Annotated in this window: 36 protein-coding genes and 1 pseudogene (1 of these 37 running past the window's edge); 31 read left to right on the forward strand and 6 right to left on the reverse strand. The window is 35.8% G+C overall.

Going from position 1 to position 41,744, the window contains the following annotated elements; translation table 11 throughout:
* Positions 1-666: the beginning of a glucose-6-phosphate isomerase gene (gene pgi, locus EZJ43_RS02570; protein ID WP_133261088.1), read on the reverse strand. The gene continues 981 nt to the left of window position 1, outside the view; only the first 666 of its 1,647 coding nucleotides appear in the window; its start codon is at positions 664-666; the stop codon falls past the left edge of the window.
* A gap of 156 nt (positions 667-822) precedes the next feature.
* On the opposite strand from pgi, the gene EZJ43_RS02575 reads away from it, so the two are divergent.
* A complete protein-coding gene (locus tag EZJ43_RS02575) occupies positions 823-1,332 on the forward strand; it encodes a DUF937 domain-containing protein (protein WP_133261089.1) in 510 nt (169 codons plus the stop codon).
* An 87-nt stretch (positions 1,333-1,419) separates the two neighbouring features.
* Here EZJ43_RS02575 and EZJ43_RS02580 read toward each other — a convergent pair whose 3' ends face one another.
* Together EZJ43_RS02580 and EZJ43_RS02585 are read right to left on the reverse strand one after the other, a co-directional pair.
* Complete coding sequence (locus tag EZJ43_RS02580; protein WP_133261090.1) at positions 1,420-2,301, reverse strand: hypothetical protein; 882 nt, start codon at positions 2,299-2,301, stop codon at positions 1,420-1,422.
* A 58-nt stretch (positions 2,302-2,359) separates the two neighbouring features.
* Entirely contained in the window at positions 2,360-2,695 is a 336-nt protein-coding gene (locus tag EZJ43_RS02585) for a hypothetical protein (RefSeq protein ID WP_133261091.1), read from the reverse strand.
* 238 nt (positions 2,696-2,933) lie between these two features.
* Here EZJ43_RS02585 and prfB point away from each other — a divergent pair.
* Positions 2,934-4,008, forward strand: a protein-coding gene (gene prfB, locus EZJ43_RS02590) for a peptide chain release factor 2 (RefSeq protein ID WP_133261092.1) whose coding sequence is annotated in 2 segments (ribosomal slippage) — positions 2,934-2,993 and positions 2,995-4,008 — 1,074 coding nt in all. Because the reading frame shifts where the segments join, the coding sequence is not laid out codon by codon here.
* Between the two features lie 10 nt (positions 4,009-4,018).
* Positions 4,019-4,930 carry an alpha/beta hydrolase gene (locus EZJ43_RS02595; RefSeq protein ID WP_133261093.1) on the forward strand — a complete coding sequence of 304 codons (912 nt, stop codon included), beginning with the start codon at positions 4,019-4,021 and terminating at the stop codon, positions 4,928-4,930.
* Between the two features lie 15 nt (positions 4,931-4,945).
* Here the strand turns inward: EZJ43_RS02595 and EZJ43_RS02600 are convergent, their stop codons facing one another.
* A complete protein-coding gene (locus tag EZJ43_RS02600) occupies positions 4,946-5,809 on the reverse strand; it encodes a transglutaminase-like domain-containing protein (protein ID WP_133261094.1) in 864 nt (287 codons plus the stop codon).
* 44 nt (positions 5,810-5,853) lie between these two features.
* Here EZJ43_RS02600 and EZJ43_RS02605 point away from each other — a divergent pair, with 44 nt between their 5' ends.
* The 3 genes from EZJ43_RS02605 to EZJ43_RS02615 all read left to right on the forward strand — a co-directional run bounded on the left by EZJ43_RS02605 (position 5,854) and on the right by EZJ43_RS02615 (position 8,063).
* Complete coding sequence (locus EZJ43_RS02605) at positions 5,854-6,636, forward strand: O-methyltransferase (protein ID WP_133261095.1); 783 nt, start codon at positions 5,854-5,856, stop codon at positions 6,634-6,636.
* Positions 6,637-6,641: 5 nt separating this feature from the next.
* On the forward strand, positions 6,642-7,301 hold the full coding sequence (locus EZJ43_RS02610) for a DUF1345 domain-containing protein (RefSeq protein WP_133261096.1): 660 nt from the start codon (positions 6,642-6,644) through the stop codon (positions 7,299-7,301).
* Positions 7,302-7,712: 411 nt separating this feature from the next.
* Entirely contained in the window at positions 7,713-8,063 is a 351-nt protein-coding gene (locus EZJ43_RS02615) for a BlaI/MecI/CopY family transcriptional regulator (protein WP_133261097.1), read from the forward strand.
* A gap of 127 nt (positions 8,064-8,190) precedes the next feature.
* On the opposite strand, the gene EZJ43_RS02620 is transcribed toward EZJ43_RS02615, so the two are convergent.
* Positions 8,191-9,399, reverse strand: coding sequence for an ATP-binding protein (locus EZJ43_RS02620; protein ID WP_133261098.1), 1,209 nt, complete (start codon positions 9,397-9,399; stop codon positions 8,191-8,193).
* Between the two features lie 110 nt (positions 9,400-9,509).
* Complete coding sequence (locus EZJ43_RS02625) at positions 9,510-10,637, reverse strand: BamA/TamA family outer membrane protein (RefSeq protein ID WP_133261099.1); 1,128 nt, start codon at positions 10,635-10,637, stop codon at positions 9,510-9,512.
* Positions 10,638-10,885: 248 nt separating this feature from the next.
* Here EZJ43_RS02625 and EZJ43_RS02630 point away from each other — a divergent pair, with 248 nt between their 5' ends.
* The 25 genes and pseudogenes from EZJ43_RS02630 to EZJ43_RS17310 all read left to right on the forward strand — a co-directional run.
* On the forward strand, positions 10,886-11,866 hold the full coding sequence (locus tag EZJ43_RS02630) for a deoxyhypusine synthase family protein (protein ID WP_133261100.1): 981 nt from the start codon (positions 10,886-10,888) through the stop codon (positions 11,864-11,866).
* A gap of 255 nt (positions 11,867-12,121) precedes the next feature.
* Positions 12,122-13,417 (forward strand): c-type cytochrome, encoded by a 1,296-nt coding sequence (locus tag EZJ43_RS02635; protein ID WP_133261101.1) that lies wholly within the window; start codon positions 12,122-12,124, stop codon positions 13,415-13,417.
* A 48-nt stretch (positions 13,418-13,465) separates the two neighbouring features.
* A complete protein-coding gene (locus EZJ43_RS02640; RefSeq protein WP_133261102.1) occupies positions 13,466-16,510 on the forward strand; it encodes a TAT-variant-translocated molybdopterin oxidoreductase in 3,045 nt (1,014 codons plus the stop codon).
* Between the two features lie 22 nt (positions 16,511-16,532).
* Positions 16,533-18,005, forward strand: a complete 1,473-nt coding sequence (gene nrfD / locus EZJ43_RS02645) for an NrfD/PsrC family molybdoenzyme membrane anchor subunit (RefSeq protein WP_133261103.1) — start codon at positions 16,533-16,535, stop codon at positions 18,003-18,005.
* Positions 18,006-18,007: 2 nt separating this feature from the next.
* A complete protein-coding gene (locus tag EZJ43_RS02650; protein WP_133261104.1) occupies positions 18,008-18,544 on the forward strand; it encodes a DUF3341 domain-containing protein in 537 nt (178 codons plus the stop codon).
* Positions 18,516-19,139: a c-type cytochrome gene (locus EZJ43_RS02655; protein ID WP_133261105.1), complete on the forward strand. Its 624-nt coding sequence runs from the start codon at positions 18,516-18,518 to the stop codon at positions 19,137-19,139. Before EZJ43_RS02650 ends, EZJ43_RS02655 begins: the two co-directional genes overlap by 29 nt.
* A 15-nt stretch (positions 19,140-19,154) precedes the next feature.
* On the forward strand, positions 19,155-20,369 hold the full coding sequence (locus tag EZJ43_RS02660; protein ID WP_133261106.1) for a quinol:cytochrome C oxidoreductase: 1,215 nt from the start codon (positions 19,155-19,157) through the stop codon (positions 20,367-20,369).
* Positions 20,370-20,436: 67 nt separating this feature from the next.
* Positions 20,437-21,675: a cytochrome c oxidase subunit II gene (locus EZJ43_RS02665; RefSeq protein ID WP_133261107.1), complete on the forward strand. Its 1,239-nt coding sequence runs from the start codon at positions 20,437-20,439 to the stop codon at positions 21,673-21,675.
* Positions 21,676-21,700: 25 nt separating this feature from the next.
* Entirely contained in the window at positions 21,701-23,581 is a 1,881-nt protein-coding gene (locus EZJ43_RS02670; RefSeq protein ID WP_207924548.1) for a cytochrome c oxidase subunit I, read from the forward strand.
* An 83-nt stretch (positions 23,582-23,664) separates the two neighbouring features.
* The gene (locus tag EZJ43_RS02675) at positions 23,665-24,723 is read left to right on the forward strand and encodes a COX15/CtaA family protein (protein WP_133261108.1); all 1,059 of its coding nucleotides are present in this window, start codon (positions 23,665-23,667) and stop codon (positions 24,721-24,723) included.
* 12 nt (positions 24,724-24,735) lie between these two features.
* A complete protein-coding gene (gene cyoE / locus EZJ43_RS02680; RefSeq protein WP_133261109.1) occupies positions 24,736-25,614 on the forward strand; it encodes a heme o synthase in 879 nt (292 codons plus the stop codon).
* Between the two features lie 2 nt (positions 25,615-25,616).
* Positions 25,617-26,195, forward strand: coding sequence for a cytochrome c oxidase subunit 3 (locus tag EZJ43_RS02685; RefSeq protein WP_243718024.1), 579 nt, complete (start codon positions 25,617-25,619; stop codon positions 26,193-26,195).
* A gap of 31 nt (positions 26,196-26,226) precedes the next feature.
* The gene (locus EZJ43_RS02690; protein WP_133261111.1) at positions 26,227-26,934 is read left to right on the forward strand and encodes a cytochrome c oxidase subunit 3; all 708 of its coding nucleotides are present in this window, start codon (positions 26,227-26,229) and stop codon (positions 26,932-26,934) included.
* A gap of 19 nt (positions 26,935-26,953) precedes the next feature.
* A complete protein-coding gene (locus EZJ43_RS02695) occupies positions 26,954-27,307 on the forward strand; it encodes a cytochrome C oxidase subunit IV family protein (protein WP_133261112.1) in 354 nt (117 codons plus the stop codon).
* Positions 27,308-27,384: 77 nt separating this feature from the next.
* Complete coding sequence (locus tag EZJ43_RS02700) at positions 27,385-28,005, forward strand: SCO family protein (RefSeq protein WP_243718025.1); 621 nt, start codon at positions 27,385-27,387, stop codon at positions 28,003-28,005.
* A gap of 83 nt (positions 28,006-28,088) precedes the next feature.
* A complete protein-coding gene (locus tag EZJ43_RS02705) occupies positions 28,089-28,631 on the forward strand; it encodes a DUF420 domain-containing protein (protein ID WP_133261114.1) in 543 nt (180 codons plus the stop codon).
* A gap of 84 nt (positions 28,632-28,715) precedes the next feature.
* Positions 28,716-29,318, forward strand: a complete 603-nt coding sequence (locus tag EZJ43_RS02710) for an RNA polymerase sigma-70 factor (RefSeq protein WP_133261115.1) — start codon at positions 28,716-28,718, stop codon at positions 29,316-29,318.
* Between the two features lie 75 nt (positions 29,319-29,393).
* The gene (locus EZJ43_RS02715) at positions 29,394-30,359 is read left to right on the forward strand and encodes a FecR family protein (RefSeq protein ID WP_133261116.1); all 966 of its coding nucleotides are present in this window, start codon (positions 29,394-29,396) and stop codon (positions 30,357-30,359) included.
* Between the two features lie 38 nt (positions 30,360-30,397).
* A complete protein-coding gene (locus EZJ43_RS02720; RefSeq protein ID WP_133261117.1) occupies positions 30,398-34,042 on the forward strand; it encodes a SusC/RagA family TonB-linked outer membrane protein in 3,645 nt (1,214 codons plus the stop codon).
* 10 nt (positions 34,043-34,052) lie between these two features.
* The gene (locus EZJ43_RS02725; protein ID WP_207924550.1) at positions 34,053-35,528 is read left to right on the forward strand and encodes a RagB/SusD family nutrient uptake outer membrane protein; all 1,476 of its coding nucleotides are present in this window, start codon (positions 34,053-34,055) and stop codon (positions 35,526-35,528) included.
* 29 nt (positions 35,529-35,557) lie between these two features.
* Positions 35,558-36,919: a substrate import-associated zinc metallohydrolase lipoprotein gene (locus tag EZJ43_RS02730; RefSeq protein WP_165953072.1), complete on the forward strand. Its 1,362-nt coding sequence runs from the start codon at positions 35,558-35,560 to the stop codon at positions 36,917-36,919.
* An 8-nt stretch (positions 36,920-36,927) separates the two neighbouring features.
* On the forward strand, positions 36,928-38,280 hold the full coding sequence (locus tag EZJ43_RS02735; protein ID WP_133261120.1) for a DUF4302 domain-containing protein: 1,353 nt from the start codon (positions 36,928-36,930) through the stop codon (positions 38,278-38,280).
* A 400-nt stretch (positions 38,281-38,680) separates the two neighbouring features.
* Positions 38,681-39,343: a DUF2461 domain-containing protein gene (locus EZJ43_RS02745; RefSeq protein ID WP_133261122.1), complete on the forward strand. Its 663-nt coding sequence runs from the start codon at positions 38,681-38,683 to the stop codon at positions 39,341-39,343.
* 28 nt (positions 39,344-39,371) lie between these two features.
* Positions 39,372-40,211, forward strand: a complete 840-nt coding sequence (locus tag EZJ43_RS02750) for an OmpA/MotB family protein (protein ID WP_133261123.1) — start codon at positions 39,372-39,374, stop codon at positions 40,209-40,211.
* 583 nt (positions 40,212-40,794) lie between these two features.
* Positions 40,795-41,744: pseudogene (locus EZJ43_RS17310) on the forward strand (collagen-like protein); the annotation flags it as partial.

The following is a 41,744-nucleotide window of genomic DNA, read 5'->3' on the forward strand; positions in this document are numbered from 1 at the left end:
AGCAGAGTGCGCATTTGTCATGGTTTCTTGCGTGGTAAATGTTTTCGAGGCCACTAAAAATAAAGTAGTCTCCGCATTTAGTCCCGCTAATGTTTCAACAATGTGCGTACCATCAATATTGGATACAAAATGAAGGTTTAAATGATTTTTATAATGTTTTAAAGCTTCAGTAACCATAACAGGGCCCAAATCTGAACCTCCAATTCCAATATTTACAATATCGGTTATGGCTTTACCAGTGTAACCTTTCCATTGGCCGCTGATAACATTGGCACTAAACTTTTCCATTTTAGCCAGTACCGCATTTATTTCTGGCATAATGTCTTTACCATCTACTAAAATGGGTGTATTGCTCACATTACGTAAGGCGATGTGAAGCACGGCTCTATCTTCAGTTTCGTTTATTTTTTCGCCGCTGTACATTGCTTTTATCGCATCATCGAGCTTACATTCACGAGCCAATTGCATTAACAATGCCATTGTTTCGTCGTTAATTCTATTTTTGCTGTAATCCAATAAAATATCCTCAAAAAAAACTGAGAATTTAGCGAACCGCTCCTTGTCGGCTGCAAAAAGATCCTTAATATCTTTTTTGTTAATATCTATAAAATGATCTGCCAAATATTTGTATGCGGCAGTTTCGGTAAAGTTTATTTTAGGCAACATATTTTTTTTGTTTTTGTAAATGTAGTAAAGCAAAAATTAAATTCACTTTTTTAACAATCAAAATTGATAACAGTTTTTCTTCTCAAAAATTCCTTGTAACTTTAATTATCAAATCCTTAGGTTTTTCATCCCAATTAATTAAATATTAAAAAAAGAATGTTAGAAAATTTAAATGAATTGGTGCGCGAAAACGTGCAAGATGCTGTTGTAAATAATAGCGAAGTTCCAAACGAACAAAATGAAGCGGCAATTGGTGCGGCGTCTTCATCAATTTTTGATGCTTTAAAAGATCAAGTTTCTTCGGGTAATATTAGCGGTTTAGCCGATATTTTTAATGGAGGAAGTACTGATGGCTCGGCAGTGGTTCAAAATGCATCAAGTTCGTTTACCGAAAAATTAAGCGGTATGGGTATAAACGCAGCAACTGCGAAAACCATTGCTGCAAGTGTTATCCCGATGATTATTAGTAAATTAACACAAAAAACAGCAGATCCTAACGACAGTTCGTTTAACATTACCGATATTTTAGGTAAGCTTGGCGGCGGTGCAGATGGTAAATTTGATGTAAGCGATGTTATTGGAATGTTTGGTGGTGGTCAAAGTGCCGATCCAAATGCGCAAAACGCTGGTGGCGGTCTTTTGGATAAATTAAAAGGAATGTTCTAAATTAAACTACGTTACAATTTTTTTATTTAAGTTGTAAAAAGTATTTTGATAATAATTGGGCACGGAAATATTTTTTCGTGCCCAATTCTATTTAAATTTAAAATCTATGCCAACGGATGCATAAAAAACACCTTTTAAATTTTCAGTATTCGTTTTGGTAGTATTTTTAGTTTTGTCTAAATAAGAAACAGTGCTTGTAGTGGTGGTTGTTATCGGGTGTACAGGTATAGCAAAAACTGGATCCAAGAAAAACGACCAACTTTTGTTTGCCCAAGTTATTGGTGCATCTATTTCATAATCAAGTATAGCGAAGCCAGTATTATTGGCAACCGTATAATTGGTAATAGCAATTAATTTTCTTTTTCCTGTTTTTTTGCGGTAATCTGTGTAAAAGTTTTGTGTGCCTGCGTTAACCATAAATTGAGGCACTATTGATAAATGTTCGGCTTTATCTAGTGCAAACCAATGCGAAACACTCAATGCCGTGGTATAATCTGTTTTGGAAGCAAAAGCCAATCCGGCACTTAGATTAAAAGTTAAAAAACCGGGATCGTAAATTATTTCTGCATCTAAATCGGCTAGTACTGCGGATCGGATTGATGTACTATTTTTATTGTAAAATGATTTGTTTAAATCTACTGTTAGTGCCCATTCGTCGCTTAAATCATGATCGTAACCCAAATCGACTGCAAAATTATCGAATTTAGATGTGTTTGTTTGGAAGCTTTCGCTAACATTGATGTTTAAACCATTTTTTAAATAATAAGCGAACGATGCTGTAAGATAAGGCACTTTAACAGAATCTGTTCTACCTTGGTAAACATTATTAGTGAGAAAGTTTAAGGATGCTTTGAAATAAGGTGTTTTTTTTGAGGAAATATCGGTTTCAGTACTGTCGGTTTGAGCACTAACAAATTTGCTGCAAAAAAATAGCAAGCAAATAATAGGTAGGTAGATATTTAATTTCATAAGGCGTGTAAAAATAGCCACCAACTTTTATATTATGCTGGTGGCTACTGGTTAAAAATTATGCTCTTTTACGGGCATTGTGTTTTTTGTGATAAATCTCTTTGCTAAATTTTGATTGATCTTTGGCCAAAACCCTTCTTTCTGCCTTGTCAACTTTTCCATCGGCTTTAGCCACTTTAACTTCATTTTTAAGGCCTTTATTATCTTCTCGTAAATCTTTTGCTTCTGCCTTTGTAAGCTCACCCGTTTTAACGCCTTCCTTTATGCGTTTTCTATCACTTTTTTCTGCTTTCCAGCCTGCTTTTGCGGTTGCAGGTGTTGCAGGTGTAGTTTGTGCCATCGCGCCAAACGTAATCCCACCCATTAAAAATAATCCTAATAATTTCTTTTTCATGATAAATTTTGGTTTTAAATTGAATTGCCGGCAATTTCAAACTTGTAATTTTGTAGAATAGAGTGCTTGCACATTCAATGGTTTAATGCGATGTAAAAAAAAAGTTACAACTCCATTTAGGATCGGATACTATAGAAATTTTTAGATGGGACTGAGTTTCGTTGAACATGATGCGCTTAGTACAACCAAAAAATCAACCAAATAAAAAACGAATACACTAAAACCTTATCTTTGCCTCATGACCAAAGAACAAATACAGGATTTAAGGGACAGAATAACGTCGCTGAGGAGGCATCTTTGACGTTGATGAACTACTTTACGCCATAAGGGAAGAGGAAAAACTAACCATGGCGCCCGATTTTTGGGATGACCCGAAAAAAGCAGAGAAAATTTTAGCAGAAATTAGTGCCAAGAAAAAATGGACTGATGGTTTTGGGAAAGCAAATAGCGGTGTTGAAGATCTTTCGGTTTTGATGGATTTTTTTCAATCTGGCGATGCCACCGAGGAAGAATTGCAAGAACAATTTGATGTTAGTAAGGATGCGGTTGCAGATTTGGAGCTTAAAAATATGCTTCGCACGAAAGAAGATCAGCTCTCTGCAGTGGTGCAAATTACGGCAGGTGCAGGTGGAACAGAAAGTTGTGATTGGGCCTACATGCTGATGCGTATGTACATGATGTGGGGCGAAAAAAACGGCTATAAAATTACCGAGCAAGATAGTCAAGAGGGTGAAGTTGCGGGTATAAAAACGGTAACGTTACAGTTTGATGGCGATTTTTCTTACGGCTATTTAAAGGGCGAAAATGGTGTTCATCGTTTGGTACGCATTTCTCCGTTTGATTCCAATGCCCGCCGACATACGTCTTTTGCATCCGTTTATGTATATCCTTTAGTTGATGAAACGATAGAGATTTATATCAATCCGGCTGATGTGGAGTTTGAGACTTTTAGAGCCGGTGGCGCTGGTGGACAAAATGTAAACAAAGTTGAAACCGCTGTTCGTTTACACCATAAGCCATCGGGAATTATTATTAAAAATCAAGAATCTCGTTCGCAGTTGCAGAATAAGGAAAACGCACTTCGTTTGTTAAAATCGCAATTGTATGAAATTGAGCAACGTAAGCGCAACGAAGAAACTGCCGCCATTGAGGGCAAAAAAATGAAAATAGAATGGGGTTCGCAAATTAGAAGTTACGTGCTTGATGATAGGCGTGTGAAAGATCATCGAACGAATTATCAAACATCAAATCCGCAAGCGGTGCTTGATGGAAATATAGATGAATTTTTAAAAGCATATTTAATGGAGTTTTAAATTTGTAATTATGATCAAGTCATTTCTTGTAACAGCATTTTGTATGGGAATTATTAATGTAAATGCTCAAAAAATCATTCCAATTTATCCAGCGGAAATTCCTGGTGCAAAACCAACGCCTGCAACTTATGTAGAAACTACGGTAACTAGAGCAAATGGTACGTTGAGTGTAACGAAGGTGTCTATTCCAACACTTACTGTTTTTAAAGCGCCAAAAGAAAAAGCGAATGGTACGGCGGTTATAATTTGTCCGGGTGGTGGTTACAGCAGTTTAGCTTTTAGTCACGAAGGTTTGGATGTTGCCAAGCGTTTTAACGAAATTGGTATAACTGCATTTGTATTAAAATATCGTTTACCTAACGATGAAATTATGGTTGATAAAACCTACGGACCGTTACAGGATGCGCAACAAGCCATTTATCTGATCAGAAAACACGCTAAGAAATACGGAATTAAAAAGAATAAAATTGGGATATTAGGCTTCTCTGCAGGTGGTCATTTGGTTGCTACTTTATTAACTCATTATGGAGATTTAAAAATTGCGGACGAAGAAAAAATTAGTTTACGTCCTGATTTCGGCGTATTGCTTTATCCAGTAGTTAGTTTTAAAGAATTTGTGCATGAAGGCACAATGGATAATCTTTTAGGTAAAACACCAAGCGATGAAATGAAAACCTATTTTTCTGCAAATAGAAATGTAACTAAAAATACCCCTCCAGTGTTTTTCGTACATGCTAAAGATGATAAAACTGTACCTGTAGAAAATAGTATTTTAATGAACGAAGCACTTAAAAGATACGGCGTTGACACAGATATTTATCTTTATGAAGCTGGCGGACATGGTTTTGGGCTTAAAAACAAAACCAGTGATGTAGATTGGTTTGGTTTGATGGCAACTTGGTTAATGAAGAATAAGTTTTAAATTATAGATTAATGATCAATCATCAGCAATAACATCCTGCAACTCATTTAGTTCTTTTACTTTTTCAGTTGCCCCTGCATTTTCATAAGCAGAAATTAAATTGCGGAGTACTCTCCTAATTACATCAGTATTTGTGCAAGGCTTATAATATTCGGGCATGGCTTGTAAGTTAAGCTGTCGTAAAAACTGATCAACGTCGTGTTTCCCAAAAATATTTCCGCGGTTAAAAGCATTGATGTAAAATAAAACGCCATTTTCGTTGCCATCTTGTTTACTTTCATCAACATAACCTAAAATAAAATGCTGTGGCAAATTGATGCCGTAAACAGGCAAATCTAGCTTTTGCGCAAGGGTAGAGTAAATTATCGCCAAAGAAATTTGATTCCCTTTTTTACTTTCTAAAACTTGGCTCAAATAAGAATTTTGTGGGTCGAGGTGGTTTTTGGTATTTCCTCCGAAACCATATTGATTGTACAAAACATGATTAATGAGCTTTACTTTTTCTAAAGAACTCATCTCTTGTTGCATACCTAGCCAAATTTCCCGCTTAATATCTTCCAACTGAATGATGATTTTTTGTTCATCTAAATCAGGATATTGATATCTATTAATAATCAATGCGCCTTGCATTAAATCAAAAGCACCACTCAAATACCAAAGTTTTAAGTCTTCTTTAACATTTTGAAATTGTATTTGGTGTACAATATTTTCTATACGTTCTTGCAATAAGCTGTCGAAAGACTGCTCCCACGCATTTTCAAGAAATTGAATCACTTCGCCACCATATTCAAACAGCCTTTGTTTTACATGGCGATAAACCTCTTCATCGGGATCATCTAACAATTTTACTAAAGCATTTATTTCAGCGTTATTTTCCATAAAATGTACATCAATTAAGGTGATTAAACTACTTTTGTTTTATTATGTTATTACAATTCGCTATAGATTATTTAAAACATCGTTTTACAGCTAAAACCCGCCACGGAACGCATTCGCCATTTGTGTATAAGTTAGCCGACGAAGTAATTTACGATTTTAATGATAAAAAAGAATATAAAAAAATCGAGAATCAGCGAAAAAAACTTTACAATGACGATTCCGTTATTGCGATTACTGATCTTGGTGCAGGATCTCACCTCAATAAAAATAAAACGAAAAAGATAAGTGCAATTGCAAAAAATGCATTGAAATCTCCTCGATTGGCACAATTGATTTATCGTTTTGCAAAAAGTACATCACCGAAAACCTGTCTCGAATTAGGTACTTGTTTAGGTATAACAACAGCGTATTTATCTCTTTCTGCTCCCGATGGAGATATTATTACAATAGAAGGTTGTCCTGAAACGGCAAAAGTTGCCTACCAAAATTTTAAAGATTTGGAGTTGGATAATATCGAACTTCATGTAGGTAATTTCGATGAAATATTTCCGCAGGTGCTACAAGATCAAAAAGAACTCGACTTCGTTTACATTGATGGAAATCATCGCAAAGATGCTACGCTGAATTATTTTAAACTTTGTTTACCTAAAGTTACAGAAAATACATTGCTTATTTTTGATGATATTTACTGGAGCAAAGGCATGAAAGAAGCTTGGAATAAAATAAAAAACCATCCTGATGTTACCATTACAATCGATTTATTTTGGATTGGCTTGGTTTTTTTTAAAAAAGGACAGGTTAAAGAACACTTTAAGCTTAAAATTTGATTATAATGAACCTAAAACCAAAAAGCCTATTAAAATTCTCGGCTTTGCACATCTTATTGTTAAGTGTAATTACGGGCGTAATGGCATATTTAGCTTCGCTGTTAATTAATATGGCTACGCTAACGCACATTATGTTCGGTTGGGACGCTTTCTGCTTAACGTTAATCTGTCTGCATTGGTATTTGTTTTTCCATACTTCTATTGCACAAATTCATGCTAAAGCACAGGTTCAAGATGAAACTAAAAGTGAAATATTCGCAGTAGTCGTTATCTCTACATTTGCAGGTTTATTGGTTGTAATTCTACTTTTAATCAATAAGAATATTCAACCAGCCGATTTAATCATCGCAATTTCTGGTATGTTTTTATCTTGGTTTTTAGTTCATACTACATTTACGATGCGTTATGCGCATTTGTATTATGGCGATGCAGGCAAAAAAAGCAGTAAAGGAGGGGGATTAAACTTCCCCGGTGATGAAGATCCTGATTTTATTGATTTTGCTTACTTTTCGTTCGTAATCGGGATGACTTTTCAAGTATCTGACGTCGACATATCTTCTCGACGAATAAGAAGGCTTAACCTAGTGCATAGTTTAATCTCTTTTATTTTTAATACCGTAATTGTGGCGCTCACGATAAATGCACTGGCAGGGTTGAGTAAATAGGTCATTACTCGCAGTATTTCTTAAGGCTACCGTCATTCCCGTGAGAACGGGAATCTTAATGCGAAAGAAAAGCCTGTTTATTGCTTTAAGATTCCCACCTACGTGGGAAAGACGCAAGATGTAACCGTCATTTGGCGCCACACGACTAGGTGACCGCCTAAGGCTGTTTCTCCAAGCACCATGAAAAATGGTGACTTTCCGCATCCATCGGGTTTAAAAACAAAGTAAACTATTGAAACTGCTCATTTGAGCAACTTATTCTTGTTTATTACGCCAATCTATATCGATTGTTTACCTTGTAAAATAATTAATTAATTGACTATCAGTAATTTGTGATTTATGGACTGTTTTTTAAGTTGTATAACGTAAATGTACGTTGTGAAACTGAAAAATAAGTTATGCATTTGGTTTATGGGAGAATTAACAAAAACTGAGGAGCGGATAATGCAAGTTTTATGGAAACTTAATAAAGCTTTTGTTAAAGATATTATCGATGCTTTGGATGAAGAGACAAAGCCACCTTACAATACCATTTCATCAATAGTTAGGTTATTGGAAAAGAAAGGTTACGTCAACTACAATGCTTACGGAAAAACCTACGAATATTTTCCTGCCATAAGCAAAGAGCAGTATGCAAAAACTACTTTTTCTAAGTTGTTTACTGGCTATTTTGATAGTTCTCCCGCAAGCCTTTTATCGTTTCTGGTAAAGGAAGAAAAGCTAAGTGCAAAGGATATAGAAAATGTTTCTAGCAGTAAATAGCTGTAAATTATTGAAAATCAATCGAGTAAAATAGCATTATATTTAGAGTTTAGTTTAAAAGTCCTTCTGCCAAGTCAATATTCGACTTGGCATTTTTTCTTTGTTGGGTTATTAGCATTATAGTTTCTCAACTTACAATAAACTCATTAGCTGGTATAACATTAATTATTTTTCCATCTTTATTAAAAATTTCTTTTTGATTAAAGCTTATTATTTTGGCTTCTTTTAAATCGAAAAAATCCATTGCTTCGGTAAGTCCAGCTATTTCTCTTTCCATATTCTCTGCGTTTAGTTCATAACAAACTTGCAAAAGTTCTACAACTTTACCCTTTTGCATAACCACAAAATCACATTCTTTTTTCTCTGCGAAGTAATAAATTTCGCTATAGTTTGTCCTTAAGTATAGGTAAACTAAGTTTTCTAAACGCCTACCATTTTCATCAGAAAAAACGATAGAGTTTTCGGTAAAAAGGCCTAAATCTATCGTGTAAACCTTTTTCGGATTACGGATTTGGGTTTTTATTGAATAACTAAATTTGGATACAAATTGTATAACGTAAGTGTTTTCAAGGTAAGAAAAGTACTCTAAAATGGTGGTGGTAGATTTGATGCCAAATACTTCTTTTAACTTGTTGCCCGAAACTGGCTTCCCTATATTCGATATTAGATAAGTTGCTAGTTTTTTTAAAGTAGATACGTCTCTCACATTATACCTAACAGCAATATCTCTATTTAAAATATCATCTAAAAGTTGGTTAAGTATCATGCCATCACCAGTTTTTAAATATTCTGGAAAACCACCCTGCTTTAGGTAGAGTTGTAAGCTATCTGCCGTGTTTTCGAGGGTTTTAAATGCTAAAAATTCTTGGTAAGAAAACGGAAATAATTCTGTAGATAAATGCCTGCCAGTAAGTTTTGTGCCCAACTCTGTACTCAATAGCGTAGCGTTAGAGCCCGTAATTACAACTTTGTAATCATCATCCAATAACTGCCTAACAAATAGTTCCCAATTTGGCATCAATTGTATTTCATCAAAAAATAAAGTTGTGATGCTTCTGGCTTTTATTTCCGCAATAAGTCTAACAAAATCATCATTTTCAAAATTGACCAAACGCGTATCTTCAAAATTTAGAAAAAGTACATGACTTAGGTTTTCATTTAAAAGCTGATAAAGTAGTGTGGTCTTTCCGCACCTTCTTACGCCTGTTATAATCAATGCAAAGTTAATTACTAGCTTTAATTTTGCTAATTTCTCTCTCTTTTGTCCAAGTTTTTTATTTGTAAAGGTTAAATACTGAGCATCCAATATCTCTGCTAATTGGCTTTGTAATATCATATATTTTTATACTGATACCACAAATGTAATACTTTTATTTTAAATGGAAGATATTATTCATTGCTAATGAAATATATTGTTCTTTAATAATGAAAGATGTGTTTTTGTTTTTAAAAAGCTTCAGCTATACTGATGTAAAACCCACTTTGTCGTTTTTCATTTACTTTCTTCTCGCCAATACCATAATCTAAACGTACACTTATTCCTTTCTCCGGATCGAAGAAATACCTTAAACCAGCACCATAATTTGGTTTAAAAGTTTTTGCAGAAAAATCATCAACTCCCCAAACTGTTCCTGTGCCACCAAATGCAGTAGCGCCAAATCTACTACTTAAGCGATACCTTAATTCAGCTTGAAAAGCGAGTAAATGCTTATCTCTATATCTACCGCCGTAATAGCCACGCATCATCTCATCATTACCCATTTGTGGGAGTAAGTAAACGGGTGTGTTTTTCCCTATAACCGAGTTATATAAACCTTGCACACCAAATGCAAATTGTGCATTTAGCTTCCAAAAATTACGGGTATCAATTTTAAATTGACTACCAGTAAAATCACTTGATTTAAAAATTGATGGCGCGTATTGGTAAGTTCCTCTAATAAAAAATCCTTTGGTGGTGTAATTATTATTATTTCGGCTATCGTAACTTTGCGAAATGCCCAAATATAAAACGCTTCCGGTATTGTTGTTGTAATATTGATTTTTACTAAAAATACCGTCGGCTACCAAATCGGTATATTTATAATTTTCAAAACCTAAAGAAAAACCCGTGTAAGCGTTCGGCAATAATTGCTTTTCGGTTTGTAATAAAACCTTAAATTGTTGCTGCACCAGTTTGTCTTCATCTTTTTCGTGGGTATTGTTTCCGATACCGTAGAAGTTAAAAGGTAGTTTTTTGAAGCGAAATTCACCTTGGTAATGCAATTTATTTCCTTTGCCCCAAACATCAATAAACGAACTTAAATTATACGCTTTTTTAGTAGAGTAATTAAGGTTTAAAGTAACAGATGATGGACGGTTTGTAGTGTCTAGCCGATCAGCATAGAAACCTAAAATAGCACCAACTCCAAATTGAAGGCCAGTTTCTTGTGCATATCCAAAAGAGGGGATGGGTAAAAAACTTGCTTTGCGTAAGGTATCTTTTTCGTTTGATAACAACTTTTTAATTAGCTTCATTTGGGCAGCGCCTGATAGAGAAATAAGTATTAAAAAAACAAGTGCGCATAATTTTTTCATAGTGCAAAGAAAAGGATTTTTGCTTTATAGTTGTATAGGCTTTAGGTTTTGCGTTAAGGATTGAAGTGAAAATCCTTTTTGTACTTTTTCAGTACAAAAAGATTGCCTGCCTGCGGTAGGCAGGTAACGTAAAGCCCGCCCGAACGCCCAAATAATTCAATTATATCGTTCCTTATCGAATTTGCTAGCCGAACAATTTTTCTATTGCGCAAATAATGGTATTTTTGCCACAAATTATACAATAAAGCATGAGCAATACTAGAGGACCAATATCTCAATTTATGGAGCGTAATTACCTCCATTTTAATGCAGCAGCGATGATGGATGCAGCTAAAGGTTACGAAACACATTTAGATGAAGGCGGAAAAATGATGATTACCCTTGCTGGGGCAATGAGTACCGCCGAGTTAGGGATTTCATTAGCAGAAATGATTCGTCAAGATAAAGTTTCTATCATTTCTTGTACAGGTGCAAATTTAGAAGAAGACATTATGAATTTGGTTGCACATTCTCACTACAAGCGTGTGCCAAATTACCGCGATTTGAGTCCGCAGGATGAATGGGATTTATTAGAAAACCATTACAATCGTGTTACCGATACCTGTATTCCTGAAGAGGAGGCTTTTCGCCGTTTACAAAAACACATACAGAAAATATGGATGGATGCCGAAGCTGCGGGCGAACGCTATTTTCCGCATGAGTTTATGTATAAAATGCTTTTGAGTGGAGATTTGGAACAGTATTATGAAATTGATCCGAAAAATTCTTGGATGCTTGCAGCTGCAGAAAAGAATTTGCCAATTGTTGTGCCAGGATGGGAAGACTCTACAATGGGTAATATTTTTGCATCTTATGTGATGAAAAAAGAATTAACCGCGACTACAGTTAAGGGCGGTATTGAATATATGGGCTGGTTGGCAGATTGGTACATTGCAAACAGTGCTGGTAAAGGGATTGGTTTTTTCCAAATTGGCGGCGGTATTGCCGGCGATTTTCCAATTTGTGTAGTACCAATGCTATATCAGGATATGGAAATGGAAAACATTCCGTTCTGGAGTTACTTCTGTCAGATATCAGATTCTACAACTTCGTATGGCTCATACTCTGGCGCGGTGCCAAATGAGAAAATTACTTGGGGTAAATTGGATATTAACACGCCAAAGTTTATTGTAGAAAGTGATGCTACAATTGTTGCTCCGCTAATGTTTGCGTGGATTTTAAAACAATAAATGATTTTCACTTAAAATAAAAGTCTAAAAAAAAATATCAGCATAAAAGTAGAATTCCCTTGTTGGTGTCATAATGTAGGTTTTTGTGACTTTAAACACATTTGTTTAGAATGATTATAAATTGTAATTGAAGTCACTATTTTGTCAGCGGATTTATTAATAAGTTATACTTTTGTTAACGTTTTGGTGGAAGGACTAAGGTTTAACCATCAATTAATGATATAAAGTAATTTAAATAAGTATAAAGTGTTCATTATGAGAGATATCTCGATGATTTTAAAAAGTGTTCGGAATTCGTTATTCCTTTTTACAGCAATTTCTGTATTGGCGGTTTCTACCGTTAGTGCGCAGGATGCTAAAGAAGGTAGAACGCTTTTCAAGGCTAAATGTTCATCATGCCACGCATTGGATGCAAAATTGATTGGTCCGGCATTAACTGGCGTGAGCGATCGTCACCCTGAGGCCTTCCTATTAAAATGGATTCCAAATTCGCAAGGGCTGGTTGCTTCAGGAGATCCTGCGGCTGTTAAACTTTACAACGAGAATGGTAAAATTGCCATGACTTCGTTTCCTGAATTGGACGAAGGAAAGGTTAAAAGTATTTTAGCATACATCAAAGAAGGCGAGCCTAAACCAGTTGCTGCTGCCGGCGGAGCTGCGCCTGTACAAGATGATACCGTTTCTGGTTTATCTATAGCTGGTATTATTGGTATCATTTTAGTTGCCATCGTAATATTAGTTATTTTGGCTCGTGCTGGTAAATTGTTAGAGCGTTTAATCTTACAAAAACAAGGTATAGAAACAGAAGATGATATGCCACTTAGCGTGGGTGTTCGTAAAATGTTCCGCAACAAGAAATTTGTATTGTTCTTTGTTTTATGTATTGCAATTGCTTTAGGTTCTTGGGGATGGATGGGCATGTGGAATACAGGTGTACACACAGGTTACCAACCTGTTCAGCCGATTAAGTTTTCACACGAGCTTCATGCTGGTATAAACCAAATCGATTGTCAATATTGCCACAATGGTGCTTTCAAATCGAAAAATGCTACAATTCCATCATTAAATGTTTGTATGAATTGCCATAAAGCAGTTCAGGCAAGAGATAAATATGATGGTCAAATTTCTCCAGAAATTCAAAAGATTTACAATGCATTGGGTTACGATCCTGAAACTCAGAAATACGATCCAAATCAGCAAAAGCCAATGGAGTGGGTGCGTGTGCACAACTTGCCAGATTTTGCCTACTTTAATCACTCGCAACACGTTGTTGTAGCTGCAGATGCGATTCGTAAGGCTAAAGGCTTGCAGCCAAACGAACCAGTTTGTTATGCTTGTCATGGTCCGGTTAATACAATGGAAGAAATTTATCAATATTCTCCGCTAACCATGAAATGGTGTATCAACTGCCATAAAGAAACTGATATCTCAGGACAGAAAGACAATGCTTTCTACACTAAAGTGATTGAAGCACACGAGAAAATCAAAAAAGGAGAAAAAATTACCCCAGCTTTATTGGGTGGTTTAGAGTGTGGTAAGTGCCACTATTAATAGATTAGAATTTTTTAAGAACGTTCGATAAACAGTAATATAGCTTAAATGGAAAGCAACAAAAAATACTGGAAAGGCCTAGAGGAGTATAAAAATACCCCCGATTTTGTTGAAAACAGCAAAAACGAATTCGCCGAGCCACTTCCAATAGAAGATGTTTTAAATGAAGCAGGGTTAAGTACCGTAACTCCACGCCGCGACTTTTTAAAGGCGTTAGGTTTTGGCTTAGGTGCTGTAACGTTAGCAGCATGTCAAACTGCACCTATTCATAAATCAATCCCTTACCTGATAAAACCTGAAGAGGTTACACCAGGGATTCCTAATTATTATACTTCTAGCTATAACGGCCAGAGTATTTTGGTTAAAACTAGAGAGGGTAGGCCAATTAAAATTGAGGTAAATCCTAATGCAGGTGCGTTTAATAGAGGTACTGATGCAAGAACTCAAGCTTCGGTATTGGATTTATACGATGTTTCTAAATTAAGATCACCTGTTCTTAAAAACGAAGAAACAACTTGGGCAAAGGTTGATGCTTTTGTTAAGCAAGCTTTAACAAGTGCGCAAAGCTCGGGCAAAAAAATTGCCATTGTTTCTTCTACGATAAATAGCCCTTCTACTAAAGCAGTAATTGCAGATTTTATTGTAAAATATCCAGCAGCTAAATTGGTGCAGTATGATGCCGTTTCTTACACTGGTATTATTCAAGCAAATAAAAATAGCTTTGGTAAAGCAGTATTACCTAAATACAATTTTGATAAGGCTGATTTTATTTTAAGTTTCGGAGCTGATTTCTTAGGAACTTGGATTAATGGAGAATCGTTCATTTCTCAATATACTTCTAATCGTAACTATAAATCGTTAGAAAATAAGAAAATGAGTCGCCACATTCAATTTGAAAGTGGAATGAGCGTAACAGGTACTAACGCAGATACACGCGTGCCAATAAAATTATCAGAAGAAGGACCTGCTTTAATCGCATTATACAACGCAATTACTGGTCAGTCTTTAGCTGGTGGTACATTGGGTAGTAATGCAATGGCCGATAAGGTTATTAAATTAGCTGCAAAAGAACTGACGCAAAGTAAAGGTAAAGGCCTTGTAGTTTGTGGTTCTAACGATGTTTCTACTCAAATTTTAGTAAACGCTATAAATGTTGCAATAGGAAGTTACGGGTCAACAATCGATTTAGATAATCCATGTAATTTATTCGGTGGAAACGATGCAGAATTTGCTGAGTTAATTGCCGAAATGAATCGTGGGGAAGTTGGTGCAGTGTTATTTTTAAATAGCAACCCGGTTTACGATTCTATCGATACTAAGAAATTTACAGATGCATTAGCAAAAGTGCCTTCAAAAATTTCGTTTTCAGATCGTTCAGATGAAACGGCATCACTATGTGATGCAATTGCAATCGACCATAACTATTTAGAATCTTGGGGTGATGCTAGTGCTTACGAAGGTACTATCTCCATCGTTCAGCCAACAATTAATCCGGTTTTCAACAGTCGTCAGGCTGAAGAGAGCTTGTTAACATGGGCTGATGCACCAGAAAAATCGTATTATAAATATGTTCGCAGTGCTTGGGAAGCTAAGGTTTTACCTTCGTTAAGCCTAACTTGGGAAGATGTTTTGGAAAAAGGTATTGTTAATTTACCTGCAAAAACTGCTGTTGCTTATAACTTTAGTTTAGCTTTAGATAGCGTAACAACTACCATTTTAAATAATAGTAAAGCATTAAATAAAGATATTCAAGTTCAGTTATACGAAAGTATAGGCATACGTGATGGTAAGCATGGCAATAACGCATTTATGCAAGAATTGCCAGATCCGGTTACCAAAGTAACTTGGGACAATTACGTTGCACTATCTCACAAAACAGCTGAGTCTTTAAAAGTATCAGAATTTGATGTTGTTAATGTTAAAGGATCAAATGGTTACTCAATTGATTTACCGGTTTTAATTCAACCGGGTCAGGCACAAGGAACAGCATCAATAGCTGTAGGTTATGGACGTACAAAGGCTGGTAAAGCAGGCAATAGCGTAGGTCAGAATGCATATCCGTTAGCGAGTTTTGTAAATGGTACGTTGCAATATGCGGGTACAGTTACGATAACAGCTACTGGTGGTCACCATGAACTTGCACAAACTCAAACGCATCATTCAATTGAAGGACGTAATATTATCCGCGAAGCTTCCTTTAAGGATTATTTAAAAAATCCTGCGGCCGGAACTGGAAACAGTGAAGAGAAGAAAAAAGAATACGCAGAGAATGACCTTTGGCCTGATTATGTTAAGTTAGGTAATAACTGGGTTATGGCTATCGATTTAAATGCTTGTACCGGATGTGGTGCTTGTGTGGTAGCTTGTAACGTAGAAAATAATGTGCCAGTTGTTGGTAGAGACGAAGTTCGTCGCCGCCGTGAAATGCACTGGATCCGTATCGATCGTTATTACAGTTATGACGATAACGGAAAAGAGGTTACAAAAGAGAGACAGATTGATCACTTAGAAAATTTCGATAACGTTTCTGTTGTGTATCAGCCAATGTTATGTCAACATTGTGATCATGCACCTTGCGAAACTGTTTGTCCTGTTTTGGCTACCGTTCACTCATCAGATGGTTTAAACCACATGGCTTATAACCGTTGTGTAGGTACAAGATATTGTGCAAATAACTGTCCGTATAAAGTTCGCCGTTTCAACTGGTTCAATTACTGGAACGATTCTCGTTTCGATAACTACTTAAATAACGAGTTTACCCAATTGGTACTTAATCCTGATGTTACAACACGTTCTCGTGGAGTAATGGAGAAATGTTCAATGTGTATTCAGCGTATCCAAGCAGGGAAATTAAAAGCTAAAATTGAAAAACGCCCATTGAAAGATGGGGATATCACAATGGCTTGTCAACAAGCTTGCCCAGCAAATGCTATCATATTTGGTGATTCAAACGATCCTAAATCTGAAGTTTCCATTGCTTTAAAATCTGAACGTATTTATTACGTGTTAGAAGAAATCAATGTTAAACCAGGTATTGGCTACATGACAAAAATTAGAAACATAGATACAACCATACAAGCAGCAGAAGCTTAGTATTAAGAATAGATAATAAATTATGTCAGGACATAACGAATCAATACTTAGAGAACCATTAATTACGGGCGATAACATTACGTATGCAAAAATTACGGATGATATTTTGGGCCCAGTAGAAAACAAGCCAAACAAAGCTTGGTGGATTGGTTTCACTTTTGCCTCATTAGGTGCTTTACTTTGGGTATGTGCGGTAAGCTATACTTTTTGGACAGGTATTGGGGCTTGGGGATTAAATAAAACAGTTGGATGGGCGTGGGACATTACGGGTTTCGTTTGGTGGGTAGGTATCGGTCACGCTGGAACATTAATTTCAGCAGTACTATTGCTCTTCCGTCAAAATTGGCGTAACTCAATTAACCGCTCTGCAGAAGCAATGACAATTTTTGCTGTAATTTGTGCAGCTACTTACGTTGTTTCTCACATGGGTCGCCCTTGGTTAGCATATTGGGTTTTACCATTGCCAAATCAATTTGGATCACTTTGGGTAAACTTTAACTCTCCATTGGTTTGGGATATGTTTGCAATCTCGACTTATTTCTCGGTATCGTTACTATTCTGGTACACAGGTTTATTGCCAGATATTGCAACAATTCGCGATAGAGCAACTGGAATGCGCAAGAAAATTTATACGATCTTCTCTTTCGGTTGGACAGGTAGTGTTAAGACTTGGCAACGTTTCGAAGCTGTATCTTTAATTTTAGCAGGTATTGCAACGCCATTAGTATTATCGGTACACACTATTGTATCTATGGACTTTGCAACATCAGTAATTCCAGGATGGCACACTACAATCTTCCCTCCTTACTTTGTGGCTGGAGCAATCTTCTCTGGTTTCGCAATGGTACAAACATTATTATTGGTAGCTAGAAAAGTTTTAGGTTTAGAGAATTACATCACCATGTTTCATATAGAATCGATGAATAAGATCATCCTTTTAACGGGGTCGATTGTAGGTGTAGCTTATTTAACTGAATTCTTCATTGCATGGTATTCTGGTTCAGAATATGAGCAATATACTTTCTTAAACAGATTTATAGGTCCTTATTGGTGGGCAGGCTGTATGATGTACGGTTGTAACGTGCTAATGACCCAATTAATGTGGTTTAAAAAGATTAGAACGAATATCCGTCTGTCTTGGTGTCTATCTATAGTAGTGAACATTGGTATGTGGTTCGAGCGTTTCGTTATTATCGTACTTTCATTACACAGAGATTATTTACCTTCAAGTTGGGCAATGTTTTATCCTACTTGGGTAGATGTAAGTGTATTCGTAGGTTCAATTGGCCTTTTCTTTACCTTATTCTTATTATTCTTAAGGGTTTTACCTTCTATTGCAATTGCAGAGGTTAAATTATTATTAAAGACTTCGAGTGAGCAGGCTAAGATGCAACAGATTAAATCTGGACACGAAAACAAAGAATATGTGGCTGAGTACATTGAATCTTTAGAGAAATTCGATAGTGTTAAACAAGAAGATTACGCAAAACTATAACAATGAGTAATATTAAATATATTTTAGGCAGTTTTGGCGATCCTGATGAAATGATGCATGGCATTGATAAACTTCAGGAAAATAACATCAGTATTTTTGATGTATATACACCAATGCCAATACACGGAATAGAAGCCAAATTGGGCATTAAAAGGTCAAGAATTGATATCGCTGCTTTCTGCTTTGGCATTACAGGAACATGCGCGGCCTTTGCTTTAATTTATTTCTGTGCAGTAATTGATTGGAAAGTAAATATTGGTGGTAAGCCATCGTTCGCATTTCCAGATTTTATTCCAATTATGTTCGAACTTACAGTGTTGTTCTGTGCTTTCGGGATGGTTTTAACTTATTACGCATCAACACATTTATTTCCGGGCAGAGCGCCGAGAGTAATGGATTTACGAGCTACAAACGATCGTTTTGTAATTGCAATTGATGCTAAAGAAAATGTAGCACACCTAGAAATTGACAGTCTGTTAAAAGGTGCTGGTGCTTTAGAAGTAAAATATAATGAAAGGAAGTACATTAGCTATGAATAAGAATAAATTTGTTTATGCCGTGTTTGTAGCTTTTGCATTTGTGGCTACGTTTTCGGCTTGTAAAGATAAACGCAGTACAGGCTTAGAATATGCAAGGAATATGTATGATCCGATTGCTTTAAATCCTGATCAACCGGTTGATACGACTAATAAATATTTATCTAGTTTTAAAGGACAGGCAGCTCAAACGCCACCAGCAAACACAAAGCCAGTAGGTTTTAAAGAATATGATGAATTTCCTAATAACCAAGAGGGTTATGTAGCTGCAGGTGCAACAATGGTTAATCCATTACCTGTTGATACAACGAATTTGGCAGAAGGCAAGCATTTATATACTGTGTTTTGTAGCCCTTGCCATGGTGATAAAGGAAATGGTCAAGGTCATCTGGTGCAGATAGAGAAATTTAGTGGAGTGCCGTCGTACCACGAAGGTAGTTCATCTAGAGGTGGTAACATGAAAGATCTTACTGCAGGTAAAATTTACCACACTATAACTTACGGATTAAATAACATGGGTTCGCATGCCTCGCAAATTACACCAACAGATCGTTGGAAAGTAGTGATGTATGTACAAGAATTACAAAAAGGACAATAGTAAAGCATAATATAAATGGGAACTCACAATATTAATTTTAGTGAACAGTTTGAGTTTACTGGTAAAGCAAAAACTTTAAGCATTGTAGGCATCGTTTTGGGTGTCGCCGCTATCGCTTATGGCTTTCTAAGTGGTCTTCACGAGCGTACTTTTGCTAACTTGTTACTTATGGCCTACTACTTTGCATGCGTTTGTATGTCAGGTACATTTTTCCTAGCCATTCAGTATGTTGCACAGGCAGGTTGGTCAGCATCAATTCTTAGAGTACCGCAAGCGATGGCAAAAACCTTGCCTATTGCTTCAATAATACTTATCGTTATTATTTCAGCCGGTCTTTATTCTCACAATTTATATCATCACTGGCATGCAGATGGCATTACAGATATAAAAAGTCCGAATTATGATTCGATTATCGCTAACAAATCAGCCTTTTTAAACGTACCATTCTTTATGGGTCGTATGGTGTTGTTTTTGGGTTTATACAGCATCTTTTCGATGATGTTTGCTAAACTTTCTTACAATGAAGATTTAGCCGGTGGATTGAATTCGCACAGGAGAAGTTTTAAAATTGCTTGTGTTTTCTTAGTAATTTATGGTTTTACAACGCCAATATTTGCTTTTGATGCGGTGATGTCTTTAGAAGCGCATTGGTTTTCTACAATGTTTGGTTGGTATAACTTTGCGGCAATGTGGGTAAGCAGCTTAGCCATTATCGCGGTAATGCTTATCTTATTGAGAAGAGCAGGGTATATGAAATGGGTAAACGATAGTCATCTTCATAACTTAGGCCAGTTTATATTTGGTTTCTCCATATTCTGGACTTATGTTTGGTTTGCACAGTTTTTATTAATCTATTATGCAAACATTCCTGAAGAAACCGTATATTTTGCGAAGAGATTCGAATATTACAAGTTTTGGTTTTTCTTAAATTTATTAATGAATTTCTTAGCACCAGTATTGTTGCTAATGGATAGAGATAATAAAAGAGGCGATTCGAAATTGCTAATTGTTTGTATCATCGTTTTAGTTGGGCATTGGGTTGATTATTACCAAATGATTATGCCAGGAGCTGTGCAAGCAGGAGAAAATGGATTTGGTGTTATTGAGATAGGTACTGCTGTAGGATTTGTAGGATTGTTTACCTTCACGGTATTAACAGCACTTAGTAAAAAGTCACTTATCGCTAAAAATCATCCATTATTGCAAGAAAGTTTGCATCATCAACTTTAATAGGTGATTTTTTAAGGGCAAATATTTAATTATTATTGTAGAAGTACAACGTACTACTTTTAAAGAAATGAGTTTAAAAAAGTTTATCACGAATAAGACGACCGCAGCATTAGCAGTTTTACTAATTGTTTTTGCGAACACTAGCGCATTTGCACAAAGTGCAGCAGCAGCGGCAATGCCGGCGGGTCCAAAGCCTGTGGATATGGGCGAGGTTTACAAATCAGTAATATTTTACGGGCTGATTTTTTTAGCCGTTTGTTTATTCATAAGCATTATTGGCAGGGCCTTAAAGGTTTATGAATTGAGCCAAGAAGCACAAGGGAAAACCTTAGGTATAAATTGGGATAAGATAAATGCTATGCTGTTTGCGTTTGCCCTGATAATTGGTTTGTATGCGTTATATTGGGAATACACAGTTCATGGAGCGATGATTTTGCCAGCGGCTTCATCAGAGCACGGGAAACGTATCGATACAATGTTTAACATTACGTTGATTCTTACCACAATTGTAATGGTGATAACGCATATCTTATTATTCGGTTTCGCATACATTTATAAATATTCGCCTAAGCGTAAAGCTTACTATTACCCGCATAATAATACAATCGAGAAAATTTGGACAATTGTACCGGCTTTAGTTTTAACTATTTTGGTTTTAATGGGCTTTTTAACGTGGCGTTCTATTTTTTACAAAACAGTGGATCCAAATAATAAACCCATCCAAATCGAGGTAACTTCTGAGCAGTTTAAGTGGTCGATTCGTTATCCAGGAGCTGATGGAATTGTTGGTAAAAAGAATTATAAATTAACTACTACATCAAATTTGCTAGGTATTGATTTTACAGATATAAATTCTCGTGATGATCAAATGGCAGATGAAATGGTTATTCCAGTTGGTAAGCCTATTAAATTAATCTTGAATAGTAAAGATGTAATTCACAGTTTTTATATGCCTCAATTTAGGGTACAGTTGAATACAGTGCCAGGTATGCAAACTATTTTTGAGTTTACGCCTACAGAAACAACTAAACAGATGCAGGAAAAACTTAACGACCCAACTTTTAAATTTCTTTTCTATTGTGCAAAAATTTGTGGTGGTGGCCACTACAATATGCAAAAAGATGTTAGGGTGGTAAGTGAAAGTGAATATAAAGATTGGTTGGCTAAGCAAAAACCATACTTGAATGATGATTTGAGAAAAGAATTTAATATGCCTGTTTTGGCTCCCGCTCCTTCAGTAAAGGGAGATTCGACAAAGGCAGACTCTGCTGCTGTTAAAAACAAAACATTAGCTTTAAATAAATAATATACCTGAAGAGCGCAAAAAAATTATGTCAACATTAGTATTAAACGACGAACACAATCACGATCACGCTGATCACGGGCACCATAAGGAGACTTTGATTTCGAAGTATATCTTCAGTATGGATCATAAAATGATTGCAAAACAGTTTTTGATAACAGGTATTATCATGGCTGTAATTGCGATGTTTTTATCTATTTTATTTCGTATCCAACTGGCATGGCCTGATAAAAGCTTTCCATTTTTAGAAACATTTTTAGGTAAATGGGCTGAAGGTGGTCGAATAAAGTCCGATTTTTACCTTGCATTAGTTACCATTCATGGTACAATAATGGTATTCTTTGTACTAACTGCTGGTTTAAGTGGTACCTTTAGTAATCTCTTAATCCCGCTGCAAATTGGGGCACGAGATATGGCATCTCCATTTCTGAATATGCTTTCTTATTGGTTCTTCTTTACTGCTTGTTCCATTATGATGGCTTCGTTCTTCATACAAACAGGGCCGGCATCAGCAGGTTGGACAGTTTATCCGCCTTTATCTGCACTGCCACAAGCAATTCCAGGTTCGGGTTTGGGTATGACCATGTGGTTAATTAGTATGGTGCTATTTGTAGCATCATCGTTAATGGGTGGTATCAATTACGTGAGTACCATTTTGAATATGCGTACAAAAGGTATGGATCTTTGGAAAATGCCATTAACAATTTGGGCGTTTTTCTTAACTGCTATTTTGGGTATCCTTTCCTTTCCAGTATTAGTTGCTGGCGTGGTGTTATTAATATTTGATAGAAGTTTCGGAACAAGTTTCTATTTGTCAGATATCGTAATGGGAACTACTATATTACCAAATGAAGGTGGATCTCCAATTTTATGGCAACACTTATTCTGGTTCTTAGGTCACCCTGAGGTTTACATTGTAATTATGCCAGCAATGGGTATCGCATCAGAGGTTATGGCTGTTAATTCTCGCAAGCCAATCTTTGGTTACCATGCAATGGTTTATTCATTAATTGGTATTACGGTACTATCATTTTTAGTGTGGGGTCACCACATGTTTGTAACAGGAATGAATCCGCTACTTGGTGGTGTGTTTATGGTCACGACGTTGATTATTGCCGTACCTTCCGCGGTAAAGACCTTTAACTGGCTTGCCACATTATGGCGTGGAAATATTAGGTTTACACCGGCAATGTTATTTGCAATTGGTTTAGTGTCATTCTTCATCTCTGGCGGTTTAACTGGAATTTGGTTGGGTAACGCATCATTAGATATTACGCTTCACGATACATATTTCGTAGTTGCTCACTTTCACTTAGTAATGGGTTCTGCAGCTATCTTTGGTATGCTTGCTGGGGTTTATCATTGGTTCCCTAAAATGTTTGGTAGAATGATGAATCCTAAATTAGGTTACCTTCATTTTTGGTTAACTTTCGTTGCTGCGTATTTGGTATTTTTCCCTTTACACTTTTTGGGTCTAGATGGTGTTCCACGTCGTTATTATGCATTTACTGAGTTTGAATTTATGAAGAAGTGGTTAACAGTGAATGTATTTGTAACTTGGTCTGCCATCGTTGCTGCCCTCGCACAAGTGGCGTTCTTATTTAACTTTTTCTATTCAATCTTTAGAGGTAAAATAGCTACTCAAAATCCTTGGGAAGCAAACACTTTAGAATGGACTGCTCCAGTAGAACATTTACACGGCAACTGGCCTGGCGAAATTCCAACAGTTTACCGTTGGCCTTACGATTATAGCAAGCCAGGCGATGAAGGAGATTTTATACCTCAAACTGTGCCTTTCTCTCAAACAATGAGCTCTAATTTGCCTCACGATTTTGAAGGAAACCCAGAAGCTGAACGTATTCAGTTAGAGTGGGAAGCAGCTAATCCGGTTATAGTAGATAAAGTTTAATAATATAAACTTATAATCATATTTAAGGGGTATCTGATTAAGTTTCTGCTTATCCAGATGCCCCTTTTCTCTTAGATAATATAATGATTAAGATTTCAGAACAACGTTTTATAAAAATCAACCTTATAACGATAGTGGTAACGCTATTGGTTATATTGGCTGGTGGCATAGTACGTAGTACCGGTTCTGGAATGGGTTGCCCAGATTGGCCAAAATGTTTTGATCAATATATTCCACCTACGAGATTATCGCAATTGCCTGCTGATTACAAGGAAAAGTATGTAGAAGGCAGACTGAAAAAGAACGAGAAATTCGCAAAATACCTTGAAAGTATGGGTAAATTGGATTTGGCAGATAGTGTAAGACATGATAAAACCATCACGTTACCAGAGGAATTTAATGTAGCCAAAACTTGGACTGAATACATTAACCGTTTGTTTGGTGTAGCCACAGGACTTTTCTTATTACTAACAGCTGTTTACTCTTTCGCGTATCGAAAAACTGCTAAACGGATTATTGTATTAAGCATACTTAATATATTTTTGGTTGGTTATCAAGCTTGGTTGGGATCGATAGTAGTTTCTACCAACTTAATGCAATGGATTGTAACCGTGCACATGCTTTTGGCCCTGCTAATTTTATCAATATCCATTTATACATACAGTTATGCAAAACAACTGCATAAAGAACGGTCGGTAATAATGTATAGGATTTCATGGTTAAAGGGGTTTTTGTTTTTTACATTAGTAGTAAGCGTTATTCAGATTATATTAGGCACAGAGGTAAGAGAAGGCGTAGATTTGATTTCTAAATCACTTGCTTTGCCAGGCAGAGAGACGTGGGTAGATAAGGTTGGCAGTATTTTTCATTATCACCGCGATTTTGCCATTTTGGTGATTGTTTGTAATGCGATAGTGTACAAAATGGTTATAGATCGATTTAGTGGGAAGGCAGAACCTTTGGTTACAGCTAAGTATATTATTGCAACGTTGCTTATCCAATTGGTTACAGGAATTGCTTTAGCTTACATGTCGTTACCACCAATGGCGCAGGCCTTGCATATTTTGTTCTCATCGGTTTTATTTAGTTTACAATTTTATTTGTACTTGTTGGTGTATAGAACAAGAACATATAAGCAATAATATATTAAGGAATTGAAGCAGTTTTTTTCAGATTTCTCGAAACTCATAAAATTTAGATTAACATTTTTAGTCGTTTTTTCTGCGTCGATTACATTTTTAATAGGATCGCAGGTTAAAGTTGATGGTGTAGTTCCTGGTATTAATTGGTTAAATTGGCTTATTTTAATTGCAGGTGGCTTTTTGGTTACGTCTGCTGCCAATTGTTTTAATGAGGTTATTGAGGTCGATTTGGATAAATTGATGACTCGAACAAAAGATCGACCAATGCCTGCTGGGCACATGACTACTGGACAGGGATTAGTTTCTGGATTAGTAATGGGTATTTTGGGTACTTTTCTATTGGGAAAACTAAATGTAGAAACAGGTCTATTGTCTGTATTTTCAATATTTCTCTATGCATTTGCTTATACACCACTAAAGCGAAAATCGCCAATAGCAGTATTTGTTGGTGCAATTCCGGGCGCTTTGCCACCACTTATTGGATATGTTGCAGCACATGGAAAGATTGACGGGATCGCATTTATTTTGTTTTTGATTCAATTTGTATGGCAGTTCCCTCATTTTTGGGCAATCGCTTGGGTTTTGGATGATGACTATAAGAAAGCTGGTTTCAGATTGTTACCAACTAAAAACAGAGATAGAATATCGGCCATTGTAATATTTGCCACAACGATAATATTAATCCCGGTAAGTTTACTGCCAACCTTTTATGGTTTCGGCGGTTATTATATTGCTGGTGTTTCAATTATAGCAGGTGTAATTTTTTGTTGGTTGGCCTTTAAATTATTAATAAATAAACAACTGGCAGATGCCAGAAAATTAATGTTTTGCTCGTTTTTTTACTTACCAGCCGTACAGTTGGTTTTACTGTTTGATTTTATTATAAAATAATTATGAGTTTAACAATGGAAAATAAGCAAGATATATTTGATCCAAGACCAAGAAAGTTTATAGTATGGTTATTTGTAGTATCATCAACAATCATGTTTGGTGGTTTTACAAGTTATTATCTTGTATTTGTAGCATCTAAAGGTAAGGGTCATGGTTTAGTGTTGCCTGATGCTTTTATTTATAGCACATTCGTAATTATTGCGAGCAGTATAACGCTTATGATTGCGTCTCGATGCCTAAGGAAATCCAATTTTAAGACACAGCGTGTTATGCTATGGTTATCTGTTATTTTAGCTGTAGTTTTTGGGTTTATTCAATTCTCAGCTTGGGGTAATTTAGTAAAAACTGGTGCTACCTTGGTAAATAATAATGCAGCTATATCGTTTATTTATATCGTTTCGGGGCTGCATTTATTCCATATTATTGCTGGTGTTGGGCTTATATTCAATGCGTTAGCTGGTAGTTACAAAAATATTCCTTTAGCCAAAAAGGAATACAGAATGGAAATTGCATCTATTTTTTGGCATTTTATAGATATATTGTGGATATATCTTTATGTTTTTTTACTTTTGAACCGTTAAATTTGTTAACAAACTATTATACTTTTTCCAAATGAATTCAGTATCACAATTAGATCAAGTTAAAACCGGGCCATGGAATGGTGGCCGTTCTCCCTGGGCGGTAGAATATGGTAAACTAATGATGTGGATTTTCCTTTTATCGGATGCCTTTACATTTTCGTCGCTTTTAATTTATTACGGCGCTCAACGTTTTTCTAAATTTACTTGGCCAGATCCAGATTTAGTATTCCAATCTGTACCAGGCTTTGCAGATAGCGGTTATCCATTAGTATTTGTGGGTATAATGACTTTTATATTAATCTTAAGTTCAGTAACAATGGTTATGGCTGTAGAAGCCGGACATAGAAAGGCAAAGAAAGAAGTAATTTGGTGGTTAGTAGCCACAATTATATTTGGCTTTATGTTTTTAGGTTGCCAAGCTTTAGAGTGGGGTCACTTGCACCATGAAGGATTTTGGTGGGGTCAAATTCCATCAGCTGAAGAATTAAAACATTTGTTTGTAGGCCCGGTATCTTTAGTTGCGGCGCAACAGTTTGCCAATTTATTTTTTACAATAACAGGTTTTCACGGTTTCCACGTATTTACTGGAGTAATGATCAATGTGATTATTTTAATAATGACTATTTGTGGAACATTTGAAAAGCGCGGTAGTTACTTAATGGTAGAAAAAGTTGGTTTATACTGGCACTTTGTAGATTTAGTTTGGGTGTTTGTATTTACATTCTTTTACTTGGTTTAACTTATTTTAAAAATATATTATGGCAGAACATACGCACACGAACGAAGAACATGAGCATGGCGACCATGCTGGTATGGATAAGGGCAAAATTTTAAAAGTTGCTGGTATTTTAACAATTATTACCGCAATTGAATTTATTATTGCGCTTTGGGCAATTCCAGGCGGACATATCCCTCAACACATTGGTAATTATATCTATATCGCTTTAACTTTGTTAAAAGCTTTTTATATAGTTGCTTATTTCATGCACTTAAAATTTGAGAAGTTAGGACTTCAATTAGTCTTATCACTCTCTTTTATACTGATTATTTATTTTATTGTTTTAATGCTCATAGAAGGACATTTTATTGGTGTCCACATGATTAATCATTAATGAAATCAAAATCAACATTTAAAATTTTAATCCTGGTTAGCATCTTAGCTGTACCAGGATTTTTGTTTTTTTACCTTTTGCCGCACTACGCAAAGAATAGATATAAGCGCTTGCCTTTTTTCGGAGAGAAACAAGTCGCCTCAACGTTTCGAATGGTAAGAGGTGATAAAATCCCCGATACGGTGTATCACGAGGTGCCTGATTTTAACTTCGAAAATCAGAAGGGCGATACAATAAGTTGGGATCAGTATAAAGATAAGCTGATAATCATCAATCTTTTTTATGTAAACAGCCCAATAACTGTTGCAAATCAAAATTTAAAAAAAATTGCAACAGGTTATTTAAGAAATAAGTTAATTCACTTTATTAGTATTTCCGTCGATCCTTCCGACCATCAAAAGCAATTAGGTGAATATGCGGCAAAAATGAATCTTCCGGCAGATAAATGGAATTTTTTAAGTGGCGATACTACATCAGTGTATCGATTTGTACGCAAAGGTTTACTGCTAGATGTAGTTGACCATCAAAAAGATGCAATTGGAAAGATAATTTACAGTAATGAAGTACTGTTATTAGATAATCAACACCGAATTAGAGGTTTTTATGACGCAACTAATGATGAGGCAATGTCTAAGTTAGACGATGAGATAAAAGTGTTGGTAGCAGAAGATTTGCGTGGTATTAAGGATGGCAGATAAGTTAGTTTTTTAGAGGATTAGTTGTCTGGTTGGTTAGTGGTTTAACCGTAACTGACCAAGTTTAGGTTGCAAAATAGATGAGTATGAATACTTCAGCAGAAAAAAAATATAACACTTGGATTATTATTTTATCAATAGCCATTCCTTTGGTGGTGGCGGCGCTATTTGGCGTTAATCTTCGAAAATTAGGTTTCGATGTAAAGCCCTTAACATTTCTCCCGCCGATATATGCCACTACAAATGGTATTACCGCTGTTATACTGGTAATTGCATTAATCGCAATTAAAAATGGGAAGAGAAAATTGCACGAAAATTTGATGAAATTTGCAATAGCCCTTTCTGTGTTGTTTTTAGGGATGTATGTGGCGTACCACATGACCTCAGATTCTACTTCTTACGGTGGGCAGGGCGTAATTAGAACAGTATATTTCTTTATTTTAATCACACATATTGTGCTCTCGGTAATTATAATTCCATTTGTATTAATCACATTTGTTCGTGCGCTATCAGGAAAGTTTGAACAGCACAAAAAAATAGCTAGAATTACATTCCCCTTGTGGTTGTATGTTGCAGTTACGGGCGTAATTGTTTACTTGATGATTTCTCCTTACTATATTCATACTTAAGGTTTATGATTTCGCAAAACTTAAATCGCTATAATATGTTTTTTTTTGTATGTTGAGGCAAATTAACTAAAGACATGTTCTAATTTGAAGAATGTTGATAATATAGAAACTGGGCTAGAATTGCAAAATGTTATTATTAATAATAATACCGTTGCCTTTACCTATTTTTATAAATCTTATTTTTCTAAACTTCTGTTAGCCAGCAACAGTTATTTGAAAGATGCGGCATTGGCAGAAGAGGTAGTCCAAAACGTTTTTTTAAAAATTTGGGAAAATCCCTACCAACTTGGGGAGGTGAAACTCGTTAAGCCGTATTTTTACCGCATCGTTATTAATTTATCCTTAAATTCTCTTAAAAGAAAGAAGAGCTTAGATCAGCATCATTTAAAAATAGCTAATCAGTTGACTGATGATGAAATTGATATCTTGGATGAGGAGAATGAAGTGATTGCACTGCTACACTCAGAAATTGATAAGTTGCCCGCACAATGTAAAAAAATCTTTAAACTGAGTAGGTTTGAAGGGCAAAAATATAAGCAAATAGCAACGCAGTTAAACATTTCGGAAAAAACAGTTGAAAATCATATAGGAAATGCGTTGAAAATATTGAGAGGTAGGTTTTTGAATGACGAGACCCTTAATAAAAAAGGAAAAGGATATTTAAAATTAATCTCAATATTTCTGTAAATAAAAAAAACTTTTTTAGTCACTAGGGGTTTTACAGGGTTTGTTTGTCTAAGCACTACCAAGTAAACTAACTTAATGATTGTAAACGCCGAAACGCAAGCTTTAATTGCCAAATTTCTCGATAATCCCGATGACGTGGAAGTTTCATTCCAATTGGCGCATTGGCGTTCCTTATCTAACGAAAACGAAAACTATTTTCAACAATTATCCGAAATTTGGGTAATGTCATCAAATGGAGCGGTTTTAGATGAAATTAATGAGAGAAAATCTGTTCTTGAATTAAATAGAAGTTTACCTAATCATGCTAATCAAAAGAATATCGTGTTGAAATGGATAGGTTCTATTGCTGCAATATCCTTGCTATCGTTTGTTAGTTATTGGGCATTAAGTACCAAATCTGAAACTTTATTAACTAGGTCAACACACAACGGGCAAACAGACTCTGTATTTCTCGCCGATGGGTCTAAAATCATGCTTGCTGAGAATAGTACATTGATCTATCCAAAGGTATTTAATAAAAATACACGTACGGTTTACCTTAACAAAGGCAAAGCTTTTTTCTTAATTTTTAAAGATCATAAACATCCTTTTAAAGTAATTATGAAGGAGTCTTCTGTGTCGGTTTTGGGGACTTCATTTAATATAGCTTTAAGTAATAATAAAATCGATTTGGATGTTAAAACTGGTGTAGTCTCTTTCTTGCCTTACGACAAAGGTAAAACTTCATTTTTGAAGGCAGATGAAGCAATTACTTACTTCATAAATAGTAATCGGATTGTTACTAGGTCATCTTTAAATGGAGATGCATGGTTAACAAAAAACCTTGTTTTTGTTGAAGCGCCTTTAGAAGATGTTTGCAAACAACTTAGCGAATATTATCATGTAGATATCAAACTATCTGGAGATCTTATGCATGATAAAAAGCTCAACGCTGATTTTAAATCGAACAGTTTGCACGAGGTACTGCAAATATTAAATGTTACCTATGGATTTAAAACAAAAAAAATAAAAGATATTATCTATTTAAAAATTCCTAATTAAACCGTCAAATCTATAAACCAGAAAAATCAAAACAAACTATGGAGAAAAATTACTACAAAAGAAGAGTTAAAACAGGTTTCTGCCGAATGGCATTAATTTTTTTAGCTGTCTTTTCTGTATTTTTAGCTAAGGCCGAAGGAAGGCAAGCAAAATCAGAAAATGAAAGGTTGGATAATTATTTAAAGAAAATTGAAATTGCGTATAAAGTCAGTTTTGTTTATGATGCCAACGAAATAAAAAAAAACACGATTTTAGTTGTTCCAGAAAAATTGAGCTCTATAACGGAGTCTTTAGATCAGTTAAAACAAAAAAATATTGGTTACCAATTAGTAGGTAAACAAGTAATTTTAAAACTTCAGCAGCCTTTAAAAGCGAGTATTAGTAAAGATATTGTAGTTAAAGGTAGGATTAAGGACAAAAAAGATGGTTCTACTTTGCCGGGGGTGAGTGTAATGGAAAAGGGTACAAACAATGCTGTATCTACTAATGCGCAAGGCGATTTTACAATAAAAGTAAAAGAAGGTGCCACGATTATTGTTAGATCAGTAGGATATAAAACGCAAGAGGTCGTTGTTAATGGACGAACCTTTATTGAGGTTTCTATTTCAGAAGATACAAATCAATTAAATGAAGTTAATGTGGTATCTACAGGATATCAAACTTTGGATAGAAAGCTGTTTACAGGAGCATCCAGTTTAGTAAAGGCAGAAGATTCTCAAAGAGCTGGTGTGCCTGATGTAAGTAGAATGCTTGAAGGTCAAGTTGCTGGTGTTTCAGTTCAAAACGTGTCTGGAACATTTGGTGCTGCACCAAAAATAAGAGTGCGTGGCGCAACTTCTATCTCAGGAGATAATAAACCTTTATTTGTTGTTGATGGAATTGTTTTAGAAGATGTTGTTAATATTTCGAACGACGCGTTATCAACTGGTGATCCAAATACTTTAGTCGGATCATCTTTAGCTGGCCTAAATCCTAACGATATTGAAAGTTTTACAGTGCTAAAAGATGCAGCTGCAACCGCAATGTACGGTGCAAGGGCAATGAATGGCGTTATTGTAATTACATCGAAGAAGGGAAGACAATCAGATGGTAGGCCAACTATCAATTACACAACCAATTTAACCACCTACGCAAAACCGAATTATTCTCAATTTGATATCTTAAACTCTGCAGATCAATTAAATTTAGATTTGGAACTTTTAGATAAAGGTTATTTTGGGCAAGCGTCTACCAAGGGATCAAACGTTGGCCTATTTGGTAAGATGTATGATGCGATTTATAATTACAACCCTACTACAAATAGTTACGAGTTGAAAAACGACGGAACGAGCAGGCTTAATTTTTTAAATAGGTATGCTAACGCAAATACAAATTGGTTTGACGTTTTGTACAAAAATTCTTTGCAACAAGAGCATTCTTTAAGTTTATCTTCAGGTACTGAGAAATTCCAAACTTACGCATCTACTTCATACTTACATGATAGTGGCCAAACGCTTGGAAATAGTGTAAATCGTTATACTGGTAATTTTCGCGCTAATCTTAAATTGAGCGATAAGTTAAGTGGAGAATTTTTGGTAAACGGATCAATCAGAGATCAAAAGGCCCCAGGTGCTCAGAATAGTGCTACCGATGCTTTGTATGGTACTGTTTCAAGATCGTTTGATATTAACCCATATTCGTATGCTTTAAATACAAGTAGAGCAATAACGCCATATAATTCAGATGGTTCGTTAGAGTATTTTACGAGAAGTTATGCGCCTTTTAACATTATAAATGAAATTGCAAATAATTACATTAGTATTGGTCAAATTGATTTAAAGGTTCAAGGTGGCATAAAATATAAAATTATTCCATCGTTAACGTATTCTATTGATGGATCATACAGGTATGTTAAAACACAACGACAAGCTACTATAACAGAAAATGCAAATGCTGCACAAGCTTTTAGAGCTGGCGCAAATGATCCAACCGTGCAAGGTAATAATCCTTTTCTCTTTCAAGACCCAGATCAGTTAGATGCAACTGTTAAGGTAACTTTGCCATCGGGCGGTTTTTATAATATCAACGATGACAACCTTAAAAATTTCTATTTCAGACAAAATTTAGAGTATAACAAAACCTTTAATGAAGACCATAAGGTGAACTTTTTTGGTTCGATGGAAACGCGTTATATCGATCGCCAATATTCAAATTTTGATGGTGTAGGCTATCAATATGGCAATGGAGGTATTGTAAATGCAGACTATAATTATTTTAAAAAAGGTCAAATTGGTAATGCGCCATATTTTGGTATGGGTTTCGGATCAGAACGATTTGCAGCATTCGCTTTAAGAGGTGCGTATGCGTATAAAGATAAATATAGTTTTAATGCGACAACTAGATATGATGGTTCAAACCTATTGGGTGCGAGTACAGCTGCTAGATGGCTTCCAACTTGGAATGTATCTGGAGCTTGGAACGTAGACCAAGAAAGCTTTTGGCCAAAAAATAATATTTTAAGTTCTGCGAGAATTAGAGCTACTTACGGTTTAGTTGCTAATTTAGGTAACGCAAGTAATGCAGCGGCACTTTATTATAGTGAGTTATCTAAAAGACCATATTCAATTGATAAAGAAACGCAAACCTACATTAGTAGTTTAGCAAATACCGAATTAACTTGGGAAAAATTGAAAGAAGCAAACTTAGGTATTGATTTATCTTTTATTAAGGATAGACTTAACTTAACGGTTGATTTGTATCAAAGAAATATATATGACTTGATTGGGCAAATTAAAACTTCGGGCATAGGTGGACAATATACTAAAACAGCCAACTATGGTAAAATGAAAGCAAAAGGCTTAGAATTTACACTCGCTGGTAACGCAATTTCGTCAACAGATTTTAAATGGAGAACCCAGTTTAACTTTGCTTTTAATAAAAACAAGATTACAGAGTTGGAAAACTCTTCGAATGTTTTTAATTTGATAGACGACAATGGTGGTCCCGTGGTAGGGAATGCGCAAGCAGGTTTATATTCACTCCAATTTGCAGGCTTAGATCATAATTATGGTTATCCATATTTCATCGATACCAATGGCAAACGCAACACTTTTATTAATTTGCAAGCTACTGATATTGCTTATTTAAAGTACGAAGGGCCTATAGATCCTACTTTTACCGGTGGTTTTTACAACAGTTTTAAGTATAAGCAATTCGTGCTATCTGGTTTATTTACGTTTGCAGCAGGTAATTATGTTCGCCTCGGCCAATCGTCTTCAGCAGAATACACAGATTTTACTGCAATGTCTAAAAACTTGTCCAACAGATGGGAAAAGCCAGGAGATGAAAATTTCACGAGCGTGCCGGCCATATTAGATCTTTACACATCTAGCTTGGTTAAAGATGCTGATGGAAATACTGTAAATGCAAAATATGCGTACAATAGTTACAATTTTTCTACTGAAAATGTGGCCAAAGGCGATTACATTAAACTTAAGCAAATTTCTTTAGGGTACGAGGTGCCTCAATCAATAGCAAAAAAATTAAAAATGTCATCTGCATCTTTGTCTGTTGTTGCCAACAATCTTGTCACCATTTATTCAGATAAAAGATTAAATGGACAAGACCCAGAGTTTTTTAGTAATGGTGGCGTTGCATTACCGGTGCCACAACAATTTACGCTATCTTTAAAAGTAGGATTTTAAAATTATAAAAATGAGAATAGAAAAATCGATATATTTAACTTTTGGAATTTTACTTTTAGTAAGTTTTTCCAGCTGTAAAAAGTATTTGTCAACAGTGCCAGATAATCGTGCTGAAATTAATAGTATTTCAAAACTATCCCAATTACTGGCTACAGCATACCCTAATAGAGATTACTTATATTTTACTGAGGGTGCTTCAGACAATACAGAAGATAAGGGAAATGGTAAGGGTACGGTAGAAACAAATACCAGTGCACCATATTTCTGGCAAGATCAAGGCTCTGGTACAGGATCGCCGATAGATTACTGGAACAGTTGCTATGAGGCTATTGCGGCTTCTAATCAAGCGCTTGAAGCGATACAAGTAAATAATTTTGGCGATGCCGCTTTGCCATACAAGGGAGAGGCACTGGTTGCGCGAGCTTATGCGCATTTTATGTTGGTTACCTTTTTTGCTAAGGAATATACAATAGGCGCTGCCAACGATTCGCCGGGAATACCTTATGTAACTGCCCCAGAAGAGAAAGTTATACAACCTTATGATAGAGGTACCGTGGCTTCAACTTATGCTCAAATTGAAAAAGATTTAGAGCAAGGCATGCCGTTGTTAACATCTTCAGCTTATTCAGTACCAAAATATCACTTTACGCCAACTGCAGCCAAAGCTTTTGCTGCAAGATTTTATTTATTCAAAGGCGATTGGAAAAAAGTAATAGATAATGCAAACTTGGTGGTGCCAAACGGTGATTTTACAAATAATATTAGACCCATTAATTCAACCTTGAATAGTTTAGGGCGTGATCAATTTAAACAAGCGTTTACGCAATCTGGTCAGAAGTATAACCTTTTACTTTCAGCCCAATACTCCCTTTATCAACGCTTAACAGATCAAAGATATGGTTTCGGAGATAAATTGTTGCGTATGTATAATGCTGGTGGACCTTCTGGTAACATAACTGGTAAAGCTATTGCAAATAAAACCCAAGGTGCGTTTGGTAATTATACTACTTATAAATACAACGAATATTTCTTTATAACGGATCAGATTGCGCAAGTTGGTTATCCATATTTGATAATGCCTTTATTTACCACCGATGAGGTGTTAACGAATAGGGCTGAGGCTTTAGCACAATTAGGTCAGTACGATAGTGCTTTGGCAGACGTAAACTTGTTGCTTGCCAACAATGTAGTTAATTATAATGCCAGTACCGATGCTGTAACTCAAGCTAAAGTACTTGCGTTTTATAATACAACGGATATTAAGCAGGGTATAATAAAACTTATCTTAGATACTAAGAAGACACACTTTCTGCAAGAAGGCATGAGATGGATGGATATTTTAAGAAATCATTTACCAGTTGTGCACAATTATTTTGCACAACCTTTTGTAGAAACTTTTTTAACATTAAGTCCAACAGACAACCGTCGCCTTTTCCAAATACCAGATGAGGCTAAACTTTCTGGAGTGCCATTGAATCCTAGATAGAGATGAAAAGTTTAAAAAATATAAAGAATATGAAAAATATAATATTTAAATCATTAATGTTTCTTACACTCTTCAGCTTATTGTTGTCGTGCAAAAAAGAAGCTAAACTTAACGTAGATTTAACCAAATCAACGGTAGATAATCCAACGGCTAATTCTCCGTTAGATGCGTGGCTTAAATCTACATTTTTAGATGAATATAATATGGATATTGTATATAAATACAACAGATATAAATATTCAAATGATGTTGTAGTTTCTGCGCCCGATACCACCCGCGTTCGCCCACAAATGCAAGCAGTTTTAAATGCATTTTTGTTGCCATATAGAAAGGCTGCTGGTGCTACCTTCATTAAAAAGAACACGCCTAAAGAATGGGTTTTATTTGGTTCCCCAGCTTACCAAACAAATGGTTCTTCCCTTGCAGGAACAGCTTCCGCTGGCAGAAATATTACACTTTACGATGTTAATAGTTTTAATGTAAACGACCCCGGTTCTGTTGTTGGTAAAATTTATGTAATCCACCATGAATTTACGCATATTTTAAACCAGTTGGTGCCAATACCAGATGATTTTAAAACAATAACAGCTTCAACTTACAATGCAAATTGGCCAGCTGTATCGGACCAAACTGCAAAGGATAATGGTTATGTTTCGGCTTATGCTTCTGGCTCGTATATTGAAGATTTTGCAGAGACCAATGCCGTGCTTCTCGTTTATGGGGAAATCTATTTTCGTGCGAGAGCCAATGGTTCCACTCCGGCAGGAAAGGCCGCTTTACTCGCAAAACAAGCTAGCGTTATACAGTATTACACGCTTTTAGGGATTGATTTTAGAACATTGCAAAAGGAGGTTCAGAAAGTTTTGAAAGATAGTTATAGCTATCAAAGTGCGTCTTTTCCTTCGGTACTAAACCAAGGTGGTGTCAGCCATATTCCTGTTGACCCTAGCGATGCAATCTATGCTAAATATCCAAACGGAAGCCAATATACTGCTGCGTTTAATGATGCTAAGGCGAAGTTTGCCTTAAAAGGTTACAACTTGGATTATTTGGATTTCGTTTTTAATTCCACTACAAAGTTAAGTGTTGTTGCGTATTTTTCAGGTGGCGGTGTTCAATACAATGGTGTCTACGATTTCTCTTATACAGTGGATCCAACATCAGGAGCCACAAAGTTTACGCGTATTGCCGATCAAGGAACGGGCAATCAATATGGCAATGCTAATTATTTTGCAACCGAATTTTCATCGTCGATTGAAAGTTATTTAACCCAAAATAATTTTACTGCAGATTATCTACCTACTAACATTGATGATGATAATTTGGGTAAATATGGTGGGTTTTATGTAACCGGTTCACCATCAAACTTTTTTTACGGTCCTCTTCAATAAAAACAACTATGAAAAAATATATTTATTTATTTCTTTTCTTCCTTGCCGGATTGGCAGGATGTAAAAAATCATCATTCCAGCCGGCATTTGATAAAACTCCTGATGAAAGGCGTGGAGAGGAAGTTAGTTTGGTGAATACTCAACTAATTGCATCGCCAAATGGGTGGGTTGCTACGCTTCCAGCCTCCGCTGGTGGTGGGTATGGCTTTTATCTTAATTTTGATAATAAAGGTAACGTGTCAATGATAAGTGATATTAATAGCCAATCGGCAAGCACCCAGCGTGCATCTACATATCGTGTAATTGCAGGCTTAGGGGCCACTTTAATTTTCGATACCTATAATTACATAAGCTTTTTGCAAGATCCCAATCCAGCAACTTTAGGTGGTGCGCAAGGAAGAGGTTTTTCATCTGATGTGGAGTTTACTTATGTGAGGGCTAATGCGGATAGTTTATTTTTTACCGGTCGGCAATTCCGCCAGCCTTTAGTTATGGTAAAGGCGACTGCTTCTCAAAAAACAGCTTACTTAGGTGGTGGGTTAAAAACGTCTATTGATAACATTAAAGCATATTTGGCAGGAAATCCAAATCCTTATATAAACATAGTTTCGGGCTCTTCTACAATACAGGTGGGCATAACCCTAAACGTTACCAACGATTTATTAACTGGTAAAAGAGTTAGTTATGGTGTGGTATCGGCAGATAAAAGAACTGTTGACCTGGGCGCGGGTAAATTCGTTTTTACGCTCTTAGGAGCAGAAATTATAGGCGATGGTTTAGTTTATGGGAATGTGAAATTTACAAAGATTTCATTCAAAGATGCAAATACACTAGCATTTTATGATAGTACTGGCAAGGAATATATTGTTCAGGCTAGTCCGACTCCATTAGTTCCGCTTAGTTTACTTCTCGGTAAAACTTATTCTAAAGTTGCGTTACCTAATGCAACTACATTTGCAGGTTGGAGTCCTGATTTTGTAAATAGAAGGGCGAGTGCTGCTAATAATTTGTTTAATGGTGGTTATTCGCTTACTTTAGAGAATATTGATTTTACTTTCGATGGCAACAATAAAACCATTGAAATGAAGATTGCAATACCGCAGTACGGAACTCGATACGAGGCAAATTTATATTATAACTATGCCATTGCAGATGATGGGACAATAAAGTTCACTTATACAGGTCCAGATAATGTTAATGGTCCTCTTGTTGTAACCGCTATGGCTCCTATCACCTCACAACGATTAAATACTAACAACTTTAAAATGGATTATTCAACTGATCCCGTTACAGGAAAATTGTTAGGTAAATTTACAAGTGTAGAGAATCCAAATTTTAGTTTTACTGGGTTTCTTCAATAAAATTTCGTTTTCGAGATTAACTTAATTAAAGCCCCACCCAAAAAGTGGGGTTTTTTTATGACATAATTTTTAAACTCACACCACCTTAATCTGTATATTTGTACCGATGAAGAAAGTAATAATTTTTTGCACAGTGTTTTTGATATCAACCTTTCTGGTTAGTTCAAATCTTTTCGCTCAATGCGCTATGTGCGCCATAAACGCTGAACAAGGCACCAAAAACGGGAATACGCAAGGCGTTGGATTAAATACGGGGATTATATATCTTTTGGTTATCCCATATATATTGGCGGTTGTGATTGGTGTTATTTGGTATAAAAAGTACAGAAAACCCAATATTTTAACTTAAATAAAACCTTAAGGTGGCTTTTAAATTTTATTAGTCAACAAGTATAACTTTATGTTGAAAAAAGAAACTTTAAACTTTATTAGTTCTGTTGCTGCCAACAATAATCGGGAGTGGTTTGCAATTAATAAAGCAAGTTACGAGGATGCAAAAGCCGATGCGTTAGTTTTAGTAGAATCCATCATGGCCGAGCTTGCTAAAATAGATCCACTTATTTCTGCAAATGCCGACCCTAAAAAACATCTGATGCGTATATACAGAGATGTAAGGTTCAGTAAAAATAAGGATCCGTACAAAAACAATTTTGGGATTTGGTTTTCTGCCAAAGGCAAGGGAGGTAACGAACCAGGTTATTATTTGCACATCCAACCCGGTAAAAGCTTTTTAGCTGGAGGTTATTGGATGCCAGATGCTGCACATTTAAAACTCATCCGGCAGGAAATTGACTATAACATTTCTGCTTTTAAAGAGGTAGTAGAGTCTGAAACATTTACAACAACATTTAAATTAGGGAGAGATAATGCATTGAAAAATGCGCCGAAAGGTTACAATCCAGAAGATCCTAATATAGAATTTTTAAAATTAAAGAGTTTTGAAGCTTCCAAGCCGATTAAAGACAGTGATTTTTTAAAAACATCCATAGTAGAAAATATTGTGGCCGATTGTAAAACCATTTATCCTTTAGTCGCATTTTTACGTAATGCTATCAATAGCTAAACGAACAACGCCAAACGAAAAACGAACAATGAAAAATACCTTTCTTGCATTAGCACTTCTTTTAATGATCTCTGCTTTTACCTCTTGCGTGGTAATGTCACCAAAAAAGTATAAGGCCCTTTTAGCAAGCAAAGATTCATTGTACTCAGTAAATAACGAGCAACAAGTTAAAATAGAAAATCTAGAATCTGAGGCTAAAAAACTTAAAAAAGACACCACTTTAATGGCCGAAGAATTAAGGAATTTACAAGGTCGTTATAATGATGTTGATGCAAATTATGCTAAACTGAAAAGCAACACTTCTACAGAAATTAATAAGTTGTCGGGCGATTTAGCAGCTCGAGAAAAACGATTAAAAGAAGTTGAAGAGGTTTTACGAAAACGCGATGCGGCGACCAATTTATTGAAAGAAAAATTACAACAAGCCTTATTAGGTTTCGCCAAAAATGGCTTAACCGTAGAAATTAAAAATGGTAAAGTGTATGTTTCATTAATGGATAAATTGCTATTTCCTTCGGGAAGTATCATCATTGATGAAAAGGGAAAGCAAGCATTAACCCAATTGGCTAAAGTTTTAAAAGAACAGCCAGAAATTAATATCGCAGTGGAAGGTCATACCGATAATCAAAAGGTAAATAATCTCGGTCAGATAAAAGACAACTGGGATTTGAGCGTATTAAGGTCAACATCGGTAGTCCGTTTTTTAACAGAGCAAGAAAAAGTAGAAAGTGTTAGAATGACTGCTACCGGAAAAGGAGAGTTTCAGCCTTTAGGCCCCAATAATAGTACAGAAGCACGGAGTAAAAATAGAAGAATTGAGATTGTGCTTTCTCCAAAATTGGATGAGTTGTACAATCTGATTAAATAAGATTTTGACTAATCGACTAATCTCTATTTCCGAAAGGGAAAAGAGATTTTTTGTTTAAAAAAGACACGAGAACATATCGGTACTCAGATGTGGTTAATCTTCCCCGTCAATGAAGAATGTATTTGGTCCTTCATTAAATAAAATTTCCAGCTGCATCTAAAAACTTAAGTTTTTTTTAATTTCCATAAGTTTTACATATAAGCTTAAGTTACTCATTTACACATTAAACTTTTTAATATTTTACTTCATTTCTATTTAGCACTCAAATGAAATTGGGATAGATTACTAGGTTCTCAATTTCGCCATAAATATCCCCGTTGTGGGGAAAAATCCCCCAATCCCACTTTGTTAATTTAATGTCACTAATTGCTTGCAGGGCATACAGTCAAGTTCTTTTCTATTGGATTGATTTTTGGTATGCAACTATCGAGGAAAGCTTCATATCTAAATTAAAGACAGATTTAATGGTAACTGTACAAACATCTTTTTTATCTGAAGGATTATAATGTAAAGTACTGCTTGAAACTAAAAACACTTAAAAACAGCTCTCGATTAAATAACAATGCAATTAAAAACTTACGAAATGACAAAAAAATTACTTCTTGTTTTACTTTTTTCAATGTCTCTAACAGTTGCGCTCGCACAACAAAAAGTGAAAGATGGAACTGTTGGCGGGACTGGCTTGCCAAATAAAGATGCTGTTCTGGAATTAGAGAGTTCCAATAAGGGTTTGCTTTATCCGCGAGTTGGATTACGTTTAACAACTGACTTTTTTCCATTAACTACGCACGTAGCAGGTATGATGGTTTACAATACATCAACTACTGGAGATGTAACGCCTGGTATTTATTATAACGATGGTGCAAAATGGTATAAATATACGCAAGGTGCAGACGGTAAGTCCATATCAAGTGGATCGGGAGTGCCTGCTGTAGTGAAGCCAGGCGACATTTATATAAATACCATTAACGGTGATCTTTATACCAATAACGGTGGCGTTGTGTCTGTTACCGGAAATATAAAAGGACCAAAAGGAGAGACAGGGGCTAAAGGTGAAATCGGAGCAACTGGCTCTACTGGTGCTCAAGGTATCAAAGGAGACATTGGTTTAACGGGTGCTCCGGGTATCCAAGGAGACAAAGGAGTGAAAGGTGATACTGGTTTAACAGGTGCTCCGGGTATCCAAGGAGATAAAGGAGTGAAAGGAGATACTGGTTTAATGGGTGCTCCGGGTATCCAAGGAGATAAAGGAGTGAAAGGAGATACTGGTTTAACAGGTGCTCCGGGTATCCAAGGAGACAAAGGAGCTCAAGGTGATAAAGGAGATACTGGTTTAATGGGTGCTCCGGGTATCCAAGGAGATAAAGGAGTGAAAGGAGATACTGGTTTAACAGGTGCTCCGGGTATCCAAGGAGACAAAGGAGCTCAAGGTGATAAAGGAGATACTGGTTTAATGGGTGCTCCGGGTATCCAAGGAGATAAAGGAGTGAAAGGAGATACTGGTTTAACAGGTGCTCCGGGTATCCAAGGAGA

Source organism: Pedobacter changchengzhani (assembly GCF_004354365.1).
Taxonomy (GTDB): domain Bacteria; phylum Bacteroidota; class Bacteroidia; order Sphingobacteriales; family Sphingobacteriaceae; genus Pedobacter; species Pedobacter changchengzhani.

Excerpts from the sequence above, each read along its gene's own strand:
- EZJ43_RS02575 (WP_133261089.1), top strand. The coding sequence starts at position 823 with ATGTTAGAAAATTTAAATGAATTGGTGCGCGAAAACGTGCAAGATGCT.
- EZJ43_RS02580 (WP_133261090.1), bottom strand. The coding sequence starts at position 2,301 with ATGAAATTAAATATCTACCTACCTATTATTTGCTTGCTATTTTTTTGC.
- EZJ43_RS02585 (WP_133261091.1), bottom strand. The coding sequence starts at position 2,695 with ATGAAAAAGAAATTATTAGGATTATTTTTAATGGGTGGGATTACGTTT.
- EZJ43_RS02595 (WP_133261093.1), top strand. The coding sequence starts at position 4,019 with ATGATCAAGTCATTTCTTGTAACAGCATTTTGTATGGGAATTATTAAT.
- EZJ43_RS02600 (WP_133261094.1), bottom strand. The coding sequence starts at position 5,809 with ATGGAAAATAACGCTGAAATAAATGCTTTAGTAAAATTGTTAGATGAT.
- EZJ43_RS02605 (WP_133261095.1), top strand. The coding sequence starts at position 5,854 with ATGTTATTACAATTCGCTATAGATTATTTAAAACATCGTTTTACAGCT.
- EZJ43_RS02610 (WP_133261096.1), top strand. The coding sequence starts at position 6,642 with ATGAACCTAAAACCAAAAAGCCTATTAAAATTCTCGGCTTTGCACATC.
- EZJ43_RS02615 (WP_133261097.1), top strand. The coding sequence starts at position 7,713 with ATGGGAGAATTAACAAAAACTGAGGAGCGGATAATGCAAGTTTTATGG.
- EZJ43_RS02620 (WP_133261098.1), bottom strand. The coding sequence starts at position 9,399 with ATGATATTACAAAGCCAATTAGCAGAGATATTGGATGCTCAGTATTTA.
- EZJ43_RS02625 (WP_133261099.1), bottom strand. The coding sequence starts at position 10,637 with ATGAAAAAATTATGCGCACTTGTTTTTTTAATACTTATTTCTCTATCA.
- EZJ43_RS02630 (WP_133261100.1), top strand. The coding sequence starts at position 10,886 with ATGAGCAATACTAGAGGACCAATATCTCAATTTATGGAGCGTAATTAC.
- EZJ43_RS02635 (WP_133261101.1), top strand. The coding sequence starts at position 12,122 with ATGAGAGATATCTCGATGATTTTAAAAAGTGTTCGGAATTCGTTATTC.
- EZJ43_RS02640 (WP_133261102.1), top strand. The coding sequence starts at position 13,466 with ATGGAAAGCAACAAAAAATACTGGAAAGGCCTAGAGGAGTATAAAAAT.
- nrfD (WP_133261103.1), top strand. The coding sequence starts at position 16,533 with ATGTCAGGACATAACGAATCAATACTTAGAGAACCATTAATTACGGGC.
- EZJ43_RS02650 (WP_133261104.1), top strand. The coding sequence starts at position 18,008 with ATGAGTAATATTAAATATATTTTAGGCAGTTTTGGCGATCCTGATGAA.
- EZJ43_RS02655 (WP_133261105.1), top strand. The coding sequence starts at position 18,516 with ATGAAAGGAAGTACATTAGCTATGAATAAGAATAAATTTGTTTATGCC.
- EZJ43_RS02660 (WP_133261106.1), top strand. The coding sequence starts at position 19,155 with ATGGGAACTCACAATATTAATTTTAGTGAACAGTTTGAGTTTACTGGT.
- EZJ43_RS02665 (WP_133261107.1), top strand. The coding sequence starts at position 20,437 with ATGAGTTTAAAAAAGTTTATCACGAATAAGACGACCGCAGCATTAGCA.
- EZJ43_RS02670 (WP_207924548.1), top strand. The coding sequence starts at position 21,701 with ATGTCAACATTAGTATTAAACGACGAACACAATCACGATCACGCTGAT.
- EZJ43_RS02675 (WP_133261108.1), top strand. The coding sequence starts at position 23,665 with ATGATTAAGATTTCAGAACAACGTTTTATAAAAATCAACCTTATAACG.
- EZJ43_RS02685 (WP_243718024.1), top strand. The coding sequence starts at position 25,617 with ATGAGTTTAACAATGGAAAATAAGCAAGATATATTTGATCCAAGACCA.
- EZJ43_RS02690 (WP_133261111.1), top strand. The coding sequence starts at position 26,227 with ATGAATTCAGTATCACAATTAGATCAAGTTAAAACCGGGCCATGGAAT.
- EZJ43_RS02695 (WP_133261112.1), top strand. The coding sequence starts at position 26,954 with ATGGCAGAACATACGCACACGAACGAAGAACATGAGCATGGCGACCAT.
- EZJ43_RS02705 (WP_133261114.1), top strand. The coding sequence starts at position 28,089 with ATGAATACTTCAGCAGAAAAAAAATATAACACTTGGATTATTATTTTA.
- EZJ43_RS02715 (WP_133261116.1), top strand. The coding sequence starts at position 29,394 with ATGATTGTAAACGCCGAAACGCAAGCTTTAATTGCCAAATTTCTCGAT.
- EZJ43_RS02720 (WP_133261117.1), top strand. The coding sequence starts at position 30,398 with ATGGAGAAAAATTACTACAAAAGAAGAGTTAAAACAGGTTTCTGCCGA.
- EZJ43_RS02725 (WP_207924550.1), top strand. The coding sequence starts at position 34,053 with ATGAGAATAGAAAAATCGATATATTTAACTTTTGGAATTTTACTTTTA.
- EZJ43_RS02730 (WP_165953072.1), top strand. The coding sequence starts at position 35,558 with ATGAAAAATATAATATTTAAATCATTAATGTTTCTTACACTCTTCAGC.
- EZJ43_RS02735 (WP_133261120.1), top strand. The coding sequence starts at position 36,928 with ATGAAAAAATATATTTATTTATTTCTTTTCTTCCTTGCCGGATTGGCA.
- EZJ43_RS02745 (WP_133261122.1), top strand. The coding sequence starts at position 38,681 with ATGTTGAAAAAAGAAACTTTAAACTTTATTAGTTCTGTTGCTGCCAAC.
- EZJ43_RS02750 (WP_133261123.1), top strand. The coding sequence starts at position 39,372 with ATGAAAAATACCTTTCTTGCATTAGCACTTCTTTTAATGATCTCTGCT.